We start from the raw sequence: 55,929 nt of genomic DNA on the forward strand, positions 1-55,929 counted from the left end.
GCGATAGTGACGCGGTCGAAATCAAGGAAGGCCTCCAGCCCGGAGCGCGCTATGCCTTGGATAACAGCTTCATCATCAAGTCCGAGCTTGGCAAAGCCAGCGCCTCGCATGCTCACTGATACGGAGTTATAGAATCGTGTTCGAACGTATCATTCGTTTTTCTATCGAGCATCGCTGGTTGGTTATGCTAGCCGTGCTTGGCATGGCAGCGTTAGGAGCTTACAGCTACCAAAAGCTGCCTATCGATGCTGTCCCGGATATCACCAACGTACAGGTGCAAATCAACACTGCGGCGCCAGGTTATTCCCCGCTGGAAGTGGAGCAGCGTATTACCTACCCGCTCGAGACGGTAATGGCTGGGCTGCCCAAGCTCGAGCAGACACGATCCTTGTCTCGATATGGACTTTCTCAGATCACAGTTATTTTTGAGGAAGGCACTGACATCTATTTTGCCCGCCAACTTGTGAACGAGCGCCTGGGAGGGGCCAAAGATCAGCTCCCAGATGGCGTCACTCCAACACTTGGCCCTATTTCCACTGGGCTTGGCGAAATCTATTTTTGGACGGTTGAAGCTGAGGAAGGTGCCACCAAATCGGACGGTACGCCGTATACCCCTGCTGACTTGCGTGAGATTCAAGATTGGATCATCAAACCGCAAGTCCGAAATGTACCTGGTGTTACTGAGATCAATACGATCGGAGGATATGCAAAGGAATATCAGATCGCCCCCAACCCAGACACTTTGCGGTCGTTTGGACTAACACTACAAGATTTGATCGAGGCGGTTGAGCAAAACAATAACAATCTAGGTGCCGGATATATTGAAAAGCGCGGCGAGCAGTATCTTGTTCGCGCTCCAGGACAAATGCAGTCTGTGGAGGACATCCGCGATACCCTTATTAGCAACGTTGACGGTACCCCAGTGCGTATCCGCGACGTTGCGACGGTCGAGGTTGGAAAGGAGCTCCGCACTGGCGCAGCCACCGAGAATGGCCGCGAAGTGGTACTAGGTACGGCCTTCATGCTTATCGGTGAAAATAGCCGAGTAGTTTCAAGGGCTGTCGACGACAAGATGAAAGAGATAAACCTTTCGCTTCCGGAAGGCGTAAAGGCAATTACTGTCTACGATCGAACTGTACTCGTAGACAAAGCTATATCCACCGTTAAGAAGAACCTCACTGAGGGTGCCATTCTTGTTGTGGTTATACTTTTTCTCTTCTTAGGCAATATCCGGGCGGCGATCCTAACCGCGCTTGTGATACCGCTTTCTATGCTCTTCACGTTCACCGGCATGGTAGCCAATCAGGTCAGCGCCAACCTGATGAGCCTAGGCGCATTGGATTTCGGCATCATTATCGATGGAGCCGTGGTGATTGTTGAGAACTGCGTGCGTCGACTTGCACACGCTCAGTCCCATCACGGACGGGCATTAACACTGTCCGAACGGCTTCATGAAGTATTCGCTGCGGCAAAGGAAGTGCGTCGGCCTCTATTGTATGGGCAGCTGATCATTATGATCGTGTATCTGCCGATATTCGCCCTTACAGGGGTAGAAGGTAAGATGTTCACGCCCATGGCGTTTACCGTAGTGACAGCGCTATTCGGGGCGATAATCCTTTCGGTGACGTTCGTCCCGGCGGCCGTTGCGCTCTTTATCGGTAAGCGGGTTACGGAAAAGGAAAACTTTCTAATCCGCAATGCTAAACGGGCCTACGCACCTGCGCTCGATGCGGTAATGGCCAACAAGCCAGCAGTGCTCACCTTTGCGGTAGTTGTAGTCATACTTTCTGGCCTCGTAGGGTCACGTATGGGCAGTGAATTCGTGCCTAGCCTCAACGAGGGAGACTTCGCTATCCAAGCCCTTCGTGTACCAGCTACCAGTCTTAGTCAGTCTGTAGAGATGCAGCAGCAGCTGGAGCGAAAGCTTATGGATGAGTTTCCGGAGATTGAACGCATATTTGCGCGAACTGGCACTGCGGAAGTGGCATCGGATGCTATGCCTCCAAATATCTCTGACGGGTACGTCATGCTGAAGCCACAAGAACAGTGGCCGGATCCAGGCAAGTCGCGTAATCAGCTCTTAAGCGAGGTGCAAGCATCCGCCGCTGAGTTGCCGGGCAATAACTACGAGTTTTCCCAGCCGATTCAGCTGCGTTTCAACGAGCTGATTTCCGGAGTTCGTGCCGCGGTAGCCGTGAAAATCTATGGTGATGACATGGACGTTCTTAACAGCACGGCGGCGGAAGTATCCGAGGTGCTAGGACAAGTACCAGGCGCTTCAGAGGTTACGGTCGAGCAGACGACTGGCCTTCCCATGCTCACGATTGATATCGATCGCGATCAGATCGCACGATACGGCCTGAGTCTAGATACCGTCCAGCAAGCGGTTGCAGTAGCTATCGGTGGCCGAGAGGCAGGCACCTTGTTTCAAGGAGATCGGCGTTTCGATATCGTGGTTCGTTTACCGGACGAGATACGCAGCGATCTCGCCGCAATTGAGCGGCTTCCAATTGCCCTTCCAAGGGAATTAAACAGCACCATAAGTTATATCCCCCTCGGCGAGGTGGCCACCCTGGATTTGGCCCCCGGTCCGAATCAGATCAGTAGAGAAGAAGGGAAACGGCGAATTGTCGTCAGTGCAAACGTCCGTGGTCGTGACATTGGATCATTCGTATCTGAGGCAGAACAGAAAATCCAGGCCCAGGTAGATATCCCGGCAGGTTATTGGATCGACTGGGGCGGTACCTTTGAGCAGCTTGAATCGGCAACGAAGCGGCTGCAGATTGTCGTCCCCGTGGCGCTGCTCCTGGTCTTCATTCTGCTTTTCATGATGTTCAACAATGTCAAAGACGGTTTGTTGGTCTTTACAGGGATTCCATTTGCGCTCACCGGAGGCATTGTTGCGCTGTGGCTCAGAGATATCCCATTGTCCATTTCAGCAGGTGTTGGCTTTATTGCTCTGTCAGGCGTCGCCGTTCTAAATGGCCTGGTAATGATCTCCTTCATCCGTAGCCTACGGGAGCAAGGTTTACCTCTGGACACTGCGATCCGCGAAGGTGCCCTTACCCGGCTACGACCGGTATTGATGACAGCCTTAGTGGCTTCACTCGGGTTCGTTCCAATGGCCTTGAATGTGGGTACCGGTGCAGAGGTACAACGTCCCCTTGCGACGGTGGTGATCGGGGGGATTCTCTCCTCAACGGTGCTAACGCTATTAGTTTTGCCGTTGCTCTACCAGATGGCTCATCGACGCGAAGACGAATTGGAGGAGCAAGAAATCGCGTTGGCCGCTGACAGAACAAGCTAGAGATTGGATGGCGGCACACAACGCCCCGTTCTTGCTAGCTAGCGAGAACGGGGCGCGTTAATTATCGGAGCGCAGTTTCATTAGCGGCGCAGCGGACAGCACAGCCTTTGTGGCGCAGTCTGATGCATCTAAGCGGTAAATAAAAAATTGCTCAGCGCTTAGTGCGTATGACTTTCGCTACATACGCGTCCTTGACCTGATGGCTTTCACCCACGGTGAGCTGACGAAGGATTATGCAAACAGCGACTGACCTGCCCCGGTCGGCAGCAAAGGGCGATAGCTACGACAAAGCCCTGGCTGGAACGATCAGCGGGCTGTGCAAGGCCGAGCTGACACCGTCAATCATGGGCGAACCGTGAGGCCTTTGAGATAGCGACCCAGACATGGGTGCGCTGTACGCCACAGCGTCTGTTCAGCTCACTCGGACATGATCCTTGCGAAGGCTAATAACAACAGATCAGGCAATGGCGGCCTGACTTAAACGAAACGGCTTATATAAATTCCGGGCGATTCGCTGGTAGCGATGTTGCGGGCAAGTTATGGAAACAAAAAAGCGCCCCGAAGGGCGCTTAGAGTGCAACTGCTTCCAAAGGAGATTGGAAGCTGCAGGAGGCGAATATCGTTCAGATATGAAGCGGTTAGTCAGCTTTGGTTTCTTTCTTGCTTTCCGTATTGTTCTGATCTTGGCGGGTATCCTTAATCTGTAATTCGTCTATTTTTCGTTTGGCGGATTCGGTTCCGTGAATTCGTTTTTGATCTGCTCGGAATTTTTCATTAAATTTAATTGAGCGGTCGTAACCATCTTCTGCATAAGACAATGCGGAGCCGCAGATTACCAAACCAACAACAATAGCTTTCAACAGATTCATAGGGCAGTCCTCGCTAAATTCAAAGGTGGCTTGCTGAGCTTTCTCGCTGAGCCCTGCAGGTTCGAATGAATTTTGCGTGATTGAAGTTAACAGCAGCATGAGCCAAGCATTACATTATTGAAATGTAATGCTTCCATTGCGCGGTGACATGAGCGCCTTGCTTCGTCATGTCAGCACCGAGGCGCACCAATCTGCAAGGGCCTATCCTACGAAAAGAATGATTGGAAGATTACAATTTTGTCATCTTCGGATTGACGCCGCATCATCTATCATTAGCGAGCAACGTCGTTTAACGTTTGAGAGGGATCGGCCAGTTATCGGCAAGTTTCAGACGATAATGCACGAACTCGCTTGAGAGTGGTCGCATTTCTGTCAGTGTGGTTTGGAAGGCCAGATGGTATTGGTGCTAGTATTATCTATTACTTTTTTGGGCTCCCTATCCTTGTCTTATGTTATTTAAGGACGGTTAAAAACCAATGGCTCACGAACATAACCATAACACCGAAGCCATAGGCGATAAGCGTTTAATCGCTGCCATTGGCGTTAATACTGTGCTAACTCTGGCACAAGTTGTTGGAGGAATACTTTCTGGCAGTTTATCGCTCATAGCTGACGCGCTACATAACTTGAGCGATGCCGCATCACTGGTTATTGCGCTCATCGCACGTAAAATCGGTCGCAAACCGCCAGATGCTTTTAAAACCTTCGGCTACCGACGCAGTGAAACCATAGCGGCTTTGATTAACTTGGTCACGCTGATTATCGTTGGTCTCTACCTCATCTACGAAGCTATAGGTCGGTTTTTTGCCCCACAGCCCATTGAAGGATGGACAGTGGTCGTGGTGGCGGGAATAGCCTTGATTGTAGATGTCGTCACGGCCTTGCTCACCTACACAATGTCTAAGAATAGCATGAATATAAAGGCGGCATTCTTGCACAATGTGTCGGATGCGCTGGCCTCCGTCGGTGTTATTATTGCCGGAACATTAATCCTTCTGTATGACTGGTATTGGACAGATACTGTACTGACGCTGATGATTGCTGGTTACGTGCTATGGCAGGGCTTTAGCATGCTACCTAAAACCATTCACTTGTTAATGGAGGGCGCACCAGAAGGAGTTTCCATCACTGATATAATCAATGTCATGGAGCAAGTGGACGACGTTGTGAGTGTTCACCACGTACATGTCTGGGAAATTGCCGAACATTCAACTGCATTGGAAGCTCACGTTGTCATCAAGAAGGCTAGCCTGCCCGAAATTGAACGAGTGAAGACTGATTTAAAACGTGTACTTCATGAGCGATTCAAAGTCAGCCACTCGACACTTGAAATGGAGCTAGACGGCAGTGTTTGTATCGACACCAGGCAGGCCGACAGTCATCGCAGCGAAGCATAAGCCTGCTTTGCGCTCACCGCTGTTGCTAGACAGTTATCTCGATATCAACGGAGTGAACTTGCGACATCACTCGTTGGCGCTATGTCTTCGACCAGAGACATGCTAGCGGCATGTGGCCAAAGCAGCTCGTCACGAGGAGATCAGGCTAGGTCGTGGCACCTTCGGCAGGCTGCCGCGACGAGCAAGCCCCGCCAGTCGCTACCGCCGCGGACGCTCAGAGCCAGCGGCGGACTCGTGCACGGTAGCGGGCAAATGATTCGCCGAACAATGTTTCCAGCGCCCACTCTTCGGCTGGGATCTGGAAACGGTTCATGTACAGCACGAAAGCAACTACGCCAAGCAGGGTTAGAGGCGAGGCCAAGACCAGCGCCCAAGCCGCCAGGATAATGGCAAAGCCTAAGTACATGGGGTTGCGGCTGTACCGGTAGATGCCAGCCTCCACTAATGCAGAAGCCTGCTGCGGCTGCAATGGATTAACCGTAGTACGCGCGCGGCGAAACGACAGGACGCCGGCGAGGCACACGCCGAGCCCCAGGAGCAGTATTGGCAAAGCGAAGGTCAGGCGCGCGGTCCATGCCAGTTCGAAACCCGGCAATTTGGTTCCCGACAAACCCATCAGCACAGCGATCAGGCCGGCCACGAGCAGCGGTGGCACGCGGTTTTCCAGCGCGCTCATAGTGTCATTCTCGTGCCTTGGCCACTTCGCTGTTCACCAACTGGCGCAGCGGCTCCGGGCCAAACTCGCTGAGCGCACGACCATTGACAAAAAAAGTCGGCGTGCCACGAACCCCAACGGCTTTAACGTCCTGCATGTCCGTTTCCAGCACGGCGTTGACGCCAGGCGTATGCATGTCCTGGCGGGCCTGTTCCAAGTTCAAACCGACGCGCTCTGCAGCAGCCCATGCCTGCGTTACCTTGGGGTCGTCGTGCCAACCGGGTTGGGCTTCCAGCACAGCCCCCAACACTTGTTCATGGAGATTTTGCTTACGCGCCGCCTCCAGCATTCGCGCCACCTCTTCGGAGCCTTGATGGAACAGTACATAGCGCAGCACCAAACGCACGTCTTCCGGGTTCTCGGCGAGGATCTGCTTCACATAGGGGTGGAAGGCGCGGCATGCCTCGCAGGAAGGGTCAAAGAATTCGACGATGGTCACTGGCGCTTGCGCCGGGCCGAACACTGGTGAGTGGAAGCGAACCAACTGGCCGCCGTTCTGTTTGGGTTGTGTCGCGGTCTCTTGGGCTGTCGAACCGGGAGCCTGGGCCTGTTGAGGCGATTGCGAGGGGGAATAGAAGAATGCGGCGGCAGCAAAGACGGCCAGGATCACGACACTGACGATCAGGACCACGGAACGGCGATTCATGGGGTGGTTCTCCGACGGATGATTATGAGCAGGATGGCGATAAGGATAAAAGCGAACAAGGCGAGTGCCGGCAGGGGCACCACGCCGAAGAGGGTCATTCCGGCGCCTGAGCAGGATGGACCAGTGGCCGTGCAGGGCTGGATCGGCTGTGGAATCAGCCCTGCATAGAGCAGCGTGTGAACAAATGCCAGTGCCGCACCGATAGCGGTCAGCGGCAGGGCATAGTGCCAGACGGTGAAATCCGAGCGGTAGCAGGCGATGGCCAGGATCACCGCCAGCGGAAACATGAAGGCACGCTGGAACCAGCACAACACGCAGGGTGCCTGGCCCATCACCTCACCAATGAACAGCGCGGACAGGGTCGATACCAGTGCGACCAGCCAGGTTAGCAGCAGCAGGTTCCAGGGCATGCCTGAAGGTTGAGGATTCATTGCGGTTAACTCCTGGCGATGGCGAGCACTTGCCTCAGACCCGCCATCCAGTTATTTCGAAACATCATGCATCCTCTTATCGGCAGGACTTGTTAGGACCGTTGCGGACTTCGCCCAACGGCAAAGCGAAAAGCAACCAGCCTCAACGCTGGGTTAAATCCGATGCCAGTGGGAGAATGTCGCCCTTGCGCAACAAGGGAAGATATCAGATGTCGCGGGACTGGCTGGAAGAACACCAGATAGCATTTTATTTCGCGGCGGTGGTGGCCGCTGCCATTGCAGGCCTGAGCTCTGCGCAATTCACCGGACTGACGGCCATGGCCATCACACCGGCGATTGCCGTGCTGATGTATGCCATGTTTCTGCAGATTCCTTTTTTGGAGCTGCGAGAAGCTTTTGCCAACCGCCGCTTCGTCGGTGCCTTGTTGCTGGCCAACTTCCTATTGGTGCCATTGATGGTGTGGCTGGTGACGTGGCCGCTCTCATCGAACAAGGCCTTGTTGGTCGGCGCGCTGCTTGTCCTGCTGACGCCTTGTATCGATTACGTGGTGGTCTTCACCCACCTGGGCAAAGGGGACTCTCGTCTGGTGCTCGCGGCGACGCCATTGCTGCTGTTGCTCCAGCTTCTGCTGCTGCCCCTCTACTTGCGGCTAATCCTTGGCCCCGAAGCCGGCACAGTGATCGAGCTGTGGCCCTTCGCAGAAGCCTTCCTGTTACTGATCGTCCTACCCTTGGTAGCGGCTGTGCTCACCGAATTTGGCGGACGCCGATCTCTGCTGCTTCGCGCATGGAGCGCAGGTTGGGCCTGGCTGCCAGTGCCTGCAATGGCCCTGGTTCTAATCGTGGTGGTGGGTTCGCAGATCGCGGCTGTCGTGTACCAACTCGACATCCTGGCGCCGTTGCTTCCGGTATACGGAGCGTTTCTACTACTCGCTCCGGCCCTCGGCGTACTCAGCTCCCGGCTATTTGGCTTGGAGGCTTCTGCCGCACGGGCAGTGGCCTTTAGCTCAGGCACTCGCAACTCGCTTGTAGTGCTTCCCCTGGCCCTAGCGCTCCCGGAGTCCATTCGCGCGCTGGCCGCGGCGGCTGTGATTACTCAGACACTCGTAGAACTGATTGGTGAATTGATCTACTTACGGGCGATTCCAGCCATGGTCAGAAACAGTTGAGCCTCGTCGAAATCGGCGAGAGCGCTCATGCCTCGTGCTGTGGAGCAAGATTGATCAGCGGCGCAATGATGAGCTGAGCGGAGCGCGCCCAAGAAACCAGTGCCTCAAGATCCATCTGTAGAGATTGGGCTTCTGTCCAGATACAAGCACTCTCGGCAGGCACCGTAAGAGCGATGCCCTCAACTATCGTCAGAGCCATCGCATGCAATCTCAGTAGCTCGTCGCGAATGGAGGTGATTCCACCCAGTTCCACCAAGCAGACGTCCAAGCGATCAACCAGCCGGAGCAGTTGAGAGGTGTCGAAGCTGTCGCGCAGGTTTTCCAACGCCACGGCGTCCACTTCGCCGTACGGTGTAAGGCGGAAGGATGCGGGAGGAATGTTGATCATGGCGTTTTCTCGGTATCTAGCTGGCTAGGTCTGATCACCCGCAGCGAGCCGGCAGCTTGTTGGAACACCGAGTCCTTGATCCAGGGCTCCGGTGGCCGGTTTAGCTTGAGGTTGAATTCGCCGAAGCGCTTGAGGTTGCTGGTCAGGTAGAGTGGTTGGGCCCCCTTCAGCATACATAGCGGAACTGGTGTAGACGACTAGCCCTGAGCTAGGCCTTGGGCTTTCAAGCAGCTCCAATGATCGGCACTGAAGTGCTAGGGAGCGGATTACTTCTAAAATTCTGGCTAACACGCTCACACTTAAAAACGCTTCTGGATATGCTGGAAAAAGGCAAGCCAAGCAGGCGAAAAATTGACACTAACTACTTTCAATACAATGGTTATTTCTTGGGATATAACTCTTCTAAAGATAATGCCGGTAAATACGGATTTGAAGAAAGCCCTGCTGAAATCAAGCAAAAAGTGAAAGAGCTTTTACTAATCTAGCTCGGTCGAACAAACTAGGTCTATTGCTCGTTGAGTGATCGTCTCTGAGCATTTTAACTGCTGCCGTTGCTGGCAGCCATGAGTCAAAAATTGCACTCAACGACAGGCAGCTTTTGGCCGACAGGTGCCTGTCGTCACCGGCTGCAATCGGCCGAGGCTGTGTAAAAACGTTTTCGAGCGCGACAGGTACTCAAAACCGGACTGGAAATCGCGCATCTGGGCGAAATCCACATCTGCTGAGGTGCCGAAAAATTTCAGATTTCACGTAGACGCGCGCACTTCAATTTTGACGAAGCGTTTTTACACACTCTGGGCCAAAAGCAGGCATTAGATGTGACCACGGCACTCGAGGTGATTCAAAACTGCTCTAGACGTTCGTCTTCAGCTGATAGCCATATGGACAGCACACACCACCCAAGGTACGGTTCATTTGCCATGGTAATACGCCATTATCAAGCGATGCCTAGAGGGATTTAGAGTGCACGTTAAAGCCATCAAGCTGATCAACTTCAAAAAATTTCGCGACGAACTTCTAGAATTCAACGACGACGTCAATATTTTCGTCGGCGACAACAATGCTGGTAAAAGCACAATCTTGGAAGCGTTAGAAATTGTGCTCAATTACAATCATCGTGGACGGCCCTTCAACGGCGAGTTCTCCCCTGATCTTTTCAATCAGGATGCCGTCACGCGGTTTCTCGCCTCTGACTTGAGCTCCAAGCACCTGCCCAGCCTTATCATCGAAGCCTACATTGACGGTGTGCCTGAGTACCGAGGCTCGAACAACAGCCTCAAGGCTGACGCCCAGGGCGTCTTGGTACAAGCCTGTTTCGACCCGTCGCTGGAGGCCGTATACGAGAGCCACCTGCTGACCAAGCCGAACATCACCAGCATTCCGATCGAATTCTATAAGGTGGAATGGCTCGATTTCGGTTGGAATCCGATAAAACCGATCGCTAAGAAGTTTAAGGCGCTGTACATCGACCCCACACGTATCCACCCAACCATGGGGAAGAACCAGTACATTTCGAGCATTCTCAACACCGCATTGGCGAAGGAAGAGCTCGTCAAGCTGACCCTCAATTATCGTGAAAACCTGCAGGTGTTTAACAACTCCGGGGAGGTCAGGACGGTCAATGCCAGCCTTGATGCGGGTCACCTTATCACCGATAGCAAGCTCACCATTGCAGCAAGTACGTTACCTGCGGGCTCCATCCAGACCGGCCTACAGCTTGAGGTCGATGATGTGCCTTTTCACCTCATCGGCAAGGGTGAACAGAGCAATGTGCAGATTAAACTGGCCATTCAGAACAAATCCCACGACATCGATCTGGTGATGATGGAAGAGCCCGAAAATCATCTATCTCACACCAATCTGAACAAGCTTGTGCACTACATCGAAACCCAGCGAGGAGACAAGCAGCTGTTCCTGACCACCCACAGCTCGTATGTGTTGAACAAGCTGAGTATCGACAAAATTTGCCTTGTGCAGTCAGGGTACAAAAGGCTGCACACGCTAGACGCTAAAGTGGTGAAGACCCTCAAGCGTCTTCCTGGCTACGACACCTTGCGGGTGGCACTGTCGGGCAAGGTCATCCTGGTCGAGGGGCCGTCGGACGAACTGGTGCTCAAGAAAATCTACCAACGAAAACACAACCGACTGCCTGAGCAGGACGGGATAGATATCATCGTGGTACGCGGTGTAGGTTTCAAGACGTTCATCGAAGTCGGTAAAGAGATCGGCACCAAGATCCATGTGCTCAGGGATAATGACGGCGACTATAACGGTAACGTTGTACAAGGACGTCTGGAATACGCTGCGTTTCCTAACATCAAGCTGTACTCGTCGATGAACGACGCCGAATTTTCGCTTGAGCCAGCGATGATTTATGCCAACGCAGTTGACATTAAAACCCTTGACGCTTTCGCAAAGGAAGTCTTGTCGACGGAAACCTTCAATATCTACAACGCAGAGGTCTCTCTGGAGGATCGAAGGGAAAATTTGATCCGTTGGTTCAAGAGCGTAAAGGGCAACGGTAAAGGCGCTCGCAAGGTCGACTCTGCGGTCAAACTGTTCGATGGCGCACTGGACTTCAAGTACCCAGCCTTTCTAGACGAGGTGCTCGATTTTGCCTAACGAACTCTGGGTCGCAGGCGCCGGATCAGGGAAAACGCACAAGATCATTACTGAAGCCATTGAGACCATCAAGGCTGGTGGACGTGTGCTTGTAGTCACCTATACAACCAATAATCAGGCAGAGTTGCGCTCTCGTTTTGTTGAGTTGTACGGTGCTAGCAGTGAGCACTTCGTCGTCAAGGGGCTGTTCTCTTTTTACCTGGAAGATATGGTGCGTCCCTATCAGAGCGAGGTATTTCCAGATCGGATCACGACTATCTCGTTCACTGAGAACAACCCTCACTTAATATCAGGTACAACCTACTACATTGAAGGCAGAGCTGAAAAATCGGAAGATGGCACGATCAATCCACTGCATTACCTGACGCCCTGCAAAACAAAGGCGTACTCCGGGTTTTTGGCAAAGCTTGCGACCCTCATTGCGAAACTATCCAAAAATGCCCCTGCCAAGCGGTTGAAGGAGATTTATCAAAGGGTCTATTTTGATGAAGTGCAGGATTTGGTCGGTTGGGACTACGACGTGATCAAATCACTCAACAAGGTCATGGTCGACTCGATCTGTTGTGTGGGCGACTTTCGACAGACAATCTACACAACGACGTTCGGCCATAAGGCTCCGCAGACGCCTCAACAGAAGGTCGATTACTTCGTCGGGAAAATGAAGTTCGAAAAGCATTCGATGCCGAAGAATCGCAGGTGCATACAAGAAATCTGCGACCTCTCCGACACGATCCACCTGGGGCTGTATGACAAGACGGTAACAGGTGTCGAGAAAGTGCCAGACGAAATATCGCATCACCATGGCACCTTCATAGTGAAACAATCTCAGGTGAGCGATTACTTGGCAGCGTTTCAGCCTCAAGTACTGCGCTGGTCGTCCACCACCGGCACTGGATACCTACCGGGTAACCTTATCTGTTATACGTTCGGTTCCTGCAAAGGCTTAGGCTTTGATCGAGTGCTTGTGATCCCGTCAGATAAACATCTGAAGTTCATTGGCGGAAATGCCAAAGTGTTCGACAAGGATAAGACGGAGGAGTCGCGAAACAAGCTATACGTCGCGATTACCCGCGCGCGCTATAGCCTGGCCTTCCTCGTCGAGGATAAGAAGGTGAAAGGGCTCCCTTACCCCATATGGGATGGCTCTGGCGCGCTCAATGCAGTGATCGAAAAGTGAGGCGGAGAGGCTGACGACTCATGTTGAGTGACGAGAAGCCGCCTCTCCCCGCGGACATTTCAGGAGCAATACCATGACGATGGCCCATGAGCGCACCCGTAGCGTTGTTCAAACACGGGACTTCCTACAGGAGCTGGCTAGGGACACGAGCCTTCCTGAAAACGTACGGTACCAAGCAAATAATCTACTTCGGCATTACCCGACAGCAGAAGCCGTCTGGTTGGCTGGTCGAGTGGAAGAGCGATCCAAGCAAGAGCTTTCCCTATTGGCCGACAAGCATGGACCTCTACATCCGGTGTTAGTCAGCTGGCTGTTAAATGATCCGATGTTTTCGGATCACGGAGCCAGCTGAGCCGGGGCGCAACACTGGCAAGAGGATCCCCCTCGTCAGGTGTTCAAGGGGCAGATGCTGGCTGTGGCCTTGATGTCCATCATGCCGTTTAAATAGGCCCCGTTTATCTCTGAGCGGCCCGAAGGGAGCCGTGCACTGGGCGTGATTGACATACCGCCGTGCCGTAACAGCTTCCCTCGTATCTATAATTGGTGGCTCAGCTAGGAGCCATCATGAGTTTGTTGCCGATTGAATCTGTTTTGCCCGCTTTAAGAGATGCCTTGTCTGCACGTAATGAAGTTGTACTTGAGGCAGCGCCGGGGGCAGGCAAAACAACGCGAGTACCAATAGCGCTGCTGGAAGAGCCTTGGCTGGCCGACCAGACTATTGTCATGCTCGAACCACGTCGACTAGCTGCCAGAGCCGCAGCTGAGCGACTGGCGAGCGAGCTGGGAGAAAGCGTTGGGCAAACAGTCGGCTATCGAATTCGCTTGGAGAGTAAGGTCGGACCACAGACTCGAATTGAAGTAGTGACTGAAGGCATTCTTACTCGTCGGCTTCAAGACGATCCTGCCCTAGATGGCGTTGGGCTGCTCATATTTGATGAGTATCATCTGCGTAGTCTCGATGCCGATCTGGCGTTGGCCTTGTGTCTCAACGGCCGTGAGTTGTTGCGCGACGAACCGCCGCTGAAGGTGCTGCTGATGTCCGCCACGCTGGAAGGCGAGCGCCTGTCGCGCCTGCTGGACGAGGCGCCTGTGGTACGCAGCGAAGGTCGCATGTATCCGGTGGAGCAGCGTTGGGGGCGGCCGAGTCAGATCGGCGAGGCGCTCGAACCCCGGGTGGTACAGACCATGCTCCAGGCCCTGGCCGATGAACCTGGCAGCCTGCTGGTGTTCCTCCCCGGCCAGGCGGAGATTCGCCGCGTCGCCGAGCAGTTGGCCGAGCGCCTCGCTGGCCGGTCAGAGATCCTGCTCTGCCCGCTCCACGGTGAACTGGACCTCGCTGCCCAGCGCGCGGCCATCGAGCCGGCACCGGCGGGCAAGCGCAAGGTGGTGCTGGCCACCAACATCGCCGAGACCAGCCTGACCATCGATGGCGTGCGCGTGGTGGTGGACGCGGGCCTGGAGCGTGTACCGCGCTTCGACCCGGCCAGTGGCATGACTCGCCTGGACACCCAGCGTATTTCCCGCTCCTCCGCGACCCAGCGTGCCGGCCGTGCCGGCCGTCTGCAGCCGGGTGCCTGCTACCGGCTCTGGTCTGAGGCCCAGCATGAGCAACTGGCCGCCCACGGGAGCGCGGAAATCCTCCAGGCCGACCTTGCCGGACTGGCGTTGCAACTGGCGCGCTGGGGGATTGGTGATCCCAATGAACTGGCCTGGCTCGATCCGCCGCCCACGGCTGCCTACGCCCAGGGCCGTGACCTGCTGCAACGCCTCGGCGCACTGGCCGACGATGGCAACTTGACCCGCCATGGCCAGGCCATGGCCGAACTGCCCGCCCATCCGCGCATTGCCCACCTGCTGTTACGTGGCCACGCCCTGGGACTCGGCGGCCTGGCCTGTGACCTCGCCGCCCTACTGGGCGAGCGCGACATCCTGCGTGGTGGCGGTGCCGACCTGCACAGCCGCCTCGCCTTGCTGGCCGGTAACGACAAGGCAGCGCGTGGCGCTCGTGGCGGCGTGCAGCGTGCTCGCCAGCTGGCGCGGCAGTTCCGTTCCTACCTGCGTGGCCCGGCCAGCGAGCCGGTGGCCGATCCGGATCACCCGCGCTGGCTCGGCTGCCTGCTGGCGTTCGCCTACCCGGACCGCATTGCCCAGCAACGTCGTGCCGGAGGGGCCGATTATCGGCTGGCCAATGGCCGTGCAGCCACCTTTGGCGAGCCGGATGCGCTGATGAAGGAGCCCTGGTTGGTGATCGCCGATCTCGGTAGCCGCCAGGGCCAGCGTGAAGAGCGCATCTATCTCGCGGCCGACCTTGATCCCGCACTGTTCGACGGCCCTCTGGCCGAACAGGTAAGGTGCCAGGACCTGCTCGACTGGGAAGAGCGCGAAGGTGTGCTGCGCGCCGAACGTCAGGTGAAAGTGGGTGAGTTGGTGCTGGCCCGCGAAGCCCTTGCCGAACTGGATGACGAGGCCCGCTCGCGTGCGCTGCTCGGTCTGGTGCGACGCAAGGGGCTGGAGCTGCTGCCGTGGAGTGCGGAGCTGCGCCAGTGGCAGGCGCGGGTGGCGCTGCTGCGCCGACTGGACCTGGCCGACACGGGCAGCAGCGAATGGCCAGACCTCTCCGACGCGGCGCTTCTGGCCAGCCTGGAGGAGTGGCTGCAGCCCTGGCTGGGCAAGGTCAGCCGCCTCAGCCATTTCGCCAACCTCGACCTCGCCGGCATCCTCCATGGCCTGCTGCCCTGGCCGCTGCCGCAACGCCTCGACGAGCTGGCGCCGCGTACGCTGGAAGTGCCCTCCGGCTCGCGCATCCGCCTCGACTACAGCGACGAGATGCCGGTTCTCGCGGTGCGCCTCCAAGAGCTGTTCGGCCTCGCCGACACTCCGCGCATCGCCGGTGGCCGTCAGGGCGTCAAGCTGCACCTGCTGTCCCCGGCCCAGCGCCCGGTGCAGGTCACCCAGGACCTGGCGAGTTTCTGGCGCAATACCTACGCGGAAGTGAAGAAAGATTTACGAGGTAGGTACCCTAAGCATTACTGGCCTGAGGACCCGCTTGTGGCCCAGGCTACAGCTAGAGCTAAGCCGCGAAAATCGTAGGCTGTTGCTCAATGCGGGCGTGTGAACCGGAACCCAGTGTTGCCTCGAGAGCAACGCAGGTTGGCTCTCTGTTGAGTGTGCCAGTCAACCGGCGTACTAGGGCCGTGCGAGTTTTACCGTATTGCCATTCGTAGAGTCGACGTGCCCGTTTTTTGCAGATTTCGGCCCTTTGTAAATGTGTGCTCCGGAACTTAAGCGACGGTTCACCCTTGACACCCTAGTGGAGGATCATAGATGTCGTGGACTTTGGCGGCATCGACCATGCATTCCTGGTTGATCACAACGGCCAAGTGATCTTCAGCCTTGACAAGGGTCAGGTGATGACGAACCTCAAGGACATCTATCCGGACAGAGCCCTACGGATTGAGTCGGGCATTCAGGATGCCACCTTGCACGGGCAGGAGCGGATTGTCTCTTTCGCCCCAGTGAACGACCGGTAAACGTCGTCGTCATTAGACACGCGCTTTATGGACGCTTCGGCAGTGAAGCGAGTTGTATCGCAACATTCAAAGGTGGTTATGCCAATGCTCCCAGCTTTTGACTGACTCCGTATTCTCTTCCTCTTCCTCTTCCTTTGTCTCTTTCTTGAGATCTTCTTGCCGAAGTTGCTTTAGCTTCTCCAGTTCACGCACGTACTCGTCAACTGGCATACCATTTTTTAATGCGTTCAGAAGTAGCTCCTCGGCCTGGTCATATATACGGTTAGTCCTGATTATATGGGCAGATGAAACGATGTCTTCGTATCCATCAAGTTTGGCGAATGCAAGATGAATATACCGTTCTACCGAGAGGGGATCTTTGTGGCCAGTCCACAGCATGACGTCGTAAAGAAACTTTTTGCTATTAAGCAGGGCGCTTCTGAAGTCGTCCTTTTGCTTGAACTTGTGTCTTTTGATTAGGAGTACGAAAAGATTGGTGATGAAAGCATGGCGGAACATGTGTGCACAGACTTTTTCTTCGATGCCGGCGTGACTTCTAAGTTGAATCATTTCATTCGTAATACTGCAGGCACCGAGCGGCTTACCAGTCTTTTCTTGAACAAAGAGTCTGTCGTGATCCGTGTCCTTGAAGTTGCGAAGAGATATTCTGCGGGCAAACTGAATATATTTCTTAGCTTCGCTTAGTACCACTCTTGAAATCGGGATAAAACGCTCGGAATAGGTTCCACGTTTCAAGGTTCGCAGACGTAGCAATGGGAACGACATGTTCATGGCATTACGTATGTCCGAAACGGTAATTTCAATTATCTCGCTGCGTCGAGCGCCCGTATGCTCAAGCAAGGAAATCACCAGATTCCGTCGAAGTTGAAGGTGTCTCGATGGGTGGATTTTGTTTGCTGAATCTCGCAAAAGCTTTATATGTTCGCTCGGGATCGGATCGCGCGTGTGGTAGCGCGTTCCAGATACATGAAGAGAGTGGTGATGCAGATAACTCCGCTTTATCGTTCTTCCTGAGCGCGTTGTGATAGTAAATGTTTTCATTACGGCGCGGATGGTTCCATTCTCTGATACAAATGCATCGTCGCCATAAAGACGTCCTACGAATTGCAAAAAATCTAGACAGATCCTACCAATTGCTAGGAGTGTAGTTTCGGTGCGCCTATTTACAGTGGGATCGTTGACAGATCGCTCCTTTCTTAATTCGTCAATGAAGTCTGAGAACTGTTGGTCAGACAGTCCTATAAAGTCAGTTCGGTATCTGAAGCAGTAGCGAACTAGTGGGCTTATTTTGGATGCATACTCCCCAATGCTTCCGCCTTTACCGCCGTGCCTTGATAGGCCTTTTCCACCTCGGCCAGGGCGGTCACGTAGTGCGAGCATGTAGAGATTTGCGACGTTATTGGGCGTGCCATCAGGCCAACAGCAAAACGGCAGGCCAGAACCATCTTTTGTTATAGTACTTCCATGCGCATGGTAGCTAAAGAGTGTTAGCTCTTTAAGTGGTTTAAATAGTTGTTGGCGAAGGTGGTTTGTCACTTGCGATACTCCTCCAGTCGCGTAACTCGCCCGTCTCCGGAAGAAGGGGAGGGGGGGGGTGGCTGTTCTGGAGGGAGGCTCAGTAGAGCAGTAAGTGCCTGAACGGCATCGCTTGCCCGCTTTTCAAGTAGAGCGGGATCTAGATTGCTACGTATATTTCTTAACTCGTTAATTGCCAGGCTTAATCCCTGGAGGAGGACCATGTTGGCGCAGCGCTGCTTATCAAGTCTCTCCTCTAGTTCAGTTACTAGTCGCGAAAGTCCGGACTTAGTGCGTTTTGTTGAAGTGGCCTCTTTGCTGCCATTGACCTTCTCAATGGCCCTCAATGCCGCTAGGCGGAGGGTATCAAGTTCCTTAAATCCTCCCTTGAACTGTAAGTTGGCGTGAGATTTTAAAGTGTTGATGCTCATTGGGGATTTTGACTTTATAGCCCCTGAGTCCTCGAAATTGAATTCGAGCTTGGCTAGCGCTCCTTGGCTTCTGAGAGCCTTTAGAATGTTCTCGTTTTTGGAAAAATAGTCAGGATTACGGTAGATTAGCTTTAAAAGTTCACTGGTTATTAATGTGGCGCTAGCATGTGGCTCTAGGTCGGAGATTTTTTTCATTTAGTCTGTGCTCTGAATTTTTACTACCACGCGCATATGTTGGCCGGTTTCGTCTGTGAAAAACTCTGGCTCAATCTGGACTTTCCCTGTCTTTATCATGTCGGTGATTGCGTCTTCAAGTTCAGCAGTGTCTACTAGAGCAAAATTATCTGTGTTGTAACGAATTTTTAGTATTTCGGCTAGATCTTCGTAAGCAGTGATATCGCCATTATGCAAGCTTTCTGCTATGAACTGAGCCTTAGCGCTACGCAAAACTGCACCATCAGTGGACTCAGTAATGTAATTCCAAACATGCTGCATGTCGGTGTGCCCGAGCATCCACTGCAGTGTCTCCAGTCCTCCAAAACTGCTCGAGTGGAAGAATACCATGGAGAAAAAGCGTCGAAGTTGATGTTGTCGGATATAGTACCTTTCTCCTTTTGAATTTAGTGGTAGTTCGAAATAATCGCACAACAAGTCTAGGTTTCTATTGTAGGCATACATTGTTTGCTGACTAAGCCCGGCATTTCCGAGGAGTCCGGGGGGGGCAAAGAGGCTAGTCATTTCAGTTATGAATCCGCTTTTTAAAAGTCTCTGCTGCATGGAAATTAAGTTTTTAATCATTTTTACGGCAATGGGTTCGATTGGGCGTGCTTGGCGTTGTCTTATGCCGAACAGGTTGGATGTGCTTTTTCTATTTAAGAAGATCAACCATCTTTCGCTTTTATCTAGGCAGTCAGTCGAGTGCAAATCGAGCATTTCTCCTATTCGGCGAGCCATGATTGTTCCAACTACCATCTGGACACATCCAATATAGATGCGTAAGCACTCAATCAGTCCCACATTATTTCTGAGTTCTATGAAGTAATTTGACTGCTTTCTCAGTGCGCCGTGCCTAATAGACACCGTTTGACATACAAGCCCAAGCTTCCTAATTCCCATGTCGATAAGCTCAGGGGGCATAATGTCTTGTAACTCTCCATTGGTAAGTTGCGTAGGGGCAATTCCATTGAGGTTGCAATGCTCTGCCATGCGGCAGAAACCTTCTATTAGAAGTTCTCCATACTTGAAATGGTACTCGATTGATTTTCTGAAGGCGTCTCTCACTATTGGGTACGGCAGCGTCCGAAACCGAGCAGCTTCAGAGAGTGATGGTTCATAATCAAGTATCTGCTTCAGCTCTGATACTTCGGGAGCTGGAAGCCCAATTTCATGAAGAATTCCAAGGTTGTATGTTAAAAATCTGTAGGCGCGAAATGGACCGGATGTCATTGCTTCATGGTCACCTGTCCTGACCGATGAACCGGGATACTCTCTCGATATTATTTCTCTCTCATTATCAGTATAGAATTCTAATGAGCTTAATGTTTTTAGTTTTAGATGCCCGCCTTTCAGTGTGTTGGCATAAAGCGATTTCGCTAGCTGCAAGGTGTTAGGGGTGCGGACTCCAGCAGTTGATCTTTTTTTATAATATCCATGCAAATGCAAGGCAGCTCTTGCATAAGGTATTAAATCAAAAGGTATTTCCAGGTGATGCTCATCTAGTTGTTCGTCAGTCACAATGCGCATTCGTGGATATTGATCTAGAATGCTATCGAGTTCGATAGAACTGGAAGTGTTTATTAAGCTTAAACAAAATTTGCTGATAGTCTTGGTCCACTCGTAAACCGACTCTTCCGAACCGTTGACGCTTGAGAAGACGTCTAGCATTCTCTTCATGTGATGGCTGTTGATTCCAGCCAATCCGAATCTGGATAGCTGATATTCTTTTGCATTCAGAAGAATGTAATCGGCAACGTGAATGGCCCTGTTAAACATCGTCATCTGTGCGGCTAGTGAACCTAATTCGATCGCCGATCCTCGAACAGAACGTGTAGATGTTGTTAAAAAATACTTTAGCCCGTCTAGTAATGGCTTGTTTTTTTGGGCAAGCAGAGAAGTTTCGTCGTCTAATGTAATGTCCCAGTTGATCGTGTTGGGGGTCGCAAAATTGAAATCATATTTCCATATGTGCAAGTCGAAATCACTCAGCAACCAACTTGATTTTTTGTATTCTGTCCTAGGGTCGGTGTAGAACGCTTTTAGGAAGTCTAGCTCTGCTGGTAATTCAACATTCATATATCAACTTCTCCATTCTGCGGGGGTTACACCTCTGCTCGGCGACATAAAGGTGGTCTTTCAGTAGTGCGTCATTATCCCTTCTGATCTCGGCAACAACGGCCTTCGTTAGATCTGCCCAGTATCGTGCTACTCCTGTCACTTCTTCGGGTCGTTCCGCTGTAGCCACTGCTTTCTCTAATGATACGAGGGCGGTCATTATCCCTGGATCCACTGAGATGTAGACCTCTGAGTACTGATTCGCTGAATAGGGTTCAGTTGTTTGAGTGTTCTCCGGGTTGACCAGGTGGTCAGGGATGTCTTTTAGTGCATGGTTCTTAAGAAATAGATTTAACTCTTCCATTGTCTCGAAGTCTGCGGCCTCTATGAGGAAGCTGCTATCTTTCATCGCGTCACAGATTAAGCCGCGCTGAAAAATTCTTATCCAGCGGGCTTGGAAGAAGGCTAGTATTGACTCCGGCAGGTAGTGAGAAAGTTGCAGGCAGTCGTGGTTTGCGTGGCCGAGCGCTTTGGACATGGCTTCGACGCTTTGGGTTTTTAAATATACCTCTACCCCACATGAGGCTCGAAGACTAGAAAGGGTGACTCGAGATAAGAAATTTTTTAGTTCAGTACCCCTCAAGGAAGTATGATTTGAAAATTGTTGTGCAAGTCGTTCAAAAATCCGTGTGTGTTTATCGAATAGCGCTTTGTTCCAAGTCGGAATTACAGCGCTCCGCGGGTGACCGAAACCCTTCCCGCAGGTCAGGAATAACTCCTTCCATCGGCTGTCGCCAATTCCCTTGAGATATTTTCTTAACGGTGCTGTGATCTTTATTACTTCGAAGATTCGCTTTGTTGAGTTCGCGTTTAGTTGTATTTTCTGCTCGCTTAGCTTTCCACCTCTTCTATCCTTGAAGCCGACCAACTGATACCCGGTGTCGGTTTTCACAAAGCCGGATCTTCTACCTTTGTCGTCATACAAACGAAAATTCTTAAGGAAAGATTCTGTGATCTCATTGTGCTCTGCTACCAGTAAGCATTGGTAGGGATAAAGAGTGCCAGCAGCCGGAAGTCCAAGTATATTTGCGACATCAGCAGATAATATGGTGTATCCGTATTGGTGTTCGAAGTCCATGCGCGAGGATGGAAAGCCGTTGCTTTGAAAAATCGCGCAAATTGATTCGTGATCGTAACTCCGACGCTGCCAGCCTTTTCGAGGTTTGATTTCCGAGGAGTTTATCCGTGTGGTTGCGAGTATACGAAGTTGGACTCTCGAGTAAAGTTCATTGGCTTGTTCTGTTGCCCAGGATTTTACGGTTTCGATGTCTTTGTGGATACTTTTGAATAATATTTCTATTGCCTCGTTATCAGTTATTTCGAGAGGGACTCTAGTGATAAGTTTTTCATGGATTTCCACCCCCTCATCAGACACGGACACTCTTGTTTGCGCTCTGTGTTGTTTGGGGCGGATGGGCCGTGGTAGTCCATCCCCAAAAGGGGTTGCCCAAACTCCTGATTGTATAAAGGCCTCTTCGCAGTTCGATATGAACCTGTTCCACGTTTTTATCTGGGTTGGTATATTTAGATTTTCTCTATATGCGGTTAAGAAGTGCTCCTTCATGAAGTGCAAAAAGAATGATTTTATATTTTCTGGGTTTTGGAAGGTTGTAGTTGGCCACTCCAAAGAGTTCTTCGATAAATAGCTGGCCAGCTTGTTGCACAATGTGGTGTTGCATCTTGCTTGCTTGGCCGAAAAAGTCTTCCATGTCCGGTAGTACTCTTCTGTAAACTCAGGGCCATGGGAGTGCCATAGTTCTCCCAGCGCGAGAAAACTTGGTACTCCTTTTAGGGAGTCGACTTGCCATCCGTTCCAATAGCGCAAGGCCAATGGGTTCAATTTTTTCTGCTGGGAATCCCAGAGTTCTTTCCCTTCTTCGAGGTCGGCCATCAAATAGTCGAAATTGGGCATGCCTGGAATTTCGTCGCGCAGACTTGTAAGTGTTTCTACGAAACGTCGAGCCCAGCGAATCCGAACAGGCTCTTTGCTATCGGCCAAAGTTCTTGATCGCAATGCACCGACAAAACCGATGATGATCGGCTCGCAGCTTCGACTCGACAGATGGACGTAGGAGAGTTCTGCCTCGATGAGTTGGAGGTAGCACTCGAGCAGCTTCAGCGGAACGTTAATCAACTCCGACGACGCGTGGGTTTGAAAGGCCTTGGCTAGGGGCTCCGAAATTTTTCGGAATGGATAGTTGGGTAAGAACAGGGTGCTGCTGATGATTGTCAACGAATTCTTGTCCTTGCTTTGGGGTGGAAGATCCCGTATTTGCTGGGTTTAGGTATCTAATGATAAATCCATGCGAATGGCAAAATGCGAGAACGCAGCCTGGACGCCGATCTGGCCCTGGCGCTGACCCTCAACGCGCGGCTGTTGCTGCGCGACGAGCCGCTCAAACTCCTGTTGATGTCCGCCACGCTCGAAGGCGAGCGGCTGTCCAGTCTGCTTGACGATGCGCCGGTGGTGCGCAGCGAAGGGCGCATGTACCCGGTGGCACTGCGTTGGGGGCGTCCATATCAGCCTGCTGAACGTATCGAGTCGCGAGTCGTGCAGACGGTCATGCAGGCACTCGACGAAGAACCCGGCAGCTTGCTGGTTTTCCTGCCCGGACAGGCCGAAATCCGTCGGGTAAACGATGCGTTGGCCGAGCAACTGGCGGACCGGCGCGACGTGTTGATCTGCCCGCTGCACGGCGAGCTGGAACTGGCGGCCCAGCGTGCGGCCATCGAACCGGCTCCAGCGGGCACGCGCAAGGTGGTGCTGGCGACCAACATCGCCGAGACCAGCCTGACCATCGAAGGGGTGCGGGTGGTGGTCGATGCCGGATTGGCGCGGGTGCCTCGGTTCGATCCGGGCAGCGGCATGACGCGCCTGGAAACCCGGCGCATCTCGCGTGCCTCGGCCACCCAGCGTGCGGGGCGGGCAGGGCGTCTGGAACCCGGTGCGTGCTACCGCCTGTGGTCCGAAGACCAGCATGCGCAATTGGCGGCCTATGGCGATGCGGAAATTCTCCAGGCCGATCTGGCCGGTGTTGCGTTGCAACTGGCGCGCTGGGGCGTCGAGCCCGATGAGCTGGCCTGGCTCGACACGCCGCCCGCTGCCGCGTATGCCCAGGCGCAGGATTTGCTCCAGCGGCTCGGGGCGCTCAGCCGCAACACCCGCGGCGGCTGGCAACTGACCGCGCACGGGCAGGCCATGGCCGAACTGCCCGCGCATCCGCGCATAGCCCACCTGTTGCTGCGGGGACAGGCGCTGGGCCTCGCGCCGCTGGCTGCCAACCTCGCGGCATTGCTGGTCGAGCGTGACATCCAACGTGGCGGCGGCAGCGACATTGCCACCCGCCTCGGGCTGCTCGAAGGGGGCGCCACTCGACAGGCCGGCGCGCAGCGGGTGCGCCAGTTGGCACGACAGTTTCGTGGATTGCTGCGCGGCTCCGCGGGTGCTGTCCCGGCCGATGCGGCCGATCATCGCTGGCATGGCGCGCTATTGGCTTTTGCCTACCCGGATCGTGTCGCTCGCCAACGCCGCGAAGGAAGCGGCGAGTATCGGCTGGCCAATGGTCGGGCGGCGGTGTTTGGCGAGCCGGATGCGCTGATGAAGGAACGCTGGCTGGTGATCGCCGAGCTGGGCAGCCGTCAGGGTCAGCGCGAAGAGCGTATCTATCGCGCCGCCGCGCTGGACCCGCGGCTGTTCGAGGATGTCCTGGCCGAGCAGGTCAGCTTGCGCGACGAGCTGGAGTGGGACGAACGGGAAGGTGTGCTGCGTGCCGAGCGGCAACGGCGGGTCGGCGAGCTGGTGCTCAGCCGTGAGGCCTTGCCCGGGCTCGATGAGCATGCTCGCGGTCGCGCCCTGCTCGGGCTGGTCCGGCGCAAGGGCCTGGAACTGTTGCCATGGACGGCAGAACTGCGTCAGTGGCAGGCACGCATCGGAATGCTGCGCCAGATCGATCTGGATGCCGGCGTGGCCAGCGAATGGCCGGACGTCAGCGATGCCGCACTGCTGGCACGATTGGAGGAATGGTTGCTGCCGTACCTCGGCAACGTCTCGCGGCTGGCGCACTTCGCTCAGCTGGACCTCAAGAGCATGCTCGCGACCCTGTTGCCCTGGCCATTGCCGCAACGCCTCGATGAGTGGGCGCCAGTCGCCCTGACCGTGCCTTCCGGGTCGCGGGTGCGGCTCGATTACAGCGAGTCGCCACCGGTACTGGCGGTGCGTCTGCAGGAACTGTTCGGCCTCGCCGACACGCCACGCATCGCTGGCGGGCGTCAGGCGGTCAAGCTGCACCTGCTGTCGCCAGCGCGTCGTCCCGTACAGGTGACGCAGGACTTGGCGAGCTTCTGGTCCACGACCTACCGCGATGTGAAGAAGGACCTCAAAGGCCGCTACCCCAAGCATTACTGGCCGGACGATCCGCTGATCGCCGAACCGACCGCGCGGGCCAAGCCGCGCGGCACCTGACGCGCATCGTGGCTACTCGCCCGGCAGGCTCATGTCTTCGCCGGCCTCCAGCCGCTGCACATAGGCCCGGTCCAGCGCGTCGATGACGCGCTGGCTATCGTCCAACCGACGCGAAACGATGAAGCGAATCGGCACTTTGTAGACGTTCACATAAGGCAGTGTCCGCTGGCCAAGCCGCTGCAGCACCTGGTTCACCGGAATCTGATAGTCGAGCAGATAGTCGCCACGACGGTGCTGCAACATTTCAATCGCCGAGGCATGGCTGCTCGCGCGGTGCAGACGAATGCCCAACTGAGGGTCGTGCAGCATCTGGTTCACCGCAGGCCAGTAGTTGTAGCCACCAATGACGATGACGCCGCGCCTGGCGAGGCTGCTCGGCACCTGGGGCGGTGGGGTGTCGGGCCGGTGGTAGAGGTTGAGGCTGATCTGCGCCAGGGTTTCGCGCCCCTCGATCGTATCGGCAATCAGCTCCGGTTTTCCTGGTGCGCCGGGCCAGAGATCGACGGTGCCATTCTTCAGGGCCGCATACAGGCGGGCACTTGGCAGACCGCGAAACCGCGCCTGATAGCCGGCCGTTTCGAGCAGTTCACGGGTGAGGTCGACCAGCGGCCCCTGCGGCCGGCCCTGCGTGTCGCTGTAGATCGCGGGCGGGAAGTCATAGTAGCCCACGGTCAGGGTGCGTGGCGGCTCGGCGGCGGACGCGCAAAGGCATGGACTTGCCAGCACGGTGGCGAGCGGTATCCAGTGTAGAGGTTTCAAGGTAATTCACTGCCCCTTGTTGTTATAGACCCAGCATGGTCGCCAGGGGCCGGGCTGTCCATACCGCGTCGGGGCGACTCGCCAGCGCGGCACCAAAGCGCTGCTCGAAACGCCTGCGCCGGCAAGTGACGGATCAGCGCCAGGCTGACTATGCTCAGCGTATCAGGGGCTGATGGCTCGCGCCGTCGATGCCCGGTGTAACGCGGCTGGGGGTGGTTCATGTATCGCAAGGTGTTCGCCAGCAAGGTGTTCGATCGCAAGGTGGTGCTGATCACCGGAGGCTGCGCGGGAATCGGACGCGCGCTGGCCGAGCGGATGGCGCAGGCCGGTGCCCGGGTGGCGATATTCGATCTCGACCAGGACGCCATCGATGCGTTGGTCCAGCACCTGGTCGATCACCACAACGCCGATGTGCTTGGCCTGCGCTGCGATGTCGCCGAGGCGACGGCGGTGCAGCGGGCCGTTGCGCTGGTGCAGGAGCGCTTCGGTGGCATCGACGTGTTGATCAACAATGCCGGCATCACCCACCGCAGCCGCGTCGCCGAGACCCGGTTATCGGTGTTCGAGCGGATCATGGCGGTCAATTTCTACGGTGCGCTGCATTGCACCCAGGCCGCGTTGCCGAGCCTGATCGAGCGCCAGGGGCAGATCATCGTGCTCAGCTCGCTTTCACAGTACGCGCCGGTGCCCGACCGTGGTGCCTACAACGCCAGCAAGCATGCACTGCATGGGCTGTTCGAGACCTTGCGCAGCGAGTTGGCCGATAGCGGTGTCAACGTGATGCTGGTTTGTCCCGGTTATACCGCGACCGATCTTCGCAGGAACGTGCTGGTCGGGGATGGCTCCACCGCACCGCAGCCGGTGCTGGCCGTGGGACGCGTGGCGTCGCCGCAGGATGTTGCCGAATCGATCTACCAGGGCGCACTCAAGCGCCGCCGGCTGTTGGTGCTGTCGAATCTGGACTGGCGCGCGCGGCTGATCGCTCGATGCTTTCCTCGGTTGTTCGAGCATTTGCTGTTGCCGCGGCTGGCCGGTGCCCGGGTGTCGGCGGGCCCTGGCTAAGCGGTCGTCGCGCCGCCGTAAAGTCGCTGCACCAGATCCAAGTCCCAGTACGCGGCCTCGATCTTGTGACCATCGAGGTCGCGCACGAAGCAGCCGTAATAGGGTTCGCCGTACTCTTGCCGCGGCCCCGGGCCGCCTTCATCGGTCGCACCGGCGGCCAGCGCAGCGCGATGGAAGGCATCGACCGATGTCTTGCTGTCGGCGAAGAAGCCGATATGCGTCCCGTTGCCGACAGTTGCCGTTTGGCCATCGATAGGCGTTTGCAGCCAGAATTCCGGATATTCGCGGCCCCAGGCGATGGCGCCCGGATGGGCCATGATGCGCTTGCAACCCAGCGTCGCAAGGACCTGGTCATAGAAGCCCGCAGCCTCCTCGAAGCGGTTGCTGCCAAGCGATATGTGGGACAGGATGCTGGGGTTCTGGTCGGCCATCTCGACGCTCTCCGGAGGAATGGAAGATCAAGCCTAGTCCGGCCGGTCGCCGTGTGCCGCCTGGCGATCAGCTTTTTTCGTCGGTACTGATGACCGGGTCGCTGCAGAGCATGAAACAGCGGAACAGCACCACGGTGGCCAGAAGTTGCACCAGCCCGACGGCGCTGTCGACCAGCACGGCCAGCACGCCGGGAGATGTCTCGCCGGCCCAGAACCGTGCCGCGAGCCAGGCTTCGAGAAGCCATAGCGGCAGCAGTACGGCCAGGATGCAGCCGAACACCAGCAGAAAATGGCCGCGGGTCTGCAGAAAGCTTTGCTTGAGCGCCGCTAGCGGGCTAAGGCCGCGCAGAACCAACAGATACTCGGCGAACGCGATCTTGACCATCACCCAGAGCCCCGGCAGAACGAACAGCGACGCGCCGAGCATGATCAGCAGCGTACCCAGCCCGGCCAGCACGGCCATCGAGGGCCATAGCGGCAGCGCGCGCATCATGATCTCGCGCAGCGCCGGCGCGTGGCCGCGGCTGCGCGCATCGAGAAACAGAATCAGCGCACCGATATAGAGCGGGTAGAAGATCATGCCCACCAACAGCTCCTGTGCCGGCAGTGCATCCTTGCCCACCAGATGATCGACGGCCAGACGGGTGCAGCTTTCCAGCGCGATCAGCGGCAGGCACAGCCGGGCGATGGACGCCAGGTTGCGGGAGTAGAAAAAACAGGCGTCACGGAGGATGGACAGGACATTCATCGCGGTCGAAACAACTCTCGGAGAAACAGGCGCGCACTTTAGCCCAAGCGACCGGCTGACGACACGCGCGCGGTTGCCGTCCATACTGGCGGACCACTCCACCGTACGAGTCGCCGCGTGAAGAAGATCGCCCTGTTTGCCGACGTGCAGAATCTCTATTACACGGTGCGCCAGGCCCATGGCTGCCATTTCAACTATGCCGCGTTGTGGGCCGAGGTCAGCGCGCGCGGTGAGATCGTCGAGGCCTATGCCTATGCCATTGACCGGGGCGACGTCAGGCAGCAGCAGTTCCAGCAGATCCTGCGTAACCTCGGCTTCACCGTGAAACTCAAACCCTACATCCAGCGCAGCGATGGTTCGGCCAAGGGCGACTGGGACGTCGGCATCACCATCGATGTACTGGACAGCGCCGCGCACGTCGACGAGGTGGTGCTGGCCTCCGGCGACGGTGACTTCGATCTGTTGCTTGATCGCGTGCGAGCCGGGGGGGCCGAGGCCACCGCCTATGGCGTACCGGGGCTGACCGCGCAATCGCTGATTCGCGCCGCCACGCGCTATGTGCCCATCGAGGGCGCGCTGCTGTTGCGCCAGTGACGGCGCAGCGGCAGGCCAGCGACGTTTCACGATACCTGGGAGGAATGGCTGGGGTGATGCAAAACGGCATCCGCCCACGCTTGGCTTTCCAGCTTCCGGCTATCTTTACGAGTAAACTGCTCGCCTCGTTCCCGTACTCCCGGTTTTCGCCATGACCTTCGCCTCCCTGGGCCTGATCGATCCGCTGCTGCGCACCCTCGAATCCCTCGACTACACCCAGCCGACGCCCGTTCAGGCCAAGGCGATCCCCGCTGTGCTCAAGGGCCGCGACCTGATGGCCGCCGCGCAGACCGGCACGGGCAAGACCGCCGGTTTCGCGCTACCGTTGCTGCAACGCTTGCTCCACGAGGGCCCGCAGGTGGCGAGCAATTCGATCCGCGCGCTGGTGCTGGTGCCCACCCGTGAGCTGGCCGAGCAGGTCCACGAAAGCTTCCGTGCCTACGGCCAGAACCTGCCGCTGCGCACTTATGCAGTCTACGGTGGCGTCAGTCTCAACCCGCAGATGATGGCCCTGCGCAAGGGCATCGACGTGCTGGTGGCGACGCCGGGGCGGTTGCTCGATCTGTATCGGCAGAACGCGGTGAAGTTCGGCCAGGTGCAGGCGCTGGTGCTCGACGAAGCCGACCGCATGCTCGATCTCGGCTTCTCGCAGGAACTCGACGCGCTGTTCAGCGCGCTGCCGAAAAAGCGCCAGACGCTGCTGTTCTCGGCGACCTTTTCCGATGCCATCCGGCAGATGGCTGGCGAGCTGTTGCGCGATCCGCTGTCGATCGAAGTCAGCCCGCGCAACGCCGCCGCCAGAACCGTCAAGCAATGGCTGGTGCCGGTGGACAAGAAGCGCAAGGCCGAGCTGTTCCTGCATCTGCTGGCGGACCGGCGCTGGGGCCAGGTGCTGGTGTTCGTCAAGACCCGCAAGGGCGTCGATCAACTGGTGGAGCAGTTGCAGGCCGAGGGCATCGCCAGCGATGCGATCCACGGCGACAGACCCCAGGCGTCGCGGTTACGTGCGCTGGAGCGCTTCAAGGCCGGTGAAGTGCAAGTGCTGGTGGCGACCGACGTGGCCGCGCGAGGGCTGGATATCCATGATCTGCCGCAGGTGGTCAATTTCGACCTGCCGATTGTCGCCGAAGACTACGTACATCGCATTGGCCGCACGGGCCGCGCGGGCGCGACCGGCGAAGCCGTATCGTTGGTCGCCGCCGACGAAGTCGATCAGCTCGCCGCCATCGAGACGCTGATCCAGCAGGTCTTGCCGCGTCATGACGAGGCGGATTTCATACCCGACCACCGTGTGCCGACCACCCAGCCCGGTGGCCAGATCATCAAGAAACCGAAGAAGCCTAAAAAGCCCAAGGCTGCGCCCGGCAAGGGGCGCATTCACCTCGGCAACTGGTTCGATGAAAGCGAAAAACCCAACGCCAAGCCAATCCGCAAGGTGCCGAGCCTGGGCGGGGCGAAGCCGGCGAAAAAGCGCTGACGGCACAGGGTGGCGTCTGGCCCGCGAGCTGGATTCTTGCGCCTGTGCGGCTTATTCCCGTGCAACGCCAGTTGGCCGGTCTGCGGCGTTCAGCATGGCCGTTGCGAGCGGATTCGACCGATCCATGGGCGCTCGGCATTCGCGCCTGGTCCAACGAGCCTCTGCGGCAATGGCCACAATAACCAACAAGAGAGGTGCCCTTTGGCGCGTGCCGATGCAGAACTTCACGAACTCAGCCGCCGAGAGGTATGGGCCGGGTTCAAACAACTGATGCCAATCTCGATTTTTGTCGTCGTATTCGGTTTGGCCTTTGGCCTGGCGGCCACGCAGGCGGGGCTGGACGACTCTTCCATCATGCTCATGAGTGGGTTGGTGTTCGCCGGTGCCTCACAGTTCGCGTCGCTGGAGCTGTGGGGGGCGCATGTGCCGCTGGTGCCGTTGATCGTCACGGTGTTTGCCGTCAACGCGCGACACCTGTTGATGGGGGCCACGCTGTATCCCTGGCTGCGCCATCTGCCCCCGTCCAGACGCTATGCCGTGATGTTTGTCGTCTCCGATGCGAACTGGGCAATGTCGATGCAGGCGTTCAGTTGCGGCAAGCCCGGCCTGGGCATTCTCTTCGGGGGTGGCCTTGCGCTCTGGACGTTCTGGGTGCTGGGGACCTGGCTCGGCCTGTATTTCGGCAGCGCCATCCATGATCCGGTCGGCCTGGGGCTGGACATGGTCATGGGCTGTTTTCTTCTGGCAATGGTCGTCGGCGGCAAGAAAAGCCTGCGGATGACCGTCATCTGGATCGTCGCGGGGTGTTCGTCGATGTTGGCGTACTGGTATCTGCCGTCCAATAGCCATGTGGTGGCAGGCGCGCTCGCCGGCGGCATCCTGGGTGCGCTGTGGATGGAGAAGAACGCATGAATCTGGACACGACAGGCGCGGGTGCGCTGATCATCATTCTGGTCATGGCCGTGGTGACGCTGGCGACTCGCTGGGGTGGTGTATTCGCCATGTCGTTCGTGCCGATCAATCGCCGGACGGAGCAATTCATCAGCGCCATGTCGGGCTCGGTGCTGGTGGCGCTGCTGACACCGATGGCGGTCAATGGGGATAACGGTGCCCGGCTGGCATTTCTGGTAACGGCCGTGACGATGCTGCTGGTCAAGAAGCCCTTGCCTGCAATCGCAGCCGGGGTGGTTGCCGTGGCGCTTTTCAGGCAGTTATGAGGCGCGCCTGGGCTCCGAGGCGCTTATCGCCCGAGCGCCCTCGCGCAGCCGGTGGTCAGGGTCGCAACCAGCGAAGCATCCCTTTGGCCGCCGCGCGGCCACTGGCAAAGCAGGCCGTCAGCAGATAGCCCCCCGTCGGCGCTTCCCAGTCGAGCATTTCGCCGGCGCAGAACACACCGGGCGACTGGCGCAGCATCAGGCCCTCGTCCAGTGCCTCGAAGGGCACGCCGCCAGCGCTGCTGATGGCTTCGTCCAGCGGGCGCGGGCGGAGCAGGATGATCGGCAGCGCCTTGATCGCCGTGGCGAGTGCCTCGGGATGTTGAAAGGTTTCGCCATCGGTCAATTCGCGCAGCAGACCGGCCTTGACGCCGTCGAGGCCCAACTGGCGTTTGAGGTGCTTGGCCATGGATTGCGAACCGCGCGGTTTGGCCAGCGCACGAATGATTTTTTCCCGCGAGTGATCCGGTAGCAGGTCCAGCGCGACCGTCGCCCTGCCGTCCCGCTCGATGGCCTGACGGATCTCGGCGGACAGCGCATAGACCAGGCTGCCTTCGATCCCGCAGGCGGTCACCACGAACTCGCCTTTACGCGACGGGCCGCCGGGCAACCCGAGGCTGACCGTCTTCAACGGCGCGCCCGCGAACTTCTCTTGCAGATGCTGGCTCCAGCCCGCCACCTCGAAACCACAGTTGGCCGGTCGCAACGGGGCGACGTCTATGCCGCGACCTTGCAGCAGCGAAACCCACGATCCATCGGAACCCAGTCGCGCCCAGCTACCGCCGCCCAACGCCAGCAAGACCGCATCGGCGCTGACGCGGACATCGCCCTCGGGGGCGCGCAGCGCGAGGCTGCCATCGGCGTTCCAGCCCAGCCAGCGATGGCGCGTGTGAATGTGGACGCCAGCGTCGCGCAGGCGTCGCAGCCAGGCGCGCAGCAGCGGAGCGGCCTTCATGTCCGAGGGGAAGACGCGCCCCGAACTGCCGACGAAGGTGTCGATCCCCAGCCCATGGATCCATTCGCGCAGCGCCTCGGGGCCGAAGGCTTCGAGCAGCGGGCGCAGGTTGGGCGCACGCTCGCGGTAGCGCTCTACGAAGGGCTCGAAGGGTTCTGAATGGGTGATGTTCATTCCGCCGACGCCGGCCAGCAGGAACTTGCGCCCGACCGAGGGCATGGCGTCATACAGATCGACCGCGACGCCGGCTTGACTCAGTACTTCGGCGGCCATCAGCCCGGCGGGGCCGCCGCCAATGATGGCGACACGAGATTCGGCAAGAGGCATGGTTGCAGCCGGCAGTTGCGAGGCGGGCATTGTAGCGGCTGGCCTGTGCCCTGGTCATTCCTGCGAAGCCGCGTTGGGCCCTGGCACGGAATCGCCTGTCGCCAGGGCTCGCCGCTCAATTCAAGCCATGGCGCCGCCACGCCTCGGCTGCACTGAAATGCAGCTGTGCGTGGCGGCGGGCGAGCAACGCGCGGTCCTTGTCATAGCCGCCGCCAATCACGCCGACCACCGGAATGTCCCGGCCCAGGCAATGCTCGATCACCGCGCTGTCACGCATCGCCAGGCCCTCGTCGCTGAGATTCAGCAGGCCCAGCGCATCGTCGCGATGCACGTCGACGCCGGCATCGTAGATCACCAGGTCCGGCTGATAGAGGGGCAACAGATACCCGAGGGTGTCGTCGACCACCTTCAGATAATCCGTATCGCCAAGGCCTGGCGGCAGGCCGATGTCCCAGTCGCTACGGGCCTTGCGCGTCGGAAAGTTCTTCTCGCAGTGCAGCGAAACCGTCACCGCGTCGGCTGTATGCTCGAGAATCCGCGCGGTACCGTCGCCCTGATGCACATCGCAATCGAAGATCAGCACGCGACCGACGCGGCCGCTTTCCAGCAGCGAGAGGGCGATGACGGCCAGGTCGTTGAAGATGCAGAACCCCGAGGCGTGATCGCGATGGGCATGGTGGGTTCCGCCCGCCAGATGACAGGCCAGCCCATGCTGCAAGGCCAGCTCCGCAGCCAGCAGCGAGCCGCCGACCGCCCGAACGGTGCGCTGCGCCAGCGAAGGGCTCCAGGGCAGGCCCAGGCGACGTAGCTCCTCACGGCTCATGTCACCGGTGCAGTAGCGCTCGACATAAGCGCGGTCATGCGCGAGCGCGAGCAGGTCGGTGGGGCAGCGTTCAGGCCGCAGTAGCGCCGCGTCGGTGGTCAGGCCGCTGGCGACCAGGTGATCGCGCAACAGCCGGAACTTCTCCATCGGGAAGCGATGCCCTGGCGGCAGCGGCGGGCTGTAGTCGTCATGAAAGATCAGCGGCAGGGACATCGATCAGCGCCTGGACGGTCAGCCGAAAGTATGCCGACTCCGCCATGCTTCTCTCAAGGCGCGCCCGATGGCACGCGACGGTCTGTAGCTGAGCGCACGGCGGGCGATGGGTTGGACGACGCGCAAGCCTGGGCCGATGCCCGACGATAAGCGCAATTGCTGGAGCGACCCCGGCGAAATCCGTAACATTGCGCGCCTGCCCCGTGCCCGTATACCTAAAGGAACAACACCATGACCGACACCCTAGACACGCTGGTCAATCTGCTGTCGCTGGAACGAATCGAGGAAAACCTGTTTCGTGGCGCGAGCCAGGATCTGGGGTTTCCGCAGTTGTTCGGCGGCCAGGTTGTCGGGCAGGCGCTGTCCGCGGCCAGCCAGACCGTGACGCCGGAGCGTCATGTGCATTCGATGCACGGCTACTTCTTGCGTCCTGGCGACTCGCATCAGCCGGTGGTCTACGACGTCGACCGGGTGCGTGACGGCGGCAGCTTCAGCACCCGTCGCGTCAGTGCGATCCAGAAAGGGCAGACCATTTTCACTTGCAGCGCCTCGTTTCAGGCGGACGAGGCCGGTTACGAACACCAGTTGCAGATGCCCGAGGTGGTCGGGCCGGAGAATCTGCTGAGCGAGTGGGAGCTGCTGCACAAGTTGACGCCACTTGTTCCCGAGCGCGTGGCAGAGAAGCTGCGCCGGCCCAAGCCCATCGAGATTCGCCCCGTGACGCTGCAGGACCCGATCAACCCCCAGCCGATCGAACCGGTTCGTTACATCTGGTTCCGTGCCGATGGCGCGCTGCCGGATAATCCCGCGCTGCACAAGTACCTGGTCGCCTATGCTTCGGACTTCAGTTTCATCGGCACCGCCCTGCAGCCCCACGGCGTCAGCTCCTGGAGCAAGTTCATCCAACTGGCGAGCCTCGATCATGCCATCTGGTTTCACCGCGAAGTACGCGCCGATGAGTGGCTGCTGTACGCCATGGACAGCCCGTGGGCCGGCAACTCGCGTGGCTTCGCCCGTGGCAGCATCTTCAACCGTGCCGGGGAGCTGGTTGCATCGGTGGCCCAGGAAGGCCTGATCCGGGTGCGTGAGGACTGGAAGTGAAACTGGCCGACGCACGGCACTGGGTGTTCGATATGGATGGCACCCTGACCATCGCCGTGCATGATTTCGCGGCGATCAAGCGTGCCCTGGACATCCCCGCGGACGATGACATCCTGCACCATCTCGCCGCGCTGCCGGCTGACGAAGCGGCTGGGAAGCGCGCCTGGCTGCTGGAGCACGAGCGTGAGCTGGCCTATGCGGCCAGGCCGGCAGTCGGTGCTCGCGAACTCTTGCATGACCTGTGTGACCGGGGTTGCCAGCTCGGCGTGCTGACGCGCAACGCGCACGAACTGGCGCTGGTGACTTTGCAGGCGGTGGGGTTGGGCGATTGTTTTGCCAGCGATGACATCCTCGGCCGTGACGAGGCGCCTCCCAAACCCGATCCCGGCGGGCTGCTGCAACTGGCGACCAAGTGGCGCGTCGAGCCCCAGGCGTTGGTGATGGTCGGTGACTATCGCTTCGACCTGGAATGCGCCAGGGCGGCGGGTGCCCGTGGCGTGCTGGTCAACGTGCCGGTCAATCCATGGCCGGACCTGACCGATCTGCACGCGCGTGATTGTCTGCAGCTACGCGAGCTGTTGGCCGGTTAGCGAACCGCGATCCGTCGCCCGGGCGCTGCGCTTGTCGGGACGCCGCGTGAATTCGAGGCGGCGTGATCTGTGACCGGTGACGGGCAGCACACGCCCACCCGAGGCGAAACGCGTGGTTTAGCGCGCCGGCGAGCCGGTCACGCCTCTTCTGGATTCAATACAGCGCCTGGTACAACTTGCGGCGATACGCCGTGACGAGCGGGTGGTCGTTGCCCAAGAGGTCGAATACTTGCAGCAGCGTTTTGTGCGGCAGGCCGTCGGCGTACTCGCGGTTACGCACGAATAACTTGAGCAGCGCATCCAACGCCGCTTCGTACTGCTGTCGGGCAAGTTGCTGAATCGCCAGTTGATAAATGGCCTCATCGTCTTCGGCGTTTTGCGCCAGGCGGCTCTTCAGATCGGCGACGTCCGGCAGGTCGTTGGCCTGGCGGAGAAAGGTCAGCTGCGCGCGGGCGCCGGCCAGGGCCTGCTTGTGCTCGTCGCCTTTGACCGCACCGAGTACCGTTTCAGCCTCGGCGAGTTCACCGCGTTCGGCCAGGCAGCGTGCGTAAAGAATCAGTCCCGCAGCGTTTTCGTTGTCTTCGGCCAGCAATTGTTCGAGCGATTGTTCCGCTTCGCCGATGCGCCCCTCGGCGAATAGCGCCTGGGCGGTTTCCAGCAGGTCGGCCTGGGGCGCGGCGGGTGCCTGTACGTGGGGCTCGAGCATGGCGCGAATAGCCGACTCGGGTTGCGCGCCAGCGAATCCGTCAACCGGCTGGCCATCCTTGAACAGCACCACGGTAGGCAGGCTGCGCACGCCGAAACGGGCCACCACCTCCTGTTCGATGTCGCAGTTGACCTTTGCCAGCAGCAGTTCGCCCTGGTACTGCTCGGCGATGTTCGCCAGCAGCGGCATCAGCGCCTTGCATGGCGCGCACCACTTGGCCCAGAAATCCACGAGCACGGGCTTGTGGAAAGAGTTTTCCAGCACCAGTTGCTCGAAGTTGGCGCTGCTGACGTCGAAGATGTATGGGGTCTGGCTCATCGGAGGTCTCTGAGTGGGCGCAAATGAGGCGTGCATGTTAAGTGGGGGCGCGCCGAATCGGAAGCAAGTGGCGCGTGACGATCATCAGCCGCTCGGCGCCGTCAACGGCCAGTCCTGCAGCGCTTGGTAATGCACGCCGTTTTCGGTGCTTTCGGACGCAAAGAGACCGAAGCCTTCCACCTGCCATTTGAAGGCGGGCGGATGGGTGTTCGGCCGTTTCTGCACCTCCCGCGACAGCGTCACGTGCGGCAGGAAGGGACGGGAATCGAGGGCGAAACCGTGCGCGGAGAGCCCAGCATGCAACTGCTCGACCAGTTGGCTCAAGGGGGGCGGTACCTGGCTCGGAATCAGGCAGGCAAAGCCATGCCCGATTGTCTGCACCTGATCGAGCCGCAGCATGAAGGCATCAGTACGCAGATGACTGCCGAGCTGCCGCAAGCCGTCCAGCTTCGCCACCGGCTGGCTGCCGAGAAAGGCCAGCGTGAGGTGCAGGTTGGCCGGCGCGACGGGGCGACCGCCGAGGTCCTGGCTGTCGCGCCAATCGCAGATGGACGTCGCCAGCGCGGTCGGGCACGGCAGGGCGAAGAACAGACGCAGGGGTTTCTCGGTGATCATGAGGGGCTCCTTTGAGGCTCGCCTGAGGCGACGGCGACAGCGCGCGTCGACTGCCTGCGGTAGACCTCAGCCGGCAGCCAGGGATTCAGCCTCGGCGCGCCGGTCGGCGTGGTAGAGGCTGACCCGTCGGAACTCGGCCGGCTCGGCCAGATCCGGCCAGGTGCAGGCATCGAGGGTCGCCAGGCGACGGTACAGCGCGTGACGGAAATCACGCACCCGCGAATCTGCGACCAGTGCCTGGCGGCCACGACTGAGGAAATGATCGAGCAGTGGCAGGTTGGCGCGGTCGTAGAGCACGTCGGCGACGATGATCAGGTCATAGCGGTCCGCTTCGGTGAAGAAGTCCGCCGAATAGCTCAGGTGCACGCCGTTGAGCCCGGCGTTGGCGCGACAGGCCGCCAATGCCAAGGGATCGAGGTCGCAGGCCACGACCTCGAGCGCACCGGCCTTCGCGGCGGCGATCGCGGCGACGCCCGAGCCTGAGCCGAAATCCAGCACTCGTTTGCCGCGCACCCACTCGGGATGCGCGGCGAGCCAGCGCGCCAGCACCAGCCCGCTGGCCCAGCAGAAACACCAGTAGGGCGGCTCGTCGAGAATTCGTCGGGTTTCTTCCGGGCTGAAGGCGCGGTCCATGTTTACCGCATCGATCAGCCACAGCCGGATGTCGGTACCGGGCAGGGTTTCGATACTCAGGCGCGCATCGCCCAGCAGGTCGGCCAGGGCCGCCTGTAGCTTTACCGGCGGCATCAAGGCGCGGGGACCAGCCGCAGCGGACCCAGCGACTGGCTGGCCGGGCTGCTGATGTGTACGGCCGGCAGGCGCATGATCAACTGTCCGGAACGGGTCACGCGCCCGCGCAGCTCGACCTGCTGATCCCTGGGGAATTTCTCGGCGTTGAACTTGAGAATGAACGGCAGCTCGTTGCCGCGGCCTTTCAGTTGCACGCTACTCAACAGGCGATCGGGCTGGTCGCGTCGGTTGACTTCCAGCAGCGCCAGCTCGACTTCGCTGTCGGCTGGGGCGCCGATCAGGCTGCCGTGCAGTTCGTGCAGTGGCGTCACGGTGGCCGGTGGGTCCTCGAAGGTAACGGGCGCGGAAGGGCGCTGGGATTGCTGGCTCGAACAGCCCACCAGCACCAGCAACAAAACGGGCAGAACAAAGGGGCGTAACGACACGGACGGCTCCGGAATCTGGCGGTGATGCGCGCCTGTATAGCAACATTCGGCTCGATTTGTCTTGCCGACGGGATGCGCTACCATGGCTCTCCCGACGTCTGACAGCTCTAAACCATGCATTGTCCCTTCTGTGGTGCACATGACACCAAGGTCATCGACTCGCGCCTTGTGGCCGAGGGCGATCAGGTGCGCCGCCGCCGCGAGTGCCTCGCCTGCGGTGAACGTTTCACGACCTTCGAGACCGCCGAACTGGTCATGCCCCGGCTGATCAAGCAGGACGGCAGCCGCCAGCCGTTCGATGAACAAAAGCTGCGTGCCGGCATGCAGCGGGCGCTGGAAAAACGTCCGGTCAGTGTCGAGCGCCTGGAAGAGGCCATCGCCCATATCAAGCATCGGCTGAGGGCCACCGGCGAGCGAGAAATCAAGTCGCGGGTGCTCGGCGAGCTGGTGATGGTCGAGCTGCAGAAACTCGACGAGGTGGCCTATATCCGCTTCGCTTCGGTCTATCGGCGTTTCCAGGACCTGAACGAGTTCCGCGAGGAAATCGAACGCCTGTCGCGCGAGCCTGCGAAGAGCGAATGAACGCCGTCGACCATGCCTGGATGTCCCGTGCCTTGCAGTTGGCGCGCAAGGGGCTGTATTCGACGCACCCGAATCCGCGTGTCGGCTGCGTGATCGTCGCCGACGGGGCGCTGATCGGAGAGGGCTGGCATGTACGGGCTGGCGAGCCGCATGCCGAGGTGCATGCGCTGCGCGAGGCCGGCGAGCGTGCCCGCGGCGCCACCGCGTACGTCACGCTGGAGCCGTGCAGCCATCATGGACGGACGCCGCCTTGCGCCGAGGCGCTGGTCAACGCGGGCGTCGGGCGTGTGGTCGCCGCCATGCAGGACCCCAATCCGCAGGTCGCCGGCCGTGGTCTGGCGCGTCTGCGCAGTGCGGGTATCGAGGTTGCCAGCGGTGTCCTGGAAGCCGAGGCGCGCGAGCTCAACCGTGGGTTTATCAAGCGCATGGAAAGCGGCCTGCCGCTGCTGCGGGCGAAGCTGGCGATGAGCCTGGATGGCCGCACGGCCATGGCCAGCGGCGAAAGCCAGTGGATTACCGGGCCGGCGGCGCGGGCCGATGTACAGCGCCTGCGTGCGCAATCCAGCGTGGTGCTGACCGGCGCCGACACGGTGCTGATGGACAACGCACGCCTGACAGTGCGTGCCGGGGAGCTGGGGCTGGACGAGCAACTGACTGCGCTGGCCCTGCAGCGTCCGCCGCTGCGGGTGCTGGTCGATGGGCAACGGCGGGTGCCGTTGGATGCGCCCTTCTTCATGGCCGGCGGCGCGCTGGTGGCGACGGCGATACCGGGCGATGGTGAGGCGTACCGTGCTGCCGGCCATGAGGTCCTGGAGCGGGCGAGCGCCGAGGGCCGTGTCGATCTGCATGGCCTGCTGCTTGAACTCGGCAGCCGCGGTGCGAACGAGGTACTGCTCGAAGCCGGGCCGCGTCTCGTCGGCGCCTTCGCTGCGCTGGGCCTGATCGACGAGTACCAGCTATACGTCGCCGCGAAGTTTCTTGGCTCCTCGGCGCGCCCGCTGCTTGAGCTGCCGCTGGCGCGCATGAGCGAAGCGCGCGAACTCAGGATCATTGATATCCGCGCCCTCGGCGATGACTGGCGCATCGTCGCCCGTCCGGCCAACTGATTGGCGTTCACGTGCCTGCCCGGCGGGACGGCGGCCAGGCGTTCAATTCACGGGTTTGAGCCCGTTGTGATCCAGTTTGGCACGACGCTTGTTGGTGCCCAGCAGCCATCGCGCGAGCGGGCTGTCGTGATGCGGGTTGCCGAAATGGAACAGCGCGGTGGCACGCAACAGGGCAGGGTCGCACTGATCGTTGGCGTGCAGGCTGCGGTAGCCCCAGAACAGGTAGAGGTTGCCCGGTACCAGTTTCAGGCGAATCGGCTTCAGCCAGCCGTACCTGACCGCCAGCGCGGCCAGTTTCTGGCTCAAGGTGTTGTGCAGCAGCGCCTTCTCGACGACGTTGCGTAACGCATTGAAACGAACCGGTCGCAGGTTGGGGAACAGAATCAGGTCGCCACAGTGCTCGCCTTCGGTCGGGATGAACAGGGGCAGCAGGGCAGTGACGGCGGTGGCGTCGAAGTGATAGAAGTGCGACTGCTTGAGGCCGCTTCGGCCCTGCAGGCACCGGATAACCGGAAAAACCTGCTCCAGTTCGGGCGGTTCCCGTCCGGTCTGGACCCGATACAGGTCGGTCATCATTTCCTTGAAGGGCGCCGAAAGCGCCAGCGCCGCCACGATGCTGCCACTCAAGGCCTCGATGCCGTGGATGGCGAAGTATTCGCCTTCATGGTTTGCCGCCTGTTGTTCGATGAAGGCGCGACCTTGCTCGAGCACTTCGGGCGAGAGGTAGTTTTCCAGCACGGCAAAGCCGTTGGAATCGATCTGCGCCGCCCATCGCGCAGCCGATCCCTCCATAGTCGTAACCCCTGACATATCCATTTCTCTCGGCACATGAATAAATGGTCCGGAGCGTGTTCCTTTTCGCGGTCTGATCTGCGCGGAGGGCCGCTGAATACGAGCGGGCCCAGGCTCGGCGTATCGATGCGAGTAATGCGGGAGCGACGTTCCATCCTGATCGTCTTGTCGGTCACGCCACGGCGCTTGCCGCAGGGCGTGGCGATGCGTATGGACAAACAAGCGAGACGGTAGTTTCAACGGTGATGAAAGCCATTGAGCCCATCGGGCGCTGGCGTCGCCTGACGATTATCGCGAACGCGCTGCGATCGAACGGTCGTTTGCCGGCTGCAGAACCGGCTCATCTATGGTAAAAACTGCGCCGGGCCTTCATTGGCCCACGTTCTCAGGGCGGGGTGAGATTCCCCACCGGCGGTAATGGCGCGGCGATCGCGTCTAGCCCGCGAGCGCTTGTCTCCGACAAGGTCAGCAGACCCGGTGTGATTCCGGGGCCGACGGTATAGTCCGGATGAGAGAGAGCGGGATGCCTCGACGGGCGCCTTTCGTGCGCGTGTCTAACTCCCTATCGATCCGCAGCGCCCTGTTTTGTCCAAAACAGGAGTTCGTCATATGCACCGTCTCAACTGCCTTCCCCGGGAGGCCGCATGTTCACTGGAATAATCGAGTCCATCGGTACCATTCGCGCACTGACCCCCAAGGGCGGCGACGTCCGCGTGCTGGTCGAGACCGGCAAGCTGGACCTGTCCGACGTCAGGCTCGGCGACAGCATCGCGGTCAATGGCGTCTGCCTGACCGCCGTGCAGTTGCCGGGCGATGGCTTCTGGGCCGACGTCAGCCGGGAAACCCTGGCACGCACTGCATTCATCGATCTGAAGGCCGGTAGCCGGGTAAACCTGGAAAAGGCGCTGACGCCGTCGAGTCGCCTGGGCGGGCATCTGGTCAGCGGTCACGTCGATGGCGTCGGGCAGGTCCTGTCGCGCGAAGAAAATGCCCGTGCGGTGCAGTTTCGCATCCGCGCGCCGCGTGAACTGGCCCGATACATCGCGCTCAAGGGGTCGATCACGGTCGACGGCACCAGCCTGACCGTCAATGCCGTTGATGGCGCGGAGTTCGAGCTCACCATCGTCCCGCATACCCTGGCCGAAACCATCATGGCTGACTATCGCCCCGGGCGGCAGGTGAACCTGGAAGTGGACCTGTTGGCCCGTTACCTGGAGCGCTTGCTGCTGGGCGACAAGGCGGCCGAGCCCAATGCATCGGGCCTGACGGAAAGCTTCCTGGCCGAACATGGCTATCTGAACCCGGCTCGCTGAAACACAAGGACTGGCCCCATGGCTCTGAATACTGCTGAAGAACTGATCGAAGACATCCGCGCCGGCAAGATGGTCATCCTCATGGATGACGAGGACCGCGAGAACGAGGGCGACATCATTGTTGCGTCCGAGTGCGTGACCGCCGAGCACATCAATTTCATGGCCCGTTTCGCGCGCGGCCTGATCTGCATGCCAATGACCCGCGAGCGCTGCGAGACCTTGCAACTGCCGCTGATGGCACCGCGCAACGGTTCGGGATTCGGCACCAAGTTCACGGTGTCGATCGAAGCGGCGGAGGGCGTGACGACCGGCATTTCTGCGGCTGACCGTGCCCGCACCGTCCAGGCCGCCGTGGCGAAAAACGCCAAGGCGGAAGATATCGTCAGTCCCGGTCACATCTTCCCTTTGATGGCCCAACCTGGCGGCGTGCTGGCCCGCGCTGGCCACACCGAGGCGGCCTGCGATCTGGCGCGGATGGCCGGTCTCGAACCGTCCGGGGTGATCTGCGAAATCATGAACGACGACGGCACCATGGCGCGGCGTCCGGAGCTTGAGCTGTTTGCCGAGCAGCACGGCTTGAAGATCGGCACCATCGCCGACCTGATTCACTACCGGATGATCCACGAGCGCACCGTCGAGCGAGTATCCGAACAGCCGCTGGAAACCGAGCTGGGACAGTTCAAGCTGGTCACCTATCGCGACGGCGTGGAAGACACCGTGCACATGGCGCTGACACGCGGCGAGATTTCCCCGGAGAATCCGACCCTGGTGCGCGTGCATAACATGGAGCCGTTGCGTGACCTGCTGCTGGTCACCGTGCCGGGCCGCTGGAGCCTGCGCGCCGCGATGAGCGAAGTGGCCAAGGCCGGTAGCGGTGTGGTGCTGTTGCTGGGCAATCCCCTGACCGGTCCGCAGTTGCTGGCCCAGCTCAACCGTCAGCAGTTGCCCACGCCCGCGACCTACAGCACGGTAGGCGCCGGCTCGCAGATTCTCCGGGACCTCGGCGTGCGCAAGATGCGCCTGATGAGTTCGCCCATGAAGTTCAATGCGATATCCGGCTTCGATCTGGAAGTTGTAGAATACCTGCCCGCTGAGTAAGGGCTGCCGCGCGACGCGCCTGCCAGGTGGCGTTCTCGCCTTGCCTGTCCGGGGCGCGACGCGCTGCTCCGCCGGGCTGCTTTTTTTGCCCACAAGCTCTTTAACGCTATATGAGATTGTTCCCAATGACACTGAAGACCATCGAAGGTACCTTCATCGCCCCGCAGGGCAAGTACGCCCTGGTAGTGGGACGCTTCAACAGCTTCGTCGTCGAAAGCCTGGTGAGCGGCGCCGTCGACGCGCTGGTGCGCCACGGCATTCGTGAAGACGCCATCACCCTCATCCGTGCACCGGGTGCCTTCGAAATCCCGCTGGTGGCGCAAAAGGTCGCCCAGCAAGGCGAATACGACGCCATCATCGCGCTCGGCGCGGTCATTCGGGGCGGCACTCCGCACTTCGAGTACGTCGCCGGCGAGTGCACCAAGGGCTTGTCCCAGGTGTCCATGGAATTCGGCGTGCCGGTCGCCTTCGGCGTATTGACGGTCGATTCCATCGAACAGGCCATCGAGCGCTCCGGCACCAAGGCTGGCAACAAGGGTGCCGAAGCGGCGCTGTCCGCTCTGGAAATGGTGAGTCTGCTGGCGCAGCTGGAGGCCAAGTGAGCCTGAATCGCGACGACAGCCAGGACGCTCCGCAGCCCAAGGCCAAGGGTAAGATCGCCACGCGCCGGGTCGCACGCAGCCTGGCGATGCAGGCGCTGTACCAATGGCATATGGCGGGCCAGAGCCTCAATGAGATCGAGGCGCAGTTTCGCGTCGACAACGACTTCTCCGGCGTTGACGGCAATTATTTCCATGAACTGCTGACCGGCGTCGCGCGTGCCAAGACCGAAGTGGATGGCGCCATCACGCCGCATCTCGACCGGCCTCTGGACGAACTCGACCCCGTGGAGCTTGCGATCCTGCGCCTGTCCACCTACGAATTGATGCAGCGCATCGACGTGCCTTATCGGGTGGTCATCAACGAGGGCATCGAGCTGGCCAAGGTGTTCGGTGCCACGGACGGGCACAAGTTCGTCAACGGTGTGCTGGACAAGCTGGCCCCCAGCCTGCGCAGTGCCGAGGTCGGCGCTCACAAGCGCTGAGTTCGCACAGCCTGATGGGTGAGTTCGAGCTGATCCGCCAGTACTTCGCCGCCGCCGCTTGTGCCAGGGTCGGCGGCGATGTCGTGTTGGGCATCGGCGACGATTGCGCCTTGCTGGCGTTGCCGGCGGGCGAGCAGTTGGCGGTTTCCAGCGACACGCTGACTGCCGGCATCCATTTCCCCGATCCCTGCGACCCTTACCTGCTCGGACAGCGCGCCCTGGCGGTTTCCACCAGCGACCTGGCGGGAATGGGTGCTACGCCGATCGGTTTTACCCTGGCACTGACATTGCCCGAGGCCGATCCCGGCTGGCTCGCCGAATTCGCCCGAGGCCTCGATGCGATGGCGGCGGGCTGCGCCATGCGCCTGATCGGCGGCGATACCACGCGCGGCCCGCTGAGCATGACGTTGACGGTATTTGGCCGGCTCCCGGCCGGCCAGGGTCTGTTGCGCAGCGGCGCGCAGCCAGGCGATCTGCTGTGCGTCGGCGGGGCGCTGGGTGACGCCGCCGGTGCGCTGCCGCTCGTCCTGGGCGAACGCGAACAGGGCACCGCGGAGGCGGCGGCGCTGCTCCGACGCTACTGGTTGCCACAACCGCAGCTGGCGCTGGGACAGGCCTTGCGCGGCAAGGCGAGCGCGGCGCTGGACATTTCCGATGGGCTGCTCGCCGACTGTGGTCACATGGCCACTGCGTCCGGCGTGCTGCTGCGTATCGAGCAGCAGAAGCTACCGTTGTCGGATGCGCTGGTGCGGTTCGCCGGTCGTGATCAGGCGTTGCAGTATGGCCTGACCGGCGGCGATGACTATGTGCTGGCGTTTACCCTGCCCACCGAAGCGTTGCAGGCGCTGCAGGCCGAAGGCTGGTTGCTGCATGTGATCGGGGACGTCGCGGTCGGCGCGGGTGTGCAATTGCTCAATGCCGATGGCCAGGCGATCACGCTTGCCAGCCAGGGGTACAACCATTTCAGTGGCTGAGCAGGTCGACCGCTCCGCCCGGACACAGAGGACCACCGTTTGACCGATTCCCTGCAGCCCACCGCCGACCCGATACCGCTATCGGTATGGAGCAATCCCTGGCACAACCTGGCGTTCGGCCTGGGCTCCGGAACATTGCCGAAGGCGCCCGGGACCTGGGGCTCGCTGGTGGCGCTGGCATTCGTCCCGTTGTGGCAGATTCTGCCCGACTGGGGCTACGGGCTGGTGATCATGCTCAGCATGCTGTTCGGCATCTGGCTGTGCGGCAAGGTCGCCCGGGACCTGGGCGTCCACGATCATGAAGGCATCGTCTGGGACGAATTCGCCGGGATCTGGATCACCTTCTGGCTGGTGCCTGCTGGCTGGTATTGGCTGCTGCTCGGCTTCGTCGTGTTTCGCCTGCTGGATATCCTCAAACCCTGGCCGATCAGTTGGGTGGACCGGCATGTACACGGTGGGTTGGGAATCATGCTCGACGATATTCTCGCCGGTTTCGCGGCGTGCGGCCTGATGCACCTCGCGGTCCTGTGGCTGGGTTGAGCCACGGGCTGTGCGGCGGGTCGCTGTCCGGGCGGGCCGGTCATGGAACAATCACGCTTCGTCGCGATTCAAGGAGCCGTCACCGATGCGTCCCATAGCCCTGCTGCTCGCCGCCTTGTCGTCGAGCCTCTGCCTGCTGGCGGTGGCGGCGCCGCACGTACAGGTGGTCGGCCTGTTTCCCGGTGCTGCCGTGGTGAACGTCGATGGCCAACGCAAACTGGTGCGGGTTGGCCAGTTGGGGCCGGGCGGCGTCGAGGTGGTCAGCGCCGATGCGCAGGGCGCGGTGCTCCGGGTCGACGGCGTCGAGCGCAGCTATGCCCTCAGTCGTGAACTCAGTAGCGGCTTCGCCGAGCCCGACCGACGCCAGCTGAGTATCGCGCAGGGGCGTGGCGGGCATTACTGGGTAGCCGGTTCGATCAACGGGCAATCGGTGCAGTTTCTGGTCGATACGGGAGCCACTTCGGTTGCGATCAACGAAATCCAGGCGCGACGTCTGGGCATCGATTACCGCGTCGATGGCAGGCAGATGGTGGTCAGCACTGCCAGCGGCACGGCCAAGGCCTGGCGGGTGCACCTCAATAGCGTCAAGGTCGGTGCTATCGACGTGCTGGGTGTCGAGGCGGTGGTGATAGAGGGCGCAGCGCCGACTGAGGTTTTGCTCGGCATGAGCTTTCTCGGACGGGTCAGTTGGCGCGAGGATCAGGGCGTCCTGAGGCTCGAGTCGAAGATATGAGCGCTGCCAGAGGTTTCTGTCAGCCGTCGTCCGGGTTTGCCAGCTGTAGATGAACCGTAGAGCGTTACGACCGGTCAGGGCGTGACTGGCGACACGGCGGCTACCAAAGCTCTTCCAGCTTCCAGCTTGCGGTTGCTGTTATAATGTCCGCTTTTCTGCCTTCTGGAGTTTCTCCGGTGTCTGTCGTGTTCGTCGCCGCTTCCAAATTGCCGACGCCGTTCGGCGTGTTCACCATGCATGGTTTTCTCGATCAGGACACTGGCAAGGAACATGTCGTACTGACCCTGGGCGATGTTGCCAACGGTCAGCCCGTCCTGGGTCGTCTGCATTCCGAATGCCTGACCGGTGATGCCCTGTTCAGTTTGCGCTGCGATTGCGGCTTCCAGCTCGAAGCCGCGCTCAGAGCCATTGCCGAAGAGGGGCGCGGGGCGCTGCTCTATCTCCGCCAGGAAGGCCGTGGTATCGGCCTGCTGAACAAGATTCGCGCCTACGAATTGCAGGATGGCGGCGCCGACACGGTCGAGGCCAATGAACGCCTCGGTTTCGCCCCCGACATGCGCGACTACGCGATCTGCCTGCCGATGCTCGAACACCTGGGCATCGCCGAGATCAAGCTGATGACCAACAACCCGCGCAAGGTCAAAGCCCTGCAGGGATTCGGCATCCGTATCGCCGAGCGCATGCCGCTACAGATCGCGCACAACCCGCATAATCGCAAGTATCTCGCCACCAAGGCCGGCAAGCTCGGCCATATGCTCGGCGAAATTCACCAGGGCGAAGCCGAGCAGTCGTGAACCGCACGGCTATCCGCCGCCAGTTGGGGTTCGATGGCTGGCGCTATCTCTTGCTCATCGTCGTTCCGGTGCTCGTCACCCGCCTGCTTCCCCAATGGGGCGATCAGCTCGCGGTGCCGATGTTTTTTGCCGGTCTCGCCACGCTGTTTCTCACGCTGCCTCGTTTCACCGCCTTCAAACACGCCCTGATCGCCACTGAAAAAGAGCTGGGAAGCGCTGCCGAAGCGTCCGCCTGGGCGGCGTTGCGCGCCGTCCGCTTGCGTGCTTTGCGAACCGCCGCGCTACCGGCATGGCTCGCGGCGATCGGGACGCCGCTCGGCCTGGAGCCCGTCGCGCAGCTGTTGCTGGTCTGCGCCAGCCTGGTCCTGCTGGTGCTCTATCGCATTCCGCGTCAGTTGCAATGATGCGGACCGTGCGCGCGCTGCTGGTGGCCGTCGCGGTGTCGATCTCGCCGTTGCTGGCGGCCACGGAGCGGGTGGTCAGCCTGGCGCCGTCGCTCAGCGAAATCATGCTGGAACTCGACGCCGGCGATCTGCTGGTGGGGGTGCTCGACGGCGGTGAGCGGCCTGATGCGCTGGCCGATCTGCCTTCGGTGGGGCGCCTGGGCCAGTTGGAAATGGAGAGCCTTCTGGCGCTTCGGCCGACGCTGGTATTGCTCTGGCCTGACAGCATCAGCCAGGCGCAACGAGATCAACTGACGCAGTTCGGCATACCGGTGCTCATTGCTCGACCGTCCTCGCTGGCCCAATTGTCCGAGCAGTTCGCCGTGATTGGCGAGCGTGTCGGGCGCGCCCGGCAGGGTCGCAGGCTGCAGCGACAATTCAGCCAGGGGCTGGACCAGCTACGCCAGCGTTATCACCGGGAGCGCCCGTTGGCGGTGTTCTACCAGATATGGAACCGCCCGCTGTACACCCTTGGCGGTCAACAGATCATCAGCGACGCCATCGAGGTGTGCGGCGGCCGCAACGTGTTTGCCGATCTCCGACTGCCGGCCCCGCAGGTCAGCGTCGAATCCGTACTGTCGCGTAACCCGGACGTGATCCTCGCCGGTAGCGGCGCTCAGCTTTCAGAATGGATGGCCTGGCCGCAGCTCGCCGCAGTCCGCGAGGGGCGGTTGCTGGAAGTGCCGGACAAGGGGCTGGAACGGCCGAGTTTCCAGATGCTCGAGGCGATCGGCAAGCTCTGCGCCGTGATCGCCCAGGCCGCGCCCTGACCGAGCGCGGCCATGCCGGGTGCTAGAGCGCAGGCGTCCAGATGACCGCGAGCAGGCCGGTGCGGCCCTGCTCGCGGTAACCGTAGACGCTGTCCATGTCACCGAAGGTGCGCTGATACAGCGCCTGGTGATAGTCCTTGTCCAGCACATTCTCAAGCTTGGCTTCCCAGCGCAGTTCGGTGGTGGCCTGCCAACTGGTGCGCAGGTCCAGCACCGCGTAGCCCGGCACGGTGCTGCGCTCGGACTGGAAGCTCGCATTGGTGCCGCCATCATCGAAGCGCTGGCTGAACGCCTGCCAGGTCGCGCCGACACCAAACGCACCGAACTGGCGGTCCATGTCCAGGCTCAGCGTACGCTTGGCGCGGCGTTGCAGTACCCGGCCGCTGTCGCGGTCGCGCGGGTCGATGATGCTAACCCCCAGATTGGCCTGCCAGCCCAGCAGTTCGCGGGCCACGCTGGCCTCGAAACCGTTGATCCGGGCATGGTCGACGTTCTCCATCTGCCTTCCACCCCAGGCAATCATCTTTTCGGCGTCTGTGCGGTAAATCGAGGCTTCGAGTTGCGTTCCGTCGAAATCAGCGCGCCATTGCAGTTCATACGTCTTCGAAGTTTCCGGCTCCAGATCGGGATTGGGTCCCCAGGCTGGCGGCGCATAGAGATCGGTGAACGTCGGCGCGCGAAATCCTTCGCCGTAACTCAGTATCCAGCGCTGCGAGGCGCCCACGGGCAGACTGAAGGCCGCATTCCAGCTGTTGTGCGTGCCGAACTGCTGGTTGTCGTCATGGCGCAGGCCAATCTCCGTGCCGAACGTGTCGCCCTGATAGCTGTGCTGGGCGAAGAAGGCGAGGTTGTCTCGGCTGTCTTCCTGATACGGCGTCGACGCATCCAGGCGATCTTCATACCAGTCACTCCCGAGCGCCAACTGATGGTGTTCGGTGAGCGAGACGCGGTTGATCCAGGAGGCCGAATGGCGCGTGGTTTCCAGCAGACTGTCGTTGTAGGCCGAGCCCACCGCGCGGTTGCGGTCGAAGCTGCGGCCCAACTCCACGCGGCTGCTCCATCGCTCGCTCAGTTGTCCGTCGAGGTAGCCACTGTAGCTGCTGACGCGAAACCTGTCCTCGGGCGTGCCGGGGGCGAACTCGTAGGCGTCGTCGTATTCGTTCTTGCCGCGCTGGTCGTTGAGGCTCAGGCCGGCTTGCCAGTCGGCATCGAATTGATGGTCGAGTTTCAGGTGCAGGGCCTTGGTGCGCTGACCGTCGTCGTCGCGGTCGGCGCCTCGGTTGTCCCGAGTGATGTCGAAGCCGTCGCGCTCATCGAGGCTGGCGCCGAGGTGCATCCGAGTCTGTCGCGTACCGGCTGACAGGCTCAGGCTGCGCTGGAAGGTCCTGTCGCTGCCGGCCGCCAGGCGTATTTGTGGCGCCAGGCCCGGTTCGCCGCCGCGCGTGAATATCTGGATGACGCCGCCGATCGCATCGGCACCGTAGAGTGAGGAGCGCGGGCCGCGGATGACCTCGATGCGCTCGACGTTATCGATGGCCAGGTAATCGAGGCGGGCAAAGCCGCTGGTGGCCGAAGAGATGCGCTGGCCGTCCAGCAGGACCAGGGTTTGTGCCGTGCCGGTGCCGCGCAGCGACAGGGAGGGCAACCCGCCGGCGCTGCCGACGAGCACGCCGGGCACGCGGCGGAGCAGTTCGGGCACGCTGCGCGCCTGCAGACGCTCGATATCGGCACGGGTGAATACGGTGTTGGCGGCGGTAGCCTGCGCACGGGACTCGGCCTGACGCGCCGAGGTAATGAGCATGTTCGGCAGCTCATGCCGGGCATCGGTGGCAAAGGCTTGTGCGCCGGGCAGCAGCGCCACGGCCAAGGCAAGACGGGACAGTTTCATCAAAATCGATCCTCAAAAGTTCAGCGCTTTTGAGGAGGGCAGGAACAAGCGTGCAGCCGGGCGCGACGCTTGACGGTGCTGCCCTCCGCAACACCAGTCGAATCCGCCAGGCCGGTCTCCGGGCTTTCGACACGCACCCGGCTCGCCTTCCCATGCTGGGCACAGTGGCGGTTGAGCGGGCGGTGATCCTGCGGATCACGGTCGATTACCGTTGCGGGGGCAGCGCCGGCCTTGCTCTTGCGAGCGCACCGGCTTCCCGTTTAATGCGGACCTTGCGGTCATGCACACCTGGGCGGATCAGAAAATCGCGGGAACCTTAAGGGCTGTTCCGAAGAAATACAAGCAAAGCGCTAGCACCAGGACAAAGCGACGCGCTGTATAGAGCGGCGGTCCGGCCATGGCGCAGCGCGTCGAGTCCGCGATGGACCGGGCGTGGCGACGCCCGTTGCTGGCTTCGCTGTTCGAAAGGCGGCCCGGGAGCCGGGCCGATCACACGCGCTTCAGGTCGTTCGACGCGTGCACGGGAAGGTTGAGGCGCTGCCTCCGGGCGGCATCGACCGGTGCCGTCAGAGGCGGGCCAGTCGCGCGCGAATCGCGGCCTCGATACCCGTAGCATCGAGGCCGCATTCGCTGAGCATCTCGCTGGGTTTGGCATGCTCGACGTAATAGTCCGGCAGGCCCAGGTGAAGGATCGGCGTGTGCAGGTTCTCGGCGGCGAGGAACTCGCCGACGGCACTGCCGGCTCCGCCCATGATGCTGTTTTCCTCGACGGTCACCAGCAGCTCATGGCTGTCGGCCATTTCCCGCACGAGCGCTTCGTCCATCGGCTTGACGAAGCGCATGTCGACGACGGTGGCGTCGAGGGTATCCCCGACCTGCAGTGCTTCGGCCAGTTGCACGCCGAAGACCAGCAGGGCGACCCGGCTGCCACTGCCCTGGCCGCCCTGGCGGCGCACGACGGCCTTGCCGATTTCCAGCGGTTCGAGACCGGGCTCGATCCTTGCGTTCGGCCCCGTGCCGCGCGGGTAACGGACGGCTGCCGGGCCTTCGAAGTGATAGCCGGTGGTCAGCATGCGGCGCATCTCGTTCTCGTCGCTCGGCGTCATCACCAGCATGCCGGGAATGCAGCGCAGGTAGGCCAGGTCGAAGCTGCCCGCATGGGTCGGGCCGTCTTCGCCCACGAGGCCGGCGCGGTCGATGGCGAACAGCACGTCGAGATTCTGCACCGCGACATCATGGATCAACTGATCGTAGGCCCGTTGCAGGAAGGTCGAGTAGATCGCCACCACCGGCTTGGCCCCTTCGCAAGCCATTCCGGCGGCGAGGGTGACGGCATGTTGTTCGGCGATCGCGACGTCGAAGTAACGCTCGGGGTAGCGCTCGCTGAACTCGACGAGATCGGATCCTTCTTTCATTGCCGGCGTGATCCCGGTCAAGCGTGGGTCGGCGGCTGCCATGTCGCACAGCCATTGGCCGAACACGTTGGAATACTTAGGGCCGCTGGGCTTCTTTTGGCTGACCGGCGCGCCGACGGGCTCGAGCTTGCTGATCGCGTGCCAGGTGATCGGATCGATTTCCGCCGGAGCAAAGCCTTTGCCTTTCTTGGTCACCACGTGCAGGAACTGCGGGCCGGAGAGGTCACGCATGTTGCGCAACGTGGCAATCAGCGTCGGCAGGTCATGGCCGTCGATGGGCCCGATGTAGTTCCAGCCGAGTTCTTCGAACAGCGTTCCGGGGACCAGCATCCCCTTTGCGTACTCCTCGGTGCGGCGCGCGATTTCCCAGGCGCCGGGCAGGCGCGACAGGACCTTCTTGCTGCCTTCGCGCATGCTCGAATAGGTGCGGCTGGAGAGAATCTTGGCGAGATAGTTGGACAGTCCGCCGACGTTGCGCGAGATCGACATGTCATTGTCGTTGAGCACGACCAGCATGTCGGCGCCGACCTCGGGCGCATGGTTCAACGCCTCGAATGCCATGCCGGCGGTGAGTGCACCGTCGCCGATCACGGCGATGGACTTGCGCTTCTTGCCCTGCAGTCGCGCGGCGATCGCCATGCCCAGGGCGGCGCTGATCGAGGTGCTCGAATGACCCACGCCGAAGGTGTCGTATTCGCTTTCGCTGCGCCGCGGAAAAGCGGCGAGCCCGTCTTTCTGACGCAGGCTGGCCATGCGCTCGCGACGTCCGGTGAGGATCTTGTGCGGATAGGCCTGGTGGCCAACGTCCCACACCAGACGATCAGCCGGCGTGTCGTAGACGTAGTGCAGCGCGATGGTCAGCTCGATCACGCCGAGCCCGGCGCCGAAGTGCCCGCCGGTCCGGCCGACGTTGTACAGCAGGTCCTGCCGCAGTTCGTTGGCGAGTTCTTCAAGTTCCGCTTCGCCCAGGCGGCGCAGCTGCTCGGGAGTGGCCGCGCGGTCAAGAACGGGCGTCGCTGGGCGAACCCGAGGAATCTCATGGAACGTCTTGGGCATCGGGCGAATCGTTTTGGCTGAAAAAAGAGCCGCAGTTTACCCGATGGTTACAGCAAGAAGAACGGCTCAAGCATCAACGGTCATCGCCGATCAGGTCCGCCGTGTGGCTCGAGGTCCCGGCGTCAGCTGCGGCGCTCGACGATGAAACGAGCCAGTTCGCGCAGGGGCTCGGCCGCGCGACCAAACGGTGCGATGGCCAGCAGGGCGCTATCGCGAAGCTCGAGCGCATAGGCCTTGGCCGCCTCCATGCCCAGCAACGCCGGGTAGGTAGGCTTGTCGCGGGCGATATCGGCGCCTTGATGCTTGCCGAGCGTGGCGGTGTCGCTTTCCACGTCGAGGATGTCGTCCTGCACCTGAAAAGCCAGCCCGATGGCCTGTGCATAGCGTTGCATCGCGGCAAGCGTATCGGCCTCGGCGCGGCCGCTGGCGAGGGCGCCGAGACGCACACTGGCCTCGATCAGGGCGCCGGTCTTGTGGCGGTGCATCAATTCCAGTGCGCCGCGGTCGAGCTTCACGCCGACCGAGCCCAGGTCGATGGCCTGTCCGCCGACCATCCCGGCAGGGCCGGCCGCGCGCGCAAGGCTTGCGAACATTTCCAGGCGCAGCGCCGGGTCGGACGGATTGTGCCGTTCGGCCGCGAGCGCTTCGAACGCCAGGCTTTGCAGGCCATCGCCAGCGAGGATCGCGCAGGCTTCGTCGAAAGCCTTGTGGGTGGTCGGCTGGCCGCGGCGCAGGTCGTCGTCGTCCATGGCCGGCAAATCGTCATGCACCAGTGAATAGGCGTGGATCAGCTCGACGGCGCAGGCAGCGCCATTGGCCTGCGCGCTGTCGCCTTCGAGGGCCTCGCAGGCCGCATAGACGAGCAGCGGACGCACGCGCTTGCCGCCATTCATGACGCTGTAACGCATGGCCCGGTAGAGGCGTTCCAGCTCCGGACGAGGTGGGGCGAACAGCGTTTCGAGACAGCTGTCGACGCGCTTCTGGCAGCGTTGCTGATACTCGCCGATCATGCGTCCGGGTCCACCTCGAAGGGGGCTTCCTGCAATTTGCCGTCACGCTCGAGCAGAATCTGTACCTTCTGCTCGGCCTGGCTGAGCGCGGCCTGGCAGTCGCGGGTCAGGCCGATGCCCTGCTCGAAGCAGGTCAGCGAATCCTCCAGCGACAGCTCGCCGCTTTCCAGGCGTTCGACCAGCTGTTGCAGCTCGGCGAGCGATTGTTCGAAATCGAGGGCGACTTTCTTGCGGGCCATGGCGGAACCTGTTCTCTGCGGCTGCTCTGAAACGGGCGCGACACTAGCAGAGCTGGGCGGCATAAGCCATAAGCCAACTGGGCTACGTGCCGCTCAAGGACCGTATATGGCTTGCATGTAGTAGAGCGTCATGGCGCTGCCAACGGCAATGACAAAGGCGCGCAGCCAGGCAGCGGGCAGCTTCTTGCTGAGCGCGCCGCCGGCATAGCCACCGAGCGTGGTGCCGACCAGAAGGATAGCCAGTTCGTACCCGCTCACCCGGCCGGCAACGATGAAGGTAACCGTGGCGACGCTGTAGATGACCGCGGAAATGAGGTTTTTCAGCGCGTTGGCACGGACCAGCGGGTGGCCTTCGATGGAAAACGCCGCCAGTTGCAGGATGCCCATGCCCGCCCCGAAATAGCCGCCGTAGATCGACACCAGACCATGCGCCGCCAGCGACGCAGGGGCATGCGGCGGCACGGCGCTTTCCGCGTTGCGCCGCGCCGCCAACCAGCGGCTCAGCCACGGACTGGCGGCGAACAGCGTGGTGGCGACGAGCAACAGCCAGGGAATCAGCAGGCTGAACAGATCGTCGCCACTGGCGAGCAGCAGGAGCCCACCGAGCAGGCCGCCGACCAGTCCTGCCAGCAGTAATGGCAGCAGGTAGCGGCCCAGTGGACGCAGCGCCGAGCGCGCTGCCCACGCCCCGGCAAGGCTGGCGGGCCACAGCGCCACGGCATTGGTCGCATTGGCTGTCACTGGCGGCAGGCCGGTGGCCAGCAACGCCGGGAAGGAAAAGAAGGTGCCGCCACCGGCCAGGGCGTTCATGCCGCCGGCGGCAAAACCGGCAGCAATGAGCAGCAATATGTCGAACAAGGGCATGGGGCGGGGCTCGTGACAAAAGGACGCAGATTATCGCTGCCGCTGCGCGTCGCCAAGCGCGACGGTTCGATACGGGCGGCGGGCGATCCTGGCGCGGCTTGGTCGTGGTCCGTTGCGAGGGTCGCTAGCGATCGGAAGCCGCCCGGGGCGTGTCCAGTTGTGGGCTGTTGAGCTCGTTGAGAATGCCGCAACCCTGTATCGGCAGGTCCCCGGCGCAGCAACCGCGCAGTGCCTTCAACTGGCGCTCCAGGGCGTGCAGGCTTTCCAACCGCGTGCGTACGCGCTGGAGCTGTTGGTCGATCAGCTGGTTGATATCGCCGCAGCGGGCATCCGGCTGGTTGGAAAAATCCAGTAGCCGGCGGATATCGGCCAGGCCGATGTCCAATGCGCGACAGTGACGGATGAACACCAGATGCGCCAGTTGCTCGGGCGAATAGGCGCGGTAGCCGTTGGCACCACGTACCGGAGCGGGCATCAGCCCGATCCGTTCGTAATAGCGAATGGTCTCGACGTCCACGCCTGCCGATTTGCTCAGCGCGCCAATACGCATCATGGCTCCTTCGTCTCGCGTTCTCGTATGCCCGGGGGGCTTGACCCTGGAGTCGCTCCAGGGTGTGCAATGGGTCCGAATATAGTTCAGGAGACGCGCCATGTCGTCGAGATGCTGTAGTTCGGCCTGTTCCACGCCAGCGGTCAGCCCAGGCTTTCGCAAGGCATTATGGCTTGCGCTGACCATCAATCTGGCGATGTTCGTCGTGGAGATCATCAGCGGACTGAAAGCAGGCTCGGTCTCGCTACTGGCCGATGCCATCGATTTTGCCGGCGATGCCGCGAACTACGGCATCACGCTGACCGTGCTCTCCATGGGGCTCGTCTGGCGTTCGCGGGCGGCCATGGTAAAAGGCGTGTCGATGCTTGCGTTCGGCGTTTTCGTCCTGGCGCGTGCGGGATGGTCCATCCATGCCGGCGTCGTGCCGGAAGCGCTGACCATGGGCGCCATCGGTGCGCTGGCGCTGCTGGCCAATGTCACCGTCGCGTTGATGCTCTATGCGTATCGCGAAGGCGATTCGAACATGCGTTCGGTCTGGTTGTGCAGCCGCAACGATGCACTGGGCAATCTCGCGGTGATG

56 protein-coding genes, 2 pseudogenes and 2 riboswitches (2 of these 60 cut by a window edge) are annotated in these 55,929 nt (G+C 60.1%); of the genes and pseudogenes, 32 read left to right on the forward strand and 26 right to left on the reverse strand.

Going from position 1 to position 55,929, the window contains the following annotated elements:
- The 3 genes from GQA94_RS06680 to GQA94_RS06690 form a co-directional block, all read left to right on the forward strand.
- A protein-coding gene (locus GQA94_RS06680) for an efflux RND transporter periplasmic adaptor subunit (protein WP_015275575.1) crosses the window boundary here: on the forward strand, positions 1-119 show its 3' end. It extends 1,228 nt beyond the left edge of the window; only the last 119 of its 1,347 coding nucleotides appear in the window; its start codon lies off the left edge, out of view; it ends in the stop codon at positions 117-119.
- Between the two features lie 17 nt (positions 120-136).
- Positions 137-3,307: a CusA/CzcA family heavy metal efflux RND transporter gene (locus GQA94_RS06685; protein ID WP_015275576.1), complete on the forward strand. Its 3,171-nt coding sequence runs from the start codon at positions 137-139 to the stop codon at positions 3,305-3,307.
- A gap of 233 nt (positions 3,308-3,540) precedes the next feature.
- Entirely contained in the window at positions 3,541-3,666 is a 126-nt protein-coding gene (locus GQA94_RS06690) for a hypothetical protein (RefSeq protein ID WP_023444716.1), read from the forward strand.
- A gap of 279 nt (positions 3,667-3,945) precedes the next feature.
- Here the strand turns inward: GQA94_RS06690 and GQA94_RS06695 are convergent, their stop codons facing one another.
- Positions 3,946-4,275, reverse strand: a complete 330-nt coding sequence (locus GQA94_RS06695; protein WP_023444715.1) for a hypothetical protein — start codon at positions 4,273-4,275, stop codon at positions 3,946-3,948.
- Positions 4,276-4,652: 377 nt separating this feature from the next.
- Here GQA94_RS06695 and GQA94_RS06700 point away from each other — a divergent pair, with 377 nt between their 5' ends.
- Complete coding sequence (locus tag GQA94_RS06700; protein WP_008569956.1) at positions 4,653-5,573, forward strand: cation diffusion facilitator family transporter; 921 nt, start codon at positions 4,653-4,655, stop codon at positions 5,571-5,573.
- Between the two features lie 214 nt (positions 5,574-5,787).
- On the opposite strand, the gene GQA94_RS06705 is transcribed toward GQA94_RS06700, so the two are convergent.
- Genes GQA94_RS06705 through GQA94_RS06715 form a run of 3 tightly spaced genes read right to left on the reverse strand, consistent with a single transcriptional unit; the run spans position 5,788 to position 7,365 of the window.
- Positions 5,788-6,249: a methyltransferase family protein gene (locus tag GQA94_RS06705; protein ID WP_003292672.1), complete on the reverse strand. Its 462-nt coding sequence runs from the start codon at positions 6,247-6,249 to the stop codon at positions 5,788-5,790.
- A 4-nt stretch (positions 6,250-6,253) separates the two neighbouring features.
- On the reverse strand, positions 6,254-6,934 hold the full coding sequence (locus GQA94_RS06710; RefSeq protein ID WP_008569955.1) for a DsbA family protein: 681 nt from the start codon (positions 6,932-6,934) through the stop codon (positions 6,254-6,256).
- Complete coding sequence (locus GQA94_RS06715; protein WP_003292674.1) at positions 6,931-7,365, reverse strand: disulfide bond formation protein B; 435 nt, start codon at positions 7,363-7,365, stop codon at positions 6,931-6,933. The genes GQA94_RS06710 and GQA94_RS06715 overlap by 4 nt, the downstream gene beginning before the upstream one ends.
- Before the next feature lie 209 nt (positions 7,366-7,574).
- Here GQA94_RS06715 and GQA94_RS06720 point away from each other — a divergent pair, with 209 nt between their 5' ends.
- Positions 7,575-8,534 (forward strand): arsenic resistance protein, encoded by a 960-nt coding sequence (locus GQA94_RS06720; RefSeq protein ID WP_003292675.1) that lies wholly within the window; start codon positions 7,575-7,577, stop codon positions 8,532-8,534.
- A gap of 25 nt (positions 8,535-8,559) precedes the next feature.
- Here the strand turns inward: GQA94_RS06720 and tnpC are convergent, their stop codons facing one another.
- Both tnpC and GQA94_RS06730 read right to left on the reverse strand, forming a co-directional pair.
- Positions 8,560-8,922 carry a Tn3 family transposase post-transcriptional regulator TnpC gene (tnpC, locus tag GQA94_RS06725; protein WP_003292676.1) on the reverse strand — a complete coding sequence of 121 codons (363 nt, stop codon included), beginning with the start codon at positions 8,920-8,922 and terminating at the stop codon, positions 8,560-8,562.
- The gene (locus GQA94_RS06730) at positions 8,919-9,095 is read right to left on the reverse strand and encodes a hypothetical protein (RefSeq protein ID WP_003292677.1); all 177 of its coding nucleotides are present in this window, start codon (positions 9,093-9,095) and stop codon (positions 8,919-8,921) included. Before GQA94_RS06730 ends, tnpC begins: the two co-directional genes overlap by 4 nt.
- Positions 9,096-9,158: 63 nt before the next feature.
- On the opposite strand from GQA94_RS06730, the gene GQA94_RS06735 reads away from it, so the two are divergent.
- From GQA94_RS06735 to GQA94_RS06760, 6 genes and pseudogenes are all read left to right on the forward strand, one after another.
- Positions 9,159-9,407 (forward strand): hypothetical protein, encoded by a 249-nt coding sequence (locus GQA94_RS06735; RefSeq protein WP_101153433.1) that lies wholly within the window; start codon positions 9,159-9,161, stop codon positions 9,405-9,407.
- A gap of 478 nt (positions 9,408-9,885) precedes the next feature.
- On the forward strand, positions 9,886-11,544 hold the full coding sequence (locus GQA94_RS06740) for an ATP-dependent nuclease (protein ID WP_015275579.1): 1,659 nt from the start codon (positions 9,886-9,888) through the stop codon (positions 11,542-11,544).
- Positions 11,537-12,721, forward strand: a complete 1,185-nt coding sequence (locus GQA94_RS06745) for a UvrD-helicase domain-containing protein (RefSeq protein ID WP_003292679.1) — start codon at positions 11,537-11,539, stop codon at positions 12,719-12,721. The genes GQA94_RS06740 and GQA94_RS06745 overlap by 8 nt, the downstream gene beginning before the upstream one ends.
- A gap of 73 nt (positions 12,722-12,794) precedes the next feature.
- On the forward strand, positions 12,795-13,073 hold the full coding sequence (locus GQA94_RS06750; protein WP_015275580.1) for a BPSL0761 family protein: 279 nt from the start codon (positions 12,795-12,797) through the stop codon (positions 13,071-13,073).
- Between the two features lie 212 nt (positions 13,074-13,285).
- On the forward strand, positions 13,286-15,811 hold the full coding sequence (gene hrpB, locus GQA94_RS06755) for an ATP-dependent helicase HrpB (RefSeq protein WP_003292681.1): 2,526 nt from the start codon (positions 13,286-13,288) through the stop codon (positions 15,809-15,811).
- Positions 15,812-16,035: 224 nt separating this feature from the next.
- Positions 16,036-16,239 (forward strand): annotated as a pseudogene (locus tag GQA94_RS06760) (chemotaxis protein); the annotation flags it as partial.
- Between the two features lie 78 nt (positions 16,240-16,317).
- Here the strand turns inward: GQA94_RS06760 and GQA94_RS06765 are convergent.
- From GQA94_RS06765 to GQA94_RS06780, 4 genes are read right to left on the reverse strand one after another with little or no spacing between them, the layout of a single operon-like run.
- Positions 16,318-17,787: a tyrosine-type recombinase/integrase gene (locus GQA94_RS06765; protein WP_063613243.1), complete on the reverse strand. Its 1,470-nt coding sequence runs from the start codon at positions 17,785-17,787 to the stop codon at positions 16,318-16,320.
- Positions 17,784-18,392 carry a hypothetical protein gene (locus tag GQA94_RS06770; protein WP_015275582.1) on the reverse strand — a complete coding sequence of 203 codons (609 nt, stop codon included), beginning with the start codon at positions 18,390-18,392 and terminating at the stop codon, positions 17,784-17,786. Before GQA94_RS06770 ends, GQA94_RS06765 begins: the two co-directional genes overlap by 4 nt.
- A complete protein-coding gene (locus GQA94_RS06775) occupies positions 18,393-20,489 on the reverse strand; it encodes a phage integrase (RefSeq protein ID WP_015275583.1) in 2,097 nt (698 codons plus the stop codon).
- Complete coding sequence (locus GQA94_RS06780; protein WP_138407004.1) at positions 20,479-22,440, reverse strand: hypothetical protein; 1,962 nt, start codon at positions 22,438-22,440, stop codon at positions 20,479-20,481. Before GQA94_RS06780 ends, GQA94_RS06775 begins: the two co-directional genes overlap by 11 nt.
- 402 nt (positions 22,441-22,842) lie before the next feature.
- On the opposite strand from GQA94_RS06780, the pseudogene hrpB (GQA94_RS06785) reads away from it, so the two are divergent.
- A pseudogene (gene hrpB / locus GQA94_RS06785) lies at positions 22,843-24,990 on the forward strand (ATP-dependent helicase HrpB); the annotation flags it as partial.
- A gap of 12 nt (positions 24,991-25,002) precedes the next feature.
- Here the strand turns inward: hrpB (GQA94_RS06785) and GQA94_RS06790 are convergent.
- Positions 25,003-25,749 (reverse strand): substrate-binding periplasmic protein, encoded by a 747-nt coding sequence (locus tag GQA94_RS06790; RefSeq protein WP_233270225.1) that lies wholly within the window; start codon positions 25,747-25,749, stop codon positions 25,003-25,005.
- 219 nt (positions 25,750-25,968) lie between these two features.
- On the opposite strand from GQA94_RS06790, the gene GQA94_RS06795 reads away from it, so the two are divergent.
- Positions 25,969-26,811: an SDR family oxidoreductase gene (locus GQA94_RS06795; RefSeq protein WP_158187314.1), complete on the forward strand. Its 843-nt coding sequence runs from the start codon at positions 25,969-25,971 to the stop codon at positions 26,809-26,811.
- Here the strand turns inward: GQA94_RS06795 and GQA94_RS06800 are convergent.
- Positions 26,808-27,242 carry a VOC family protein gene (locus GQA94_RS06800; RefSeq protein ID WP_158187315.1) on the reverse strand — a complete coding sequence of 145 codons (435 nt, stop codon included), beginning with the start codon at positions 27,240-27,242 and terminating at the stop codon, positions 26,808-26,810. The two genes, GQA94_RS06795 and GQA94_RS06800, sit on opposite strands and share 4 nt — an antisense overlap.
- 67 nt (positions 27,243-27,309) lie before the next feature.
- Positions 27,310-27,990: a YciC family protein gene (locus tag GQA94_RS06805; RefSeq protein WP_158187316.1), complete on the reverse strand. Its 681-nt coding sequence runs from the start codon at positions 27,988-27,990 to the stop codon at positions 27,310-27,312.
- Positions 27,991-28,107: 117 nt separating this feature from the next.
- Here GQA94_RS06805 and GQA94_RS06810 point away from each other — a divergent pair, with 117 nt between their 5' ends.
- From GQA94_RS06810 to GQA94_RS06825, 4 genes are all read left to right on the forward strand, one after another.
- On the forward strand, positions 28,108-28,584 hold the full coding sequence (locus GQA94_RS06810) for an NYN domain-containing protein (RefSeq protein ID WP_158187317.1): 477 nt from the start codon (positions 28,108-28,110) through the stop codon (positions 28,582-28,584).
- Positions 28,585-28,735: 151 nt separating this feature from the next.
- The gene (locus GQA94_RS06815; protein WP_158187318.1) at positions 28,736-30,061 is read left to right on the forward strand and encodes a DEAD/DEAH box helicase; all 1,326 of its coding nucleotides are present in this window, start codon (positions 28,736-28,738) and stop codon (positions 30,059-30,061) included.
- Between the two features lie 270 nt (positions 30,062-30,331).
- Positions 30,332-30,973, forward strand: coding sequence for an AzlC family ABC transporter permease (locus GQA94_RS06820; protein ID WP_158187319.1), 642 nt, complete (start codon positions 30,332-30,334; stop codon positions 30,971-30,973).
- The gene (locus GQA94_RS06825) at positions 30,970-31,278 is read left to right on the forward strand and encodes an AzlD family protein (protein ID WP_158187320.1); all 309 of its coding nucleotides are present in this window, start codon (positions 30,970-30,972) and stop codon (positions 31,276-31,278) included. The genes GQA94_RS06820 and GQA94_RS06825 overlap by 4 nt, the downstream gene beginning before the upstream one ends.
- Before the next feature lie 55 nt (positions 31,279-31,333).
- Here the strand turns inward: GQA94_RS06825 and GQA94_RS06830 are convergent, their stop codons facing one another.
- Both GQA94_RS06830 and GQA94_RS06835 read right to left on the reverse strand, forming a co-directional pair.
- Positions 31,334-32,557, reverse strand: coding sequence for a TIGR03862 family flavoprotein (locus GQA94_RS06830; RefSeq protein ID WP_199270108.1), 1,224 nt, complete (start codon positions 32,555-32,557; stop codon positions 31,334-31,336).
- A gap of 115 nt (positions 32,558-32,672) precedes the next feature.
- The gene (locus GQA94_RS06835) at positions 32,673-33,593 is read right to left on the reverse strand and encodes a histone deacetylase family protein (protein WP_158187322.1); all 921 of its coding nucleotides are present in this window, start codon (positions 33,591-33,593) and stop codon (positions 32,673-32,675) included.
- A gap of 231 nt (positions 33,594-33,824) precedes the next feature.
- On the opposite strand from GQA94_RS06835, the gene tesB reads away from it, so the two are divergent.
- Together tesB and GQA94_RS06845 are read left to right on the forward strand one after the other, a co-directional pair.
- Entirely contained in the window at positions 33,825-34,694 is an 870-nt protein-coding gene (tesB, locus tag GQA94_RS06840) for an acyl-CoA thioesterase II (protein WP_158187323.1), read from the forward strand.
- Positions 34,691-35,284 (forward strand): HAD family hydrolase, encoded by a 594-nt coding sequence (locus GQA94_RS06845; protein WP_158187324.1) that lies wholly within the window; start codon positions 34,691-34,693, stop codon positions 35,282-35,284. The genes tesB and GQA94_RS06845 overlap by 4 nt, the downstream gene beginning before the upstream one ends.
- A 154-nt stretch (positions 35,285-35,438) precedes the next feature.
- On the opposite strand, the gene trxA is transcribed toward GQA94_RS06845, so the two are convergent.
- The 4 genes from trxA to GQA94_RS06865 form a co-directional block, all read right to left on the reverse strand.
- Positions 35,439-36,308 carry a thioredoxin gene (trxA, locus tag GQA94_RS06850; protein WP_158187325.1) on the reverse strand — a complete coding sequence of 290 codons (870 nt, stop codon included), beginning with the start codon at positions 36,306-36,308 and terminating at the stop codon, positions 35,439-35,441.
- 84 nt (positions 36,309-36,392) lie between these two features.
- Positions 36,393-36,920: an RNA 2',3'-cyclic phosphodiesterase gene (thpR, locus tag GQA94_RS06855; protein ID WP_158190050.1), complete on the reverse strand. Its 528-nt coding sequence runs from the start codon at positions 36,918-36,920 to the stop codon at positions 36,393-36,395.
- 69 nt (positions 36,921-36,989) lie between these two features.
- Positions 36,990-37,670: a class I SAM-dependent methyltransferase gene (locus tag GQA94_RS06860; RefSeq protein ID WP_423835395.1), complete on the reverse strand. Its 681-nt coding sequence runs from the start codon at positions 37,668-37,670 to the stop codon at positions 36,990-36,992.
- Positions 37,670-38,098, reverse strand: coding sequence for a YbaY family lipoprotein (locus tag GQA94_RS06865; protein ID WP_233270226.1), 429 nt, complete (start codon positions 38,096-38,098; stop codon positions 37,670-37,672). Before GQA94_RS06865 ends, GQA94_RS06860 begins: the two co-directional genes overlap by 1 nt.
- 114 nt (positions 38,099-38,212) lie before the next feature.
- Between GQA94_RS06865 and nrdR the strand changes: the two genes are divergently transcribed.
- Together nrdR and ribD are read left to right on the forward strand one after the other, a co-directional pair.
- Positions 38,213-38,680, forward strand: coding sequence for a transcriptional regulator NrdR (gene nrdR, locus GQA94_RS06870; protein WP_158187328.1), 468 nt, complete (start codon positions 38,213-38,215; stop codon positions 38,678-38,680).
- Positions 38,677-39,786 carry a bifunctional diaminohydroxyphosphoribosylaminopyrimidine deaminase/5-amino-6-(5-phosphoribosylamino)uracil reductase RibD gene (ribD, locus tag GQA94_RS06875; protein ID WP_158187329.1) on the forward strand — a complete coding sequence of 370 codons (1,110 nt, stop codon included), beginning with the start codon at positions 38,677-38,679 and terminating at the stop codon, positions 39,784-39,786. Before nrdR ends, ribD begins: the two co-directional genes overlap by 4 nt.
- Positions 39,787-39,828: 42 nt before the next feature.
- On the opposite strand, the gene GQA94_RS06880 is transcribed toward ribD, so the two are convergent.
- Positions 39,829-40,578, reverse strand: a complete 750-nt coding sequence (locus GQA94_RS06880; protein WP_158187330.1) for a hypothetical protein — start codon at positions 40,576-40,578, stop codon at positions 39,829-39,831.
- Positions 40,579-40,955: 377 nt separating this feature from the next.
- A riboswitch (FMN riboswitch) is annotated at positions 40,956-41,102 on the forward strand.
- A 120-nt stretch (positions 41,103-41,222) separates the two neighbouring features.
- Between GQA94_RS06880 and GQA94_RS06885 the strand changes: the two genes are divergently transcribed.
- From GQA94_RS06885 to GQA94_RS06930, 10 genes are all read left to right on the forward strand, one after another.
- A complete protein-coding gene (locus GQA94_RS06885; RefSeq protein WP_158187331.1) occupies positions 41,223-41,891 on the forward strand; it encodes a riboflavin synthase in 669 nt (222 codons plus the stop codon).
- Between the two features lie 18 nt (positions 41,892-41,909).
- Positions 41,910-42,989, forward strand: a complete 1,080-nt coding sequence (ribBA, locus tag GQA94_RS06890; RefSeq protein WP_158187332.1) for a bifunctional 3,4-dihydroxy-2-butanone-4-phosphate synthase/GTP cyclohydrolase II — start codon at positions 41,910-41,912, stop codon at positions 42,987-42,989.
- A 125-nt stretch (positions 42,990-43,114) separates the two neighbouring features.
- Entirely contained in the window at positions 43,115-43,591 is a 477-nt protein-coding gene (gene ribE / locus GQA94_RS06895; RefSeq protein ID WP_158187333.1) for a 6,7-dimethyl-8-ribityllumazine synthase, read from the forward strand.
- Positions 43,588-44,073, forward strand: coding sequence for a transcription antitermination factor NusB (nusB, locus tag GQA94_RS06900; RefSeq protein ID WP_158187334.1), 486 nt, complete (start codon positions 43,588-43,590; stop codon positions 44,071-44,073). The genes ribE and nusB overlap by 4 nt, the downstream gene beginning before the upstream one ends.
- Positions 44,074-44,084: 11 nt before the next feature.
- Positions 44,085-45,047, forward strand: coding sequence for a thiamine-phosphate kinase (thiL, locus tag GQA94_RS06905; protein ID WP_158190051.1), 963 nt, complete (start codon positions 44,085-44,087; stop codon positions 45,045-45,047).
- A gap of 39 nt (positions 45,048-45,086) precedes the next feature.
- On the forward strand, positions 45,087-45,587 hold the full coding sequence (locus tag GQA94_RS06910) for a phosphatidylglycerophosphatase A family protein (RefSeq protein WP_158187335.1): 501 nt from the start codon (positions 45,087-45,089) through the stop codon (positions 45,585-45,587).
- Positions 45,588-45,672: 85 nt separating this feature from the next.
- A complete protein-coding gene (locus GQA94_RS06915; RefSeq protein ID WP_158187336.1) occupies positions 45,673-46,320 on the forward strand; it encodes a retropepsin-like aspartic protease family protein in 648 nt (215 codons plus the stop codon).
- Between the two features lie 176 nt (positions 46,321-46,496).
- Positions 46,497-47,114 (forward strand): GTP cyclohydrolase II, encoded by a 618-nt coding sequence (gene ribA, locus GQA94_RS06920; protein WP_158187337.1) that lies wholly within the window; start codon positions 46,497-46,499, stop codon positions 47,112-47,114.
- Positions 47,111-47,518, forward strand: coding sequence for a hypothetical protein (locus GQA94_RS06925; RefSeq protein WP_158187338.1), 408 nt, complete (start codon positions 47,111-47,113; stop codon positions 47,516-47,518). The genes ribA and GQA94_RS06925 overlap by 4 nt, the downstream gene beginning before the upstream one ends.
- 8 nt (positions 47,519-47,526) lie before the next feature.
- Positions 47,527-48,327, forward strand: a complete 801-nt coding sequence (locus tag GQA94_RS06930) for a cobalamin-binding protein (RefSeq protein ID WP_158187339.1) — start codon at positions 47,527-47,529, stop codon at positions 48,325-48,327.
- Between the two features lie 22 nt (positions 48,328-48,349).
- On the opposite strand, the gene GQA94_RS06935 is transcribed toward GQA94_RS06930, so the two are convergent.
- From GQA94_RS06935 to GQA94_RS06960, 6 genes are all read right to left on the reverse strand, one after another.
- Positions 48,350-50,215: a TonB-dependent receptor domain-containing protein gene (locus tag GQA94_RS06935; protein WP_158187340.1), complete on the reverse strand. Its 1,866-nt coding sequence runs from the start codon at positions 50,213-50,215 to the stop codon at positions 48,350-48,352.
- 92 nt (positions 50,216-50,307) lie between these two features.
- Positions 50,308-50,522: riboswitch (cobalamin riboswitch) on the reverse strand.
- A gap of 259 nt (positions 50,523-50,781) precedes the next feature.
- Positions 50,782-52,686: a 1-deoxy-D-xylulose-5-phosphate synthase gene (dxs, locus tag GQA94_RS06940; RefSeq protein WP_158187341.1), complete on the reverse strand. Its 1,905-nt coding sequence runs from the start codon at positions 52,684-52,686 to the stop codon at positions 50,782-50,784.
- A 122-nt stretch (positions 52,687-52,808) separates the two neighbouring features.
- Entirely contained in the window at positions 52,809-53,696 is an 888-nt protein-coding gene (locus GQA94_RS06945; protein WP_158187342.1) for a polyprenyl synthetase family protein, read from the reverse strand.
- Positions 53,693-53,935 carry an exodeoxyribonuclease VII small subunit gene (locus GQA94_RS06950; RefSeq protein WP_021206714.1) on the reverse strand — a complete coding sequence of 81 codons (243 nt, stop codon included), beginning with the start codon at positions 53,933-53,935 and terminating at the stop codon, positions 53,693-53,695. The genes GQA94_RS06945 and GQA94_RS06950 overlap by 4 nt, the downstream gene beginning before the upstream one ends.
- A gap of 93 nt (positions 53,936-54,028) precedes the next feature.
- Positions 54,029-54,799: a sulfite exporter TauE/SafE family protein gene (locus tag GQA94_RS06955; RefSeq protein ID WP_158187343.1), complete on the reverse strand. Its 771-nt coding sequence runs from the start codon at positions 54,797-54,799 to the stop codon at positions 54,029-54,031.
- A gap of 124 nt (positions 54,800-54,923) precedes the next feature.
- Positions 54,924-55,352, reverse strand: a complete 429-nt coding sequence (locus GQA94_RS06960) for a Cd(II)/Pb(II)-responsive transcriptional regulator (protein ID WP_233270227.1) — start codon at positions 55,350-55,352, stop codon at positions 54,924-54,926.
- Between the two features lie 97 nt (positions 55,353-55,449).
- On the opposite strand from GQA94_RS06960, the gene GQA94_RS06965 reads away from it, so the two are divergent.
- Positions 55,450-55,929, forward strand: the 5' portion of a protein-coding gene (locus GQA94_RS06965; RefSeq protein WP_158187344.1) for a cation transporter. 138 nt of this gene lie beyond the right edge of the window; 480 of the gene's 618 nt are visible here — the first part of the coding sequence; the start codon lies at positions 55,450-55,452; its stop codon lies beyond the right edge, outside the window.

The sequence above is a fragment of the Stutzerimonas stutzeri genome (assembly GCF_009789555.1).
Classification (GTDB): domain Bacteria; phylum Pseudomonadota; class Gammaproteobacteria; order Pseudomonadales; family Pseudomonadaceae; genus Stutzerimonas; species Stutzerimonas stutzeri_R.

Coding starts and splice junctions, on each gene's coding strand:
- GQA94_RS06690 (WP_023444716.1), top strand. CDS start 3,541: ATGCAAACAGCGACTGACCTGCCCCGGTCGGCAGCAAAGGGCGATAGC.
- GQA94_RS06695 (WP_023444715.1), bottom strand. CDS start 4,275: ATGCTGCTGTTAACTTCAATCACGCAAAATTCATTCGAACCTGCAGGG.
- GQA94_RS06700 (WP_008569956.1), top strand. CDS start 4,653: ATGGCTCACGAACATAACCATAACACCGAAGCCATAGGCGATAAGCGT.
- GQA94_RS06705 (WP_003292672.1), bottom strand. CDS start 6,249: ATGAGCGCGCTGGAAAACCGCGTGCCACCGCTGCTCGTGGCCGGCCTG.
- GQA94_RS06710 (WP_008569955.1), bottom strand. CDS start 6,934: ATGAATCGCCGTTCCGTGGTCCTGATCGTCAGTGTCGTGATCCTGGCC.
- GQA94_RS06715 (WP_003292674.1), bottom strand. CDS start 7,365: ATGAATCCTCAACCTTCAGGCATGCCCTGGAACCTGCTGCTGCTAACC.
- GQA94_RS06720 (WP_003292675.1), top strand. CDS start 7,575: ATGTCGCGGGACTGGCTGGAAGAACACCAGATAGCATTTTATTTCGCG.
- tnpC (WP_003292676.1), bottom strand. CDS start 8,922: ATGATCAACATTCCTCCCGCATCCTTCCGCCTTACACCGTACGGCGAA.
- GQA94_RS06730 (WP_003292677.1), bottom strand. CDS start 9,095: ATGCTGAAGGGGGCCCAACCACTCTACCTGACCAGCAACCTCAAGCGC.
- GQA94_RS06735 (WP_101153433.1), top strand. CDS start 9,159: ATGATCGGCACTGAAGTGCTAGGGAGCGGATTACTTCTAAAATTCTGG.
- GQA94_RS06750 (WP_015275580.1), top strand. CDS start 12,795: ATGACGATGGCCCATGAGCGCACCCGTAGCGTTGTTCAAACACGGGAC.
- hrpB (WP_003292681.1), top strand. CDS start 13,286: ATGAGTTTGTTGCCGATTGAATCTGTTTTGCCCGCTTTAAGAGATGCC.
- GQA94_RS06770 (WP_015275582.1), bottom strand. CDS start 18,392: ATGAAAAAAATCTCCGACCTAGAGCCACATGCTAGCGCCACATTAATA.
- GQA94_RS06775 (WP_015275583.1), bottom strand. CDS start 20,489: ATGAATGTTGAATTACCAGCAGAGCTAGACTTCCTAAAAGCGTTCTAC.
- GQA94_RS06780 (WP_138407004.1), bottom strand. CDS start 22,440: ATGCCCAATTTCGACTATTTGATGGCCGACCTCGAAGAAGGGAAAGAA.
- GQA94_RS06795 (WP_158187314.1), top strand. CDS start 25,969: ATGTATCGCAAGGTGTTCGCCAGCAAGGTGTTCGATCGCAAGGTGGTG.
- GQA94_RS06800 (WP_158187315.1), bottom strand. CDS start 27,242: ATGGCCGACCAGAACCCCAGCATCCTGTCCCACATATCGCTTGGCAGC.
- GQA94_RS06805 (WP_158187316.1), bottom strand. CDS start 27,990: ATGAATGTCCTGTCCATCCTCCGTGACGCCTGTTTTTTCTACTCCCGC.
- GQA94_RS06815 (WP_158187318.1), top strand. CDS start 28,736: ATGACCTTCGCCTCCCTGGGCCTGATCGATCCGCTGCTGCGCACCCTC.
- GQA94_RS06820 (WP_158187319.1), top strand. CDS start 30,332: ATGCCAATCTCGATTTTTGTCGTCGTATTCGGTTTGGCCTTTGGCCTG.
- GQA94_RS06825 (WP_158187320.1), top strand. CDS start 30,970: ATGAATCTGGACACGACAGGCGCGGGTGCGCTGATCATCATTCTGGTC.
- GQA94_RS06830 (WP_199270108.1), bottom strand. CDS start 32,557: ATGCCTCTTGCCGAATCTCGTGTCGCCATCATTGGCGGCGGCCCCGCC.
- GQA94_RS06835 (WP_158187322.1), bottom strand. CDS start 33,593: ATGTCCCTGCCGCTGATCTTTCATGACGACTACAGCCCGCCGCTGCCG.
- tesB (WP_158187323.1), top strand. CDS start 33,825: ATGACCGACACCCTAGACACGCTGGTCAATCTGCTGTCGCTGGAACGA.
- trxA (WP_158187325.1), bottom strand. CDS start 36,308: ATGAGCCAGACCCCATACATCTTCGACGTCAGCAGCGCCAACTTCGAG.
- GQA94_RS06860 (WP_423835395.1), bottom strand. CDS start 37,670: ATGCCGCCGGTAAAGCTACAGGCGGCCCTGGCCGACCTGCTGGGCGAT.
- nrdR (WP_158187328.1), top strand. CDS start 38,213: ATGCATTGTCCCTTCTGTGGTGCACATGACACCAAGGTCATCGACTCG.
- ribD (WP_158187329.1), top strand. CDS start 38,677: ATGAACGCCGTCGACCATGCCTGGATGTCCCGTGCCTTGCAGTTGGCG.
- GQA94_RS06880 (WP_158187330.1), bottom strand. CDS start 40,578: ATGGAGGGATCGGCTGCGCGATGGGCGGCGCAGATCGATTCCAACGGC.
- GQA94_RS06885 (WP_158187331.1), top strand. CDS start 41,223: ATGTTCACTGGAATAATCGAGTCCATCGGTACCATTCGCGCACTGACC.
- ribBA (WP_158187332.1), top strand. CDS start 41,910: ATGGCTCTGAATACTGCTGAAGAACTGATCGAAGACATCCGCGCCGGC.
- ribE (WP_158187333.1), top strand. CDS start 43,115: ATGACACTGAAGACCATCGAAGGTACCTTCATCGCCCCGCAGGGCAAG.
- GQA94_RS06915 (WP_158187336.1), top strand. CDS start 45,673: ATGCGTCCCATAGCCCTGCTGCTCGCCGCCTTGTCGTCGAGCCTCTGC.
- GQA94_RS06935 (WP_158187340.1), bottom strand. CDS start 50,215: ATGAAACTGTCCCGTCTTGCCTTGGCCGTGGCGCTGCTGCCCGGCGCA.
- dxs (WP_158187341.1), bottom strand. CDS start 52,686: ATGCCCAAGACGTTCCATGAGATTCCTCGGGTTCGCCCAGCGACGCCC.
- GQA94_RS06945 (WP_158187342.1), bottom strand. CDS start 53,696: ATGATCGGCGAGTATCAGCAACGCTGCCAGAAGCGCGTCGACAGCTGT.
- GQA94_RS06950 (WP_021206714.1), bottom strand. CDS start 53,935: ATGGCCCGCAAGAAAGTCGCCCTCGATTTCGAACAATCGCTCGCCGAG.
- GQA94_RS06955 (WP_158187343.1), bottom strand. CDS start 54,799: ATGCCCTTGTTCGACATATTGCTGCTCATTGCTGCCGGTTTTGCCGCC.
- GQA94_RS06960 (WP_233270227.1), bottom strand. CDS start 55,352: ATGATGCGTATTGGCGCGCTGAGCAAATCGGCAGGCGTGGACGTCGAG.